Annotated in this window: 61 protein-coding genes and 3 pseudogenes (2 of these 64 running past the window's edge); 42 read left to right on the top strand and 22 right to left on the bottom strand. The window is 29.9% G+C overall.

Features of this window, described 5'->3' with window-relative positions:
• The 5 genes from SR63_RS01725 to SR63_RS01745 form a co-directional block, all read right to left on the bottom strand.
• On the bottom strand, positions 1-575 hold the 5' portion of the coding sequence (locus tag SR63_RS01725; protein WP_147498338.1) for a class I SAM-dependent methyltransferase. The gene continues 187 nt to the left of window position 1, outside the view; the window shows 575 of its 762 coding nt (coding positions 1-575); it begins with the start codon at positions 573-575; its stop codon lies off the left edge, out of view.
• Positions 576-627: 52 nt separating this feature from the next.
• Positions 628-1,401 (bottom strand): class I SAM-dependent methyltransferase, encoded by a 774-nt coding sequence (locus SR63_RS01730; RefSeq protein ID WP_002877669.1) that lies wholly within the window; start codon positions 1,399-1,401, stop codon positions 628-630.
• 283 nt (positions 1,402-1,684) lie between these two features.
• Positions 1,685-1,852 (bottom strand): hypothetical protein, encoded by a 168-nt coding sequence (locus SR63_RS08540; RefSeq protein WP_002877668.1) that lies wholly within the window; start codon positions 1,850-1,852, stop codon positions 1,685-1,687.
• Between the two features lie 233 nt (positions 1,853-2,085).
• Positions 2,086-2,391 carry a hypothetical protein gene (locus tag SR63_RS08545; RefSeq protein ID WP_002877666.1) on the bottom strand — a complete coding sequence of 102 codons (306 nt, stop codon included), beginning with the start codon at positions 2,389-2,391 and terminating at the stop codon, positions 2,086-2,088.
• A gap of 173 nt (positions 2,392-2,564) precedes the next feature.
• Positions 2,565-2,885 carry a helix-turn-helix transcriptional regulator gene (locus SR63_RS01745; protein WP_022552263.1) on the bottom strand — a complete coding sequence of 107 codons (321 nt, stop codon included), beginning with the start codon at positions 2,883-2,885 and terminating at the stop codon, positions 2,565-2,567.
• A 100-nt stretch (positions 2,886-2,985) separates the two neighbouring features.
• Here SR63_RS01745 and SR63_RS01750 point away from each other — a divergent pair.
• Together SR63_RS01750 and SR63_RS01760 are read left to right on the top strand one after the other, a co-directional pair.
• Positions 2,986-3,159: pseudogene (locus SR63_RS01750) on the top strand (DNA adenine methylase); the annotation flags it as partial.
• A gap of 439 nt (positions 3,160-3,598) precedes the next feature.
• Positions 3,599-4,150: an ImmA/IrrE family metallo-endopeptidase gene (locus tag SR63_RS01760; RefSeq protein WP_147498339.1), complete on the top strand. Its 552-nt coding sequence runs from the start codon at positions 3,599-3,601 to the stop codon at positions 4,148-4,150.
• On the opposite strand, the gene SR63_RS01765 is transcribed toward SR63_RS01760, so the two are convergent.
• Positions 4,147-4,431, bottom strand: coding sequence for a hypothetical protein (locus SR63_RS01765; protein WP_002877661.1), 285 nt, complete (start codon positions 4,429-4,431; stop codon positions 4,147-4,149). The genes SR63_RS01760 and SR63_RS01765 overlap by 4 nt on opposite strands.
• Positions 4,432-4,490: 59 nt before the next feature.
• The gene (locus tag SR63_RS01770; RefSeq protein ID WP_002877660.1) at positions 4,491-5,120 is read right to left on the bottom strand and encodes a helix-turn-helix transcriptional regulator; all 630 of its coding nucleotides are present in this window, start codon (positions 5,118-5,120) and stop codon (positions 4,491-4,493) included.
• 255 nt (positions 5,121-5,375) lie between these two features.
• Between SR63_RS01770 and SR63_RS01775 the strand changes: the two genes are divergently transcribed.
• Positions 5,376-5,675 (top strand): hypothetical protein, encoded by a 300-nt coding sequence (locus SR63_RS01775; protein ID WP_002876971.1) that lies wholly within the window; start codon positions 5,376-5,378, stop codon positions 5,673-5,675.
• A gap of 914 nt (positions 5,676-6,589) precedes the next feature.
• Here the strand turns inward: SR63_RS01775 and SR63_RS01785 are convergent.
• On the bottom strand, positions 6,590-7,981 hold the full coding sequence (locus SR63_RS01785) for a DUF2972 domain-containing protein (RefSeq protein ID WP_012006677.1): 1,392 nt from the start codon (positions 7,979-7,981) through the stop codon (positions 6,590-6,592).
• A 10-nt stretch (positions 7,982-7,991) separates the two neighbouring features.
• Complete coding sequence (locus SR63_RS01790) at positions 7,992-8,516, bottom strand: adenylyl-sulfate kinase (protein ID WP_002876965.1); 525 nt, start codon at positions 8,514-8,516, stop codon at positions 7,992-7,994.
• A gap of 122 nt (positions 8,517-8,638) precedes the next feature.
• On the opposite strand from SR63_RS01790, the gene ispG reads away from it, so the two are divergent.
• Positions 8,639-9,712, top strand: coding sequence for a flavodoxin-dependent (E)-4-hydroxy-3-methylbut-2-enyl-diphosphate synthase (ispG, locus tag SR63_RS01795; protein WP_002854766.1), 1,074 nt, complete (start codon positions 8,639-8,641; stop codon positions 9,710-9,712).
• A 29-nt stretch (positions 9,713-9,741) separates the two neighbouring features.
• Here ispG and flgH read toward each other — a convergent pair whose 3' ends face one another.
• The gene (gene flgH, locus SR63_RS01800; protein ID WP_002864738.1) at positions 9,742-10,440 is read right to left on the bottom strand and encodes a flagellar basal body L-ring protein FlgH; all 699 of its coding nucleotides are present in this window, start codon (positions 10,438-10,440) and stop codon (positions 9,742-9,744) included.
• 89 nt (positions 10,441-10,529) lie between these two features.
• Here flgH and pta point away from each other — a divergent pair, with 89 nt between their 5' ends.
• The 3 genes from pta (at position 10,530) to SR63_RS01815 (ending at position 13,798) form a co-directional block, all read left to right on the top strand.
• Positions 10,530-12,035: a phosphate acetyltransferase gene (pta, locus tag SR63_RS01805; protein ID WP_072238616.1), complete on the top strand. Its 1,506-nt coding sequence runs from the start codon at positions 10,530-10,532 to the stop codon at positions 12,033-12,035.
• Positions 12,036-12,048: 13 nt separating this feature from the next.
• Complete coding sequence (locus SR63_RS01810) at positions 12,049-13,236, top strand: acetate kinase (RefSeq protein WP_002876956.1); 1,188 nt, start codon at positions 12,049-12,051, stop codon at positions 13,234-13,236.
• A 70-nt stretch (positions 13,237-13,306) separates the two neighbouring features.
• Complete coding sequence (locus SR63_RS01815; protein WP_002855147.1) at positions 13,307-13,798, top strand: hypothetical protein; 492 nt, start codon at positions 13,307-13,309, stop codon at positions 13,796-13,798.
• Here SR63_RS01815 and SR63_RS01820 read toward each other — a convergent pair.
• Positions 13,786-14,724, bottom strand: a complete 939-nt coding sequence (locus tag SR63_RS01820; RefSeq protein WP_002876954.1) for a hypothetical protein — start codon at positions 14,722-14,724, stop codon at positions 13,786-13,788. The two genes, SR63_RS01815 and SR63_RS01820, sit on opposite strands and share 13 nt — an antisense overlap.
• Positions 14,724-15,662, bottom strand: coding sequence for a 16S rRNA (cytosine(1402)-N(4))-methyltransferase RsmH (gene rsmH / locus SR63_RS01825; RefSeq protein ID WP_072238617.1), 939 nt, complete (start codon positions 15,660-15,662; stop codon positions 14,724-14,726). The genes SR63_RS01820 and rsmH overlap by 1 nt, the downstream gene beginning before the upstream one ends.
• 158 nt (positions 15,663-15,820) lie before the next feature.
• On the opposite strand from rsmH, the gene SR63_RS01830 reads away from it, so the two are divergent.
• From SR63_RS01830 to flgG, 5 genes are all read left to right on the top strand, one after another.
• Entirely contained in the window at positions 15,821-17,311 is a 1,491-nt protein-coding gene (locus SR63_RS01830) for a peptidylprolyl isomerase (RefSeq protein WP_002866541.1), read from the top strand.
• Entirely contained in the window at positions 17,308-18,696 is a 1,389-nt protein-coding gene (gene ftsA / locus SR63_RS01835) for a cell division protein FtsA (protein ID WP_074469321.1), read from the top strand. The genes SR63_RS01830 and ftsA overlap by 4 nt, the downstream gene beginning before the upstream one ends.
• A gap of 15 nt (positions 18,697-18,711) precedes the next feature.
• A complete protein-coding gene (gene ftsZ / locus SR63_RS01840) occupies positions 18,712-19,824 on the top strand; it encodes a cell division protein FtsZ (RefSeq protein WP_002852071.1) in 1,113 nt (370 codons plus the stop codon).
• Positions 19,825-19,978: 154 nt separating this feature from the next.
• Complete coding sequence (locus SR63_RS01845) at positions 19,979-20,791, top strand: flagellar hook-basal body protein (RefSeq protein WP_002854829.1); 813 nt, start codon at positions 19,979-19,981, stop codon at positions 20,789-20,791.
• A 28-nt stretch (positions 20,792-20,819) separates the two neighbouring features.
• A complete protein-coding gene (flgG, locus tag SR63_RS01850; RefSeq protein ID WP_002852142.1) occupies positions 20,820-21,611 on the top strand; it encodes a flagellar basal-body rod protein FlgG in 792 nt (263 codons plus the stop codon).
• Positions 21,612-21,676: 65 nt separating this feature from the next.
• Here flgG and glnA read toward each other — a convergent pair whose 3' ends face one another.
• Positions 21,677-23,107, bottom strand: a complete 1,431-nt coding sequence (gene glnA, locus SR63_RS01855) for a type I glutamate--ammonia ligase (RefSeq protein WP_002854995.1) — start codon at positions 23,105-23,107, stop codon at positions 21,677-21,679.
• Between the two features lie 202 nt (positions 23,108-23,309).
• On the opposite strand from glnA, the gene SR63_RS01860 reads away from it, so the two are divergent.
• The 18 genes from SR63_RS01860 to SR63_RS01945 all read left to right on the top strand — a co-directional run bounded on the left by SR63_RS01860 (position 23,310) and on the right by SR63_RS01945 (position 36,274).
• Complete coding sequence (locus tag SR63_RS01860) at positions 23,310-24,005, top strand: chemotaxis protein (protein ID WP_002866545.1); 696 nt, start codon at positions 23,310-23,312, stop codon at positions 24,003-24,005.
• A complete protein-coding gene (locus SR63_RS01865) occupies positions 24,002-25,255 on the top strand; it encodes a peptidase U32 family protein (RefSeq protein ID WP_002866546.1) in 1,254 nt (417 codons plus the stop codon). Before SR63_RS01860 ends, SR63_RS01865 begins: the two co-directional genes overlap by 4 nt.
• Complete coding sequence (purE, locus tag SR63_RS01870; RefSeq protein WP_002866547.1) at positions 25,256-25,750, top strand: 5-(carboxyamino)imidazole ribonucleotide mutase; 495 nt, start codon at positions 25,256-25,258, stop codon at positions 25,748-25,750.
• A 9-nt stretch (positions 25,751-25,759) separates the two neighbouring features.
• On the top strand, positions 25,760-26,296 hold the full coding sequence (locus SR63_RS01875; protein WP_002852251.1) for a DUF3972 domain-containing protein: 537 nt from the start codon (positions 25,760-25,762) through the stop codon (positions 26,294-26,296).
• 11 nt (positions 26,297-26,307) lie between these two features.
• Positions 26,308-27,171, top strand: coding sequence for a glycine--tRNA ligase subunit alpha (gene glyQ / locus SR63_RS01880; protein WP_002861386.1), 864 nt, complete (start codon positions 26,308-26,310; stop codon positions 27,169-27,171).
• Positions 27,158-27,883: a Nif3-like dinuclear metal center hexameric protein gene (locus SR63_RS01885; protein ID WP_002866550.1), complete on the top strand. Its 726-nt coding sequence runs from the start codon at positions 27,158-27,160 to the stop codon at positions 27,881-27,883. The genes glyQ and SR63_RS01885 overlap by 14 nt, the downstream gene beginning before the upstream one ends.
• Before the next feature lie 9 nt (positions 27,884-27,892).
• Positions 27,893-28,609 carry a zinc ribbon domain-containing protein gene (locus tag SR63_RS01890; RefSeq protein WP_002856929.1) on the top strand — a complete coding sequence of 239 codons (717 nt, stop codon included), beginning with the start codon at positions 27,893-27,895 and terminating at the stop codon, positions 28,607-28,609.
• Positions 28,606-29,763 (top strand): lipid IV(A) 3-deoxy-D-manno-octulosonic acid transferase, encoded by a 1,158-nt coding sequence (waaA, locus tag SR63_RS01895; protein ID WP_002876948.1) that lies wholly within the window; start codon positions 28,606-28,608, stop codon positions 29,761-29,763. Before SR63_RS01890 ends, waaA begins: the two co-directional genes overlap by 4 nt.
• Positions 29,744-30,496, top strand: coding sequence for an RluA family pseudouridine synthase (locus tag SR63_RS01900; protein WP_002866553.1), 753 nt, complete (start codon positions 29,744-29,746; stop codon positions 30,494-30,496). The genes waaA and SR63_RS01900 overlap by 20 nt, the downstream gene beginning before the upstream one ends.
• A 67-nt stretch (positions 30,497-30,563) precedes the next feature.
• Positions 30,564-31,901: a signal recognition particle protein gene (gene ffh / locus SR63_RS01905; protein ID WP_002866554.1), complete on the top strand. Its 1,338-nt coding sequence runs from the start codon at positions 30,564-30,566 to the stop codon at positions 31,899-31,901.
• Between the two features lie 64 nt (positions 31,902-31,965).
• The gene (gene rpsP / locus SR63_RS01910; protein ID WP_002852274.1) at positions 31,966-32,193 is read left to right on the top strand and encodes a 30S ribosomal protein S16; all 228 of its coding nucleotides are present in this window, start codon (positions 31,966-31,968) and stop codon (positions 32,191-32,193) included.
• Positions 32,194-32,195: 2 nt separating this feature from the next.
• Positions 32,196-32,438: a KH domain-containing protein gene (locus SR63_RS01915; RefSeq protein ID WP_002852144.1), complete on the top strand. Its 243-nt coding sequence runs from the start codon at positions 32,196-32,198 to the stop codon at positions 32,436-32,438.
• Positions 32,431-32,970 (top strand): ribosome maturation factor RimM, encoded by a 540-nt coding sequence (rimM, locus tag SR63_RS01920; RefSeq protein WP_002855099.1) that lies wholly within the window; start codon positions 32,431-32,433, stop codon positions 32,968-32,970. The genes SR63_RS01915 and rimM overlap by 8 nt, the downstream gene beginning before the upstream one ends.
• Entirely contained in the window at positions 32,967-33,671 is a 705-nt protein-coding gene (gene trmD, locus SR63_RS01925; protein WP_002868040.1) for a tRNA (guanosine(37)-N1)-methyltransferase TrmD, read from the top strand. Before rimM ends, trmD begins: the two co-directional genes overlap by 4 nt.
• 10 nt (positions 33,672-33,681) lie before the next feature.
• Entirely contained in the window at positions 33,682-34,038 is a 357-nt protein-coding gene (gene rplS, locus SR63_RS01930) for a 50S ribosomal protein L19 (protein ID WP_002854824.1), read from the top strand.
• A gap of 132 nt (positions 34,039-34,170) precedes the next feature.
• Complete coding sequence (uraH, locus tag SR63_RS01935; protein WP_002852246.1) at positions 34,171-34,584, top strand: hydroxyisourate hydrolase; 414 nt, start codon at positions 34,171-34,173, stop codon at positions 34,582-34,584.
• A gap of 23 nt (positions 34,585-34,607) precedes the next feature.
• Complete coding sequence (locus tag SR63_RS01940; protein WP_002857190.1) at positions 34,608-35,948, top strand: class II 3-deoxy-7-phosphoheptulonate synthase; 1,341 nt, start codon at positions 34,608-34,610, stop codon at positions 35,946-35,948.
• Complete coding sequence (locus tag SR63_RS01945) at positions 35,945-36,274, top strand: ArsC/Spx/MgsR family protein (protein WP_002854966.1); 330 nt, start codon at positions 35,945-35,947, stop codon at positions 36,272-36,274. Before SR63_RS01940 ends, SR63_RS01945 begins: the two co-directional genes overlap by 4 nt.
• Before the next feature lie 12 nt (positions 36,275-36,286).
• Here the strand turns inward: SR63_RS01945 and SR63_RS01950 are convergent, their stop codons facing one another.
• A complete protein-coding gene (locus SR63_RS01950; protein ID WP_257406716.1) occupies positions 36,287-36,529 on the bottom strand; it encodes a SelT/SelW/SelH family (seleno)protein in 243 nt (80 codons plus the stop codon).
• 182 nt (positions 36,530-36,711) lie between these two features.
• Here SR63_RS01950 and dnaE point away from each other — a divergent pair, with 182 nt between their 5' ends.
• Positions 36,712-40,314, top strand: a complete 3,603-nt coding sequence (dnaE, locus tag SR63_RS01955; protein WP_002877994.1) for a DNA polymerase III subunit alpha — start codon at positions 36,712-36,714, stop codon at positions 40,312-40,314.
• 12 nt (positions 40,315-40,326) lie between these two features.
• Here dnaE and SR63_RS01960 read toward each other — a convergent pair whose 3' ends face one another.
• The 5 genes from SR63_RS01960 to SR63_RS01980 are packed head-to-tail and all read right to left on the bottom strand — an operon-like array spanning position 40,327 to position 44,264.
• Complete coding sequence (locus SR63_RS01960; protein WP_002866558.1) at positions 40,327-40,959, bottom strand: YggS family pyridoxal phosphate-dependent enzyme; 633 nt, start codon at positions 40,957-40,959, stop codon at positions 40,327-40,329.
• 35 nt (positions 40,960-40,994) lie between these two features.
• Entirely contained in the window at positions 40,995-41,744 is a 750-nt protein-coding gene (gene flaC, locus SR63_RS01965) for a flagellin C (RefSeq protein WP_002854849.1), read from the bottom strand.
• Between the two features lie 37 nt (positions 41,745-41,781).
• Complete coding sequence (locus SR63_RS01970; RefSeq protein ID WP_002858582.1) at positions 41,782-42,252, bottom strand: DUF4149 domain-containing protein; 471 nt, start codon at positions 42,250-42,252, stop codon at positions 41,782-41,784.
• Between the two features lie 12 nt (positions 42,253-42,264).
• Positions 42,265-43,080, bottom strand: a complete 816-nt coding sequence (locus tag SR63_RS01975) for a HemK/PrmC family methyltransferase (protein ID WP_002866560.1) — start codon at positions 43,078-43,080, stop codon at positions 42,265-42,267.
• Positions 43,077-44,264, bottom strand: a complete 1,188-nt coding sequence (locus tag SR63_RS01980) for a M48 family metallopeptidase (protein ID WP_002877997.1) — start codon at positions 44,262-44,264, stop codon at positions 43,077-43,079. Before SR63_RS01980 ends, SR63_RS01975 begins: the two co-directional genes overlap by 4 nt.
• A gap of 126 nt (positions 44,265-44,390) precedes the next feature.
• On the opposite strand from SR63_RS01980, the gene SR63_RS01985 reads away from it, so the two are divergent.
• Positions 44,391-44,576: a hypothetical protein gene (locus SR63_RS01985; RefSeq protein WP_002776553.1), complete on the top strand. Its 186-nt coding sequence runs from the start codon at positions 44,391-44,393 to the stop codon at positions 44,574-44,576.
• On the opposite strand, the gene mog is transcribed toward SR63_RS01985, so the two are convergent.
• Complete coding sequence (mog, locus tag SR63_RS01990; RefSeq protein ID WP_002856854.1) at positions 44,573-45,115, bottom strand: molybdopterin adenylyltransferase; 543 nt, start codon at positions 45,113-45,115, stop codon at positions 44,573-44,575. The two genes, SR63_RS01985 and mog, sit on opposite strands and share 4 nt — an antisense overlap.
• Before the next feature lie 20 nt (positions 45,116-45,135).
• Positions 45,136-46,119 carry a magnesium/cobalt transporter CorA gene (gene corA, locus SR63_RS01995; RefSeq protein ID WP_002799370.1) on the bottom strand — a complete coding sequence of 328 codons (984 nt, stop codon included), beginning with the start codon at positions 46,117-46,119 and terminating at the stop codon, positions 45,136-45,138.
• A gap of 116 nt (positions 46,120-46,235) precedes the next feature.
• Between corA and SR63_RS02000 the strand changes: the two genes are divergently transcribed.
• From SR63_RS02000 to SR63_RS02030, 7 genes and pseudogenes are all read left to right on the top strand, one after another.
• Positions 46,236-47,282: an ABC transporter substrate-binding protein gene (locus tag SR63_RS02000; RefSeq protein WP_002878000.1), complete on the top strand. Its 1,047-nt coding sequence runs from the start codon at positions 46,236-46,238 to the stop codon at positions 47,280-47,282.
• 10 nt (positions 47,283-47,292) lie between these two features.
• Positions 47,293-48,617, top strand: a pseudogene (locus tag SR63_RS02005) (esterase-like activity of phytase family protein).
• Positions 48,614-49,423: an alkaline phosphatase family protein gene (locus tag SR63_RS02010; RefSeq protein ID WP_072238619.1), complete on the top strand. Its 810-nt coding sequence runs from the start codon at positions 48,614-48,616 to the stop codon at positions 49,421-49,423. Before SR63_RS02005 ends, SR63_RS02010 begins: the two are co-directional and overlap by 4 nt.
• A complete protein-coding gene (locus SR63_RS02015) occupies positions 49,420-50,259 on the top strand; it encodes an ABC transporter permease (protein WP_002854833.1) in 840 nt (279 codons plus the stop codon). Before SR63_RS02010 ends, SR63_RS02015 begins: the two co-directional genes overlap by 4 nt.
• Positions 50,260-51,039: an ABC transporter permease gene (locus tag SR63_RS02020; RefSeq protein WP_002878002.1), complete on the top strand. Its 780-nt coding sequence runs from the start codon at positions 50,260-50,262 to the stop codon at positions 51,037-51,039.
• 3 nt (positions 51,040-51,042) lie between these two features.
• The gene (locus SR63_RS02025; RefSeq protein ID WP_002831397.1) at positions 51,043-52,032 is read left to right on the top strand and encodes an ABC transporter ATP-binding protein; all 990 of its coding nucleotides are present in this window, start codon (positions 51,043-51,045) and stop codon (positions 52,030-52,032) included.
• Positions 52,029-52,667 (top strand): HAD family hydrolase, encoded by a 639-nt coding sequence (locus SR63_RS02030; protein ID WP_002854882.1) that lies wholly within the window; start codon positions 52,029-52,031, stop codon positions 52,665-52,667. The genes SR63_RS02025 and SR63_RS02030 overlap by 4 nt, the downstream gene beginning before the upstream one ends.
• Before the next feature lie 23 nt (positions 52,668-52,690).
• On the opposite strand, the gene SR63_RS02035 is transcribed toward SR63_RS02030, so the two are convergent.
• Positions 52,691-53,446, bottom strand: coding sequence for a basic amino acid ABC transporter substrate-binding protein (locus SR63_RS02035; RefSeq protein ID WP_002854837.1), 756 nt, complete (start codon positions 53,444-53,446; stop codon positions 52,691-52,693).
• A gap of 332 nt (positions 53,447-53,778) precedes the next feature.
• On the opposite strand from SR63_RS02035, the pseudogene SR63_RS02040 reads away from it, so the two are divergent.
• The 3 genes and pseudogenes from SR63_RS02040 to SR63_RS08730 all read left to right on the top strand — a co-directional run.
• Positions 53,779-54,497 (top strand): annotated as a pseudogene (locus SR63_RS02040) (hypothetical protein).
• A complete protein-coding gene (locus SR63_RS02045) occupies positions 54,427-56,355 on the top strand; it encodes a hypothetical protein (protein WP_147498340.1) in 1,929 nt (642 codons plus the stop codon). Before SR63_RS02040 ends, SR63_RS02045 begins: the two are co-directional and overlap by 71 nt.
• Positions 56,356-56,366: 11 nt before the next feature.
• Positions 56,367-57,671 carry the start of a filamentous hemagglutinin N-terminal domain-containing protein gene (locus SR63_RS08730; protein ID WP_022552273.1) on the top strand. The gene runs 1,845 nt beyond the window's last position, so the window shows 1,305 of its 3,150 coding nt (coding positions 1-1,305); its start codon is at positions 56,367-56,369; the stop codon falls past the right edge of the window.

A 57,671-nucleotide genomic window follows, 5' to 3' on the forward strand; every position in this document is an offset into this window, starting at 1 on the left:
AAATCCTCTTCAATATAAACAATATTATCAAAAAGATCCTTTCGACTCTCTATAATTGGTCTTTGATCTTCTCTTCTTGTTCCCCTTGTATAATTTGGTACAAATTCTACAATAGTATCTTCAGCTATTTTTTGTACAGGATCGTTTAAATCCCTGTGATTCCACATACAAGAAAAATATCCCTCTAATTTTAATAAGCGATGCGCTTCCTCTAAGGCTTCATTTCTATCCATTACATTAAAACTACTACCAAAAGTCACCCAATCAAATTCACTATTTTGAAGTGTTGAGTTTAAACCTGTTGCCCTAACCCAATCAACCTTCTCACCTTTAGTTCTTTCTATCCCGATCTCACGCATCGCATCATTTGGTTCTACAGATACTACCTTACATCCTCTTTCTAAAAGCATAATGCTTAAATTTCCAGTTCCTGCACCGATATCAGCGACTTTAATATCTTTTTTTCCAACTAAACTAATAAGCATATCTATAGTTTTTGGAGCATAATTTGGTCTATAGCTATAAAATTTAGCATGCTTGGTATAATCCCACACTTGTTCTACTAGTTTTTGCATTTTATTTCCTTTTTTTCATCTTTGACAAGCTTGATGAAAAAAAGGAGGTATTTTATGCTTTTCTAGCTGTCCATGCTCTTATTTTATAAGGAATCTCTATACTTTGCATATGAGAAATTTTAGCTTCTATCATCTCTAAAATTTCCTTCCACCTTTTTTCACCTGCTTGTGCTTGTATATCATTTACAGAATGCCAAGCTCCAAGATAACGTTCTTTATCCCAAAACTCTTTATAGTCACACTCCATAAAAAAGCAGTCTGTGAAATCTCCTGTTGAAACAAGAATTTCTTCCCATTTTTTAACATTTTGAGTGCCACTGCTTACACGAGCAAGCTCTGGAACAATATGTTTAATCTCCTTTTCGATTTCATCAAAAACCGAACCCTCTACAATGTGGCGAGGATTCCAAATCGCAGTGAAATACCCCCCCCCTGTCAATATACGATTAAATTCTGGGAGAGATTTTTTAGGATCTGTCCAATGAAAAGAACTAGCCATGATGACCCAATCAGCTTGATTATTGCTCATGCAGGTTTCTTCACCACTTCCTTTGTGCCAAGAAATATTTGATAAATTTTGTGTAAATTTTTGCCCTTCTTCACGCATATTATCGTTTGGTTCCACAGCGCTAATTTGGCATCCAAACATTTCTCCCAACATCTTAGTAAGTTTTCCAGTGCCAGCTCCTACTTCAACAATATTTAAATCTTTTAAATTTTTATTTTTATCATTGATACAAGCTACAAGTTTTTCAAGTAAAAACGGACTATAAGCAGGTCTATTATGATAATGCTTTGCAACCTCTGTAAAATCCCCTTGTTTCATATTGATTCCTTTCTCTAAATTAAAATGCAATTATATCTTTTTTTTATTAATTTACAAATCTTTTGTCGGCGGAAAAATAAAATTTCCATTTGGAAAAATAAAACTTCCATAAAAGTGGAAATTTTATTTTTCTACAAACCTTAAACTTAAAATATAACTTTATTAAAATAAAACTAACAAAAAATTCGTTTATGATGTTCATTTTCTTTAACAATAGTTTTCATATCCAAATAATGCTTTACTATATATTTTGGAATGTTAAAGTCGCAATCAGAGTGTGGCTTTAAATCAAAACGATTAAAAGTTTGTAATTTTTATAATATTCCCTACTGTTAAAAAAACTATGTTCTACTATATTAAAAATTGATGTATCTTCATAAAAATTTGGCGGATAATATATATCTATACTTTCATCATCTTTTAAAAAAGTAAGTATTATATAAAGCTTCATTCAACTCATCACCCCTATGCATTGTTTGCATAGGAAAATAGCTTCCTTCTGGTATTTCATTAAAAAGAAGTCGATATAGTAGCGATAAGCTTTTAAACTTAATTTGCTTTTTATTTGAACGGGGTCCGAAAATTCGTGCAAATATCTCTTCCTAGATCGTATATCTTTTTTAAAATATTCAGGAAGTTCACTTTGTCATTTTAAATATTTGAATATTTGCTCATAAACCTCTTTTAACAATCCAATATCATCACAATCTTTAACTGTATATGCCAATTTTTTTCATACTTGTTAAGCTTTAAAAAATCATTCCAAGTTACTGGAAAACATTTGTATAAAAATTCTTTTCTAACAATCTCTTCATAATTAATTTGGCTAGTTTGAATTAATCCAGCTGTACAAGTTAATTCAACCTCAACATCTTTATTCTCTGGAGTTTTTATGGTAAAAATTTCGCGTGAGGTTATTTGAAATTTATTAAGTTCCAAGTCCTTATTTTGCTCTTTTTCTTTTTTAAAATTTTCATCAATTTTCTGCATTTTTTACCTATGCTCTTCGTTGATTTTTTGCATTTCCTGCTTATATTCATTCCAAATTTCTTTTAGCGGCTTATTTGGTGTTCCTTTTATTTTTCTATATAAATAATTACATAAAAGAAAATAAAGATACTTATTAATATTAGCAACACAATATTCACTTTAATTCCTTTAAATTATATAATAAAACGCAAAACTTTGCCTTGTATAATCAGCTCAACTTGCGAGTCTTTTAAGTCCAAACTATAGCTTTTATAATCCTTATTTACACTAATAATATCTAAAACTTTACTTATTGGATCTAATTGCAAAAGTTTAACCATTAATTGGTTATCAAAATTTAAAATATACAATCCATCTCCTTGATACTTATGCGTTTCTTCAAAAACAACCCAGCTATCAGGTAAAAGCATTGGAACCATAGAATAACCATCAACTTTAATAGCTTTCATATTTTTAGGCGTTGTTTTAAAAAAGGCTTTACTAAGCTCAAGCATTTCACCTGTTTCATATCCTTCGAGCCCAATTAACTCATTGTCACCACTGGTAGAAGCCGAAACATTAAGTTTTGGTATTGAATAAAAATTAGCATCTCGCTGCAAGTTGTTAAAAAATATCAAGGGTAAATTTATGCTTTCTTATAATGATTGTGAGCTTATAAGAGAGCTTTATAAAGATTTTAATATTAAGGAATTAAAAGTAAGGTATTCTTTAAATAATAATGTTTTAAAAAGAAAAGAAAGTAAAGAGCTTTTGATTATGAATTTTTAGCAAGCTAAGAGAGTAAAAATACTCTCTTTAATATTTAATTTTGTAAAAATATGGTAAAGTACCTTTAAAATTAAAAATAATTTAAGGATTTATTATAGAAAACAATTACACCAATTCTGATATTATTACTATTGCAAGTTCTTATCTAACTTATGGAAGTTTAATTGTTGCTATTGCTACTTTACTTAACAGCTGTTATTGCCATAGGGCTTACTATATATTATAACCGTGATAAATAAAGATTAATAAAAGAAACAACTGATGTATTTTTAAATAAAATTATAGAAGATGAGAAATTACGCAATGATTTTATAAATAAAATTCTAAAAAATAGTGAATTTATGGAAGAATTTGAAAGAATGGTCGATTTACATATAAATGATAAAATATCTATATTGACAGATATTGATCAAGAAAAATCACAAATAGGAGGTTTGGAATGACTTATAAAGAAATAAAAGATAAAACCCCTTATGAAATTTTAGATTTATTGGAAATGAAAGAACCACCATTTAATCCGTTTGAAATTGCTCAAAAATTAGGTATAAATGTAGTTAAAGATCTTGACCTTGATAAAATTGACACTGAAGGTCAAATTAGCGTAGATGAAAAAGGTGAACCTATTATTTGGATAAATCCGCTTAAAAATAAAAATAGACAGCGTTTTACATTGGCACATGAATTAGGGCATTTAGCTAATGATATTTTACCTAGCATAGAAAATCCTATTATTGATAGTTATGAAACCCTTTATAGAAGCAATACATATGGTGGAATAGAAACTAGAGCCAATCAATTTGCGGCAAGACTACTTATGCCTCTTCGACAAATAGAAGATTTTATAGCAGAATGCAGAAAAACAACACCTGACTTAAAGGCAGCAGAAGCAATATTACTTATTGCTTCAAAATTCGAAGTTTCAAAGCAAGCTGTTTTTCACAGACTTAAAAATGTAGGTCTGATAAAACAAGATTATACATATCCTTTTTAGAGCAAAGAGGCTAAAAATTCTAAAGCTTCTTTGCTAAAATTTTTATTGCTTTCTTCTAGGTACTCTTTATCTAAAATAGCACCGTATTTTAATAAAAGTAAAATCGCTCCAAAATTATTATGAGTTACTGCATAAAACATAGGCTCTTTACCCATGCATTCTTTAGTAACACTCATACCATTTTTAAGATATTCTAAAACAAGTTCATTGTTATGATTGCAAATTGCGTTTATAAATCTTTTGTTAACACCTTGTCTTATGTCTGCTGATACTCTATCCATCTTTATATCCTTTTGTATTGATGAGACAAGATTAGCTTGGCTTAGCTTATTGTGTGCTGTCATAGTCTTGAAAGTTCTCCAATTACCACACCAATTAGCAAAAAATCTCCATTTTTATAAAATATATCTTCATATAAAGGATTTAAAGAGTGTAAAATCACTCCATCATCTTGTTTTAAAACTTGTTTTATAAAAAGTCCATCTCTAGTATTAATCACACAAATGCTTTTATTCTTAAAAGTTTTATTTCTATCTATTACACAAATTGAACCATCTTTTATTATTGGTTCCATACTCTCTCCGTAACAAGTAATAAACTCACATTCTTTACTTCCAAAAAAGTTTAAAACCTTTTCGTCGATGATTAAATCAGAGCTATCAATCAAATCATTTATACCACCTCCGCCTAAACTTGCATTTGTTTTATAAAGCTTTAAAATTTTATACTTGTTTTCACATTCTAATTGATCTTTTGGGGAACTTCCATAGAAGAAATAATTAATGCTTATATTTCTTTGATTTAAAAAGTTTAGGATTTGTGGATATGGAATGGAGTTTCTAAATTTCATGGAATTAAAAGTATCAGGATGAATTCCTAGTTCTTTGGCTATATCTTTTGTTTTTAAATTACACTTACCTTCACTGGCTAATATATCTTTTAACTTTTCAATCACTTCTTGCATTTGCATGTTAAATCCTTTGATTTTAATTTCAAAGAAATTTAACAAAAAATTACAAAAGGCAATTAAAAACTTTTGTTTTAAAAGGTTAATTTTTTAAGTTAAAATTATAAATTTATAAATAAAAATATACTTAATTTTGTATTAGAAATTAAAGTCAAAGAATAAAGCTTTAACTTTGCAAGGTAATTTTAAAATTGACTAAATTAAAAAAAATTAATATATAATTCTAATGAAATTTAATTATATATTAAAGGGATTTTAATGAAAATATTAAAAAATAAATATTTTATTCTGTGGATGATCGGGTTTTTTGCAATCGTATGTTTATGTTTATATTTTAATTTAGAAGTTAAAATTATTGCATCTGCCATTTCTGCCTATGCGGTGTCAATCTCATTGGTGTTAAATGCTTATTCTATTTTTGAAAAAACAAGAGCGGATAAATTTAATTTAACAATGCAGTTATTATCTAAATGGGATGAAAAACATTTTATAGAGGCAAGAGATTATACAAGAGAGCAACAAAATATAAAAGAAAAAAAGGAAATGAAGAAATATTAAAAGAAATTAAAGAAAAACCAGAATTAAAAAGATCAATTATAATGATGATGAATTATTTTGAAACACTTCAAACTTTTATTGAAAATAATAGGATAGATGAAGGTATTATAATGGAGCATTTTGCACATATGTTAAAAGATATCTTGGAAAGGTATGATTGTTACTTAAATAGCGATGATTTCAAAAAAAATAATCCCTTGGGGCTTAAAAAACTTATAAAATTAAAAAATAGATGCAATACCTATATATCATAATTTAATTTAAAAAATAATGTAGCTATATTTACAAACCTAAAACTAAATATAGCTATATATTTCTATAAAAGTTAATCACTCTTTATATTTATCTTTTAAAAAACATTATAATTGGCAAAAGTTATCATCAAAGTTAAAAAATAAAATCAAAAATAAAAATAATTTTTAAATAAATTGAAGTAATCTTAGTCTATTATAAGATTATAAAAACCAACTAAATGTTTAAGTTTTCTATGTAACTATCCTCCAAACCTTAAAGCTATAGATAGTTACATACTATTTTTATATAAAAAGTGGTTAAAGTATGATTATATAGTGTTTTATAGAGATAGTTACAAGGTTAAAAAATATAAGAATATTTTAAGCAAAAATGTAACTATCCTAGAGAGTAAAAAACACTTTTGGGATATAAAATTTAAAATCAAAGCTCGTATTTATCCGCCTTTTAAACAGCATTTAATCAGTTTTTTTGGGATAAAACAGACATTTTGGGATTTTTGGGATATTTGGGATTTTTTACACTTTAAACTAGGAAAGATAAAAAGTCATTTTTGTAAGCTTTAAAATCCTATTATTTGGTATTTTTTGCTAAAATTATTTAGGGATAGTTACATACTCTTTTTAAAATACCCCTTACATCTTTTCCCTGAATATTGTCATCTAACTCTTGACGCATTTTTCAAATTCTTTATAGTATGTCCAAGAGTTAATTATATTGGGAAATTTTTGCTTTAAATGATTTAGATCATTTTCAAAAATATTAAAAAAAGTGTAAACAAGTGATTTATTTTTTATAAAATAATCTATTACATCTTTTTCTTTCATCATTTTTGATTCTGTTTCATCTATGGTTATTTTAATTTGATATAAAAAATCATACAAATAATGTTTAATTGTTGAAAATAAAAGATTGTTTTGTTCTAATTGTTTAAAATCATTTTTATCAATATATACACCCATATCATTACATAGATCGTTTTTTATAATTTCTTGTATTATGTCTATTTTTTCATGATTGATATGTTTTCTGTCTAAAATTATGGGAATGCTAGAAGTTTTATCAATATTGAAATTTTTATTATTTTTAGGAGTATTAAGATAAAAGGTGTTATTAATATCTTTAGAATTTGCATAGAGTGTGATAGGAAAAAGATAGCGAATATAACCTCTAAATTCTTTAATTTTAAATAAATCTAATTTATCTTTATGGGGGGGGGTAAAATTAAAATTTATAGCAAGTAAATTCATGGTATCGAAGGCCTTTGATTGGCGGATTTCTTCCATATCAAGATAGTATACATTGTCTTTGTTAAAATATTTTAATAAATAAGAGATGATAAAAACTCCTTGTTGTAGTTCGTTTATATCGATTTTAATTTTATGATTTTGATGAGTAAGATAGTCAATATAATAACGCCAATCATAAGTTAGATTAAATTCAGAGGGATAGTTTCTTAAAACTTTACTCCAATCTCTTCCCCAGTTATGCTTTAAAATTCCTATTGGATCGCGAACTCCGCAAATAATTTTAGAGTTAAAATCCAATAAAGATAGATATTTATCAAAATAAGGTAGATTAATTTCTGATATATTAATAGCATATTGAGTAATCGTATTGTCATTTAGACACATGTAATTAAGACAATATCTTTCTTTGGCATCAGGTGGTAAAACCCAGGAGGCAAAACAAGTTACATCGCAACATTGATTAAGGTATCTTAAAAATGCTGCTGCTCCAACGCCATGTGGAGAAATATAGATAAATTTATAGTGTTTAGGTAGGGGTAAATTTAAATCCCAAGCTAATTCTGCACAATGTCGACTAGCATCTATTTCTATAAAATTAGGATTGATTAAAGGTGGATAAGGATGTTTTATTGATAAATATCTATTCTTAAATTCGCTAGAATTGAGCCAAGTGCAAATTGTTTCAATATTTTTCAAAACAAAGGTAAAAAATTTTTCATTATTCGAATTTTTTAAAGCTTGTAAAAGAATTTGAGCTAGGGTTGGAGTTAGGTTATTTTTTATATAGAGTAAAAGATTTTGCATGCTTTTTTCTTTATTTTTTTTCTTTTAGAGCTGTTAAGATGTAGGAAATTTTATTGTCAAGTTCTGTCATATAAGTATTATCAATTATTAAATTAGATTTTGGTTCATCAAAATCAATATCCATTCCCACAACATTTGAAATTTCACCTTTTAAGTTTTTGCTATATAAGTTTTTTTTATCACGTTTTTTTAATTCTTCAAAATCGCATTTTATGTAAATTTCAAAGTAATTTTTTAAAGTTTTTTTATTGTGTTCGTAAATTTCATTCCACATGGAAATAGCGCTTACGATAACTAGCATATTTTGAGAACTGAGAAAATGTGCAAATTTAGAACGCTTTATTGACATATCGATACGACTTTGTTTATCATATCCATAATGCTCTAAAAGATCTCTCAGTTCATCGCCATCAAGATAAATAATATTATTGTATTTTTCTTTTAATTTTTTGTATAATGCTTCTGCAATATAACTTTTGCCACTTCCTGCTAGTCCTGTAATCCAAATAACTCCACCATTTTTAAAAAAATCCATAGATAACCTCCTTTTTTGTTTAGTATAAATGTAAAAATTTTTCCTATATTATCAAAAATAAACTTTAATTAAAGCAATAAAAAGTTAAAATTTGATATTAAAATTTTTCAAAGAGTGAAGTTATGGAGTATAAAAGATTTAAAACCAGACAAATCAAAGTAGGAAATGTTTTAATAGGCGGTGATGCACCCATTTCAGTTCAATCTATGCTTTTTACTAAAACAAGAGATATAGAAGGTTCTTTAGAACAAATCAATCGTCTTTATTTTGCAGGAGCAAACATAGTGCGTTTGGCGTGCTTGGATATGGCTGATGCAAGGGCTTTAAAAGAGATTAAAGCTAAAAGTCCTCTACCTTTAATCGTAGATATTCATTTTAATCATAATTTGGCTGTATATTGTGCTGAATTTATCGATGGAGTGCGTATAAATCCTGGCAATATAGGTTCTAAAGAAAATATCAAAGAAGTGGTAAAAGCATGTAAAGAACGGGGTATCCCTATACGTATCGGTGTAAATCACGGCTCCATAGAAAAACAATTTAGTGATAAATTTGGCTATGGTGTCGATGCTATGCTAGAAAGTGCGATGTATAATATCAAGCTTTTAGAGGATTTAGACTTTTTTGATATTAAAATTTCCATGAAGACTTCAGATGCTCAAAAAACTATAGAAGCTTATGAGAGATTAAGACCGCTTTGTGATTATCCTTTTCACTTAGGGGTAACTGAAGCAGGAACTAAATTTCATAGCACTGTAAAAAGTTCTATAGCTTTAGGAAATTTACTTCTTAAAGGTATAGGCGATACTATGCGTGTTTCTATGACGGGTGAGCTTGAAGAGGAAATTCGTGTAGCAAGAGCGATTTTGCAAGATAGTGGAGTGCAAAAAAGCGGAGTAAATATCATCTCATGTCCAACTTGCGGTAGGATTCAAAGTGATTTGTTAAGCGCGATTAAAATCGTAGAAGAAAAAACCAAGCATATAAAAGAACCTTTAAATATCAGTGTTATGGGTTGTGTAGTAAATGCTTTAGGTGAAGCTAAGGGCGCTGATGTGGCTATAGCCTTTGGGAAAAATCAAGGACTTGTTATAAGACATGGTGAAGTTGTAGCTAAATTAAAAGAAAGTGAACTTGTAGATAGATTTTTAGCTGAAGTTGAAGATGAGGTTAAAAGTAGGGCTGTAAAAGAATAAAAGCCAAGAAGCAAGGTTTAACCTTGCTTTTAGAATGGCCATATCGCTTCTATAACTTTGCTACCCCAAGGTTTTCTTGTGCTTCTATCCACTTCACCTTCTGTTTTATAAAGAATTTTAGCATCTGCTATATATTTACTATCTATAGTATTGTCTTGACCGATGTCATAAGGACGAATAACACCGCTTAATTGTATGATTTGTTTCTCTCCGTTGATTAAAAGCTCTCTTGAGCCTTCGATAAAATAATTACCATTTGATAAAATTTTAATTACACGCGTTGAAATTGTAGTATTGAAACTTTCATTTCTGCTTTGTGAGCCTGTTCCTGTGTAGTTGTTTGAACTATTGGTTTGAAAGCCTATATTAGAATAAGCATTGACTTTATTAAGAGCATTAGCTACCACTCCTGAACTTCCTGTTAAAGCACCTCCGCCTAAATTTGAGGTATTAGTTCTACTTGTTGCTTTATTAGCTTGTGTGCTTTGAGTGGTACTTTCTTGTATAACAACTGTAACTAAATCATTTACATTCATAGCTTTTTTATCTGAAAATAAAGGATTATCCCCTTTGCCAAAAAGCGATCCTGGTGCACTTTCTACATTATTACTTTGTTTTGGTGCAAGTTCTTCTACATAAGCAGGTGGTTTCATTGAAATTTGCGGATCAACCGTTGCAGAACAACCAAAAAACGCAAACGGTAACACATAAAATAAAACTTTTTTCATTTTCGTCCTTTAAAATATGAATTTTTATTTTTCTTTGTTAAAATTAGAAAAAGCAAAGAGTGTTCCACATTTATAAATTCAAGGAGAAAATGATGGCAAATCTTTATTTGATGAGATCTAGAAGTGATGAGTTAAATACTATTATTAGTACAAATTTGCTTAAAAATTATAGCAAAATTTACAAAAATATCGCAATTTATTGCCCTGTAATATACATACATCGCGTCCCTGTTTTGCAAGGTTGGTTGGAAGAATTTAATATCAATCAAACTGTAAAAAGCGCTTATGGTTTTACCTTTAGAGAAGCAATGGAGGAATTTAGCAAAGATCCTCATAATTTTTTTAATGTTATTTTAGAAGAATACGAAGAGTTAAAACGCAAATACGATTTTGTGCTTGTAAATAGCTTTTGCGAATTTGGAATACTTGATGGATTTGATCTTAGTATAAAATTGGCTAAAAATCTTAATACCCCTATCGCTGCTATTATTAACGATGAGGATAAACTTATAGCTCAAAAATATTTCGATCATGCCCTAGATGGTCGTAATTATGTTTTGATTAATGAAAATTTTAATTTTGAGGAAGTGCAAAAGCTTGAAGAGTATGATTTTATAACTCCACATCGTTTTAAATATGAATTGATTAAACAAAGCGTAAAAAATAAAAAAACTGTTGTTTTGCCAGAAAGTAATGATGAGAGAATTTTAAAAGCTGCTGAAATTTTATTAAAAAGTAAAGTTGTTGATCTTATTTTATTAGGTGATGAGGAAAAAATCAAACAAGATGCTGCTAGATTAAGTCTTGATTTAAGTACTATACAAATTATGAATCCGCTCAATTCAGAATATAATCAAGAATTTACTTCCATTCTTTATGAGGCAAGAAAATCTAAAGGAATGAGTTTAGAAGAGGCTAAGATGCTAGTTCAGGATAAAACTTATTTTGGAACTTTGCTTATACATACTGGAAAAGCTGATGCTATGGTTAGTGGAGCATCAACTACTACGGCTGAAACGATTCGCCCTGCATTGCAGCTTATTAAAACCAAAGAAGGTATTAGTTCTGTTTCGGGAATTTTCTTTATGGGGCTTGAAGATCAAGTTTTAGCTTTTGCTGATTGTGCTGTAAATCCAAGTCCAACTGCTGAACAGCTTGCAACTAGTGCTTATGTAAGTGCTATGACTGCTAAATCTTTTGGACTTGAACCAAGAATAGCTTTGCTTTCTTATTCTAGTGGTGATAGCGGTAAGGGAGAAAGCGTAGATCTTGTAAAAGAAGCATTAAAGATTGCTAAAGAAAAATACCCTGAGTTAAATATAGATGGTCCTATGCAGTTTGATTGCGCTTATGATCCAAAGACTGCAGCAAAGAAAATGCCAAATTCTAAGATAGCAGGCCATGCAAATGTATATATTTTTCCTGATCTTAATGCAGCAAATATTTGTTACAAAGCAGTTCAAAGAACTGCTAATGCTTTAGCAATCGGTCCTATTTTGCAAGGTCTTAAAAAACCTGTTAATGATTTAAGTCGTGGATGTTTGGTAGATGATATTGTAGATACTGTTATTTTAAGTGCTATACAAGCTCAATAGAAAGGAATAATAAATGAAAATTTTAGTTTTAAATTCAGGTTCTTCATCGATTAAATTTAAATTTTTTGATAATAAAGTCGTTAAAGCGAGTGGTTTAGTAGAGAAAATCGGAGAGCAAAATTCAAAAGTTATATTAAAAAATGTTTTAAATAATGAAAGTTTTGAAAGAGAATTAATGATAAATAATCACGAAGAAGGACTTAGTATAGTCAATGAGCTTTTTAAAGAATCAGGAATTTTAGCGGATTTAAATGCTCTTGATGGCTGTGGTCATCGTATAGTTCACGGGGGAAGAAATTTAAGTGAGCATTGTTTAGTAGATGACTATGTTCTTAAAGAGATAGATAGGGTTAGTATTTTTGCTCCTTTGCATAATCCTGCCCATTTAGCAGGTATAAAAACAATGATTAAAGCTGCACCTAGTGTTGCAAACGTGGCTATTTTCGATACAGCTTTTCATCGTACTATGCCTGATTTTGCTTATATGTATGCTTTGCCTTATGATTTTTATGATAAGCATAATATTAGAAGATATGGTTTTCATGGGACTTCTCATGCTTTTGTCAGTTCTAGAGCGGCAAGTTTGCTTGAAAAAGATAAAAGTGAACTAAATGTTATCTCTGCTCATCTTGGAAATGGTGCAAGTGTATGTGCTATAGAAAAAGGTAAGAGTGTGGATACTTCTATGGGATTTACTCCGCTTGAAGGGCTTGTTATGGGAACGCGTTGTGGAGATTTAGATCCTGCTATTTTACCTTTTATTAGTCATCTTAAGGGTTTAACCATAGAAGAAATAGATACACTGATGAATAAAAAAAGTGGAGTATATGGAATTTGCGGTTATAATGATTTTAGAGATATAGAAAGAGAGATAGAACAAGGTAATGATAAAGCACGCTTGGCTCTTGATATGTTTTGTTATCGTCTTGTTAAATATATAGGATCCTACTTTGCTGTGTTGCCAAAAACCGATGCTATTATTTTTACAGGTGGCATAGGAGAAAATGATAGTTTGGTTCGACAAAAAGTATGTGAGAGATTAGCTCATCTTGGTATCGAGTTAGATTTTGAACTTAACAAACAAAGGATTTCGGGCGAAAGAATGATAAATCATGCAAATTCTAAAGTTAAAGTGCTTGTTATTCCTACAGATGAAGAATTAGAAATAGCCAGAATCACAGAAGAATTAATAAGCAATTGAAAGAGGATTATATTTAGTAAAAATTAATTTTGTTTAGATAAAATTTTAATTAAAAAATAAAGCGTGGATTATGAAAAAATTTAAAGAATTTAGCCTTCGTTTTTTATTTAAAGTATCAGAACAACCTGTTTTAGTGAAGGATTTATTAGAGGCAAATGCACTTTTTAATGACGGTATGCTTGTAGATCCTTCTAAGCTAAATTTTAATTTCAAAATTCTAAATTCTTATATTTATTTTGGTGTTTTTTGTGCTGTGGTTTTGTTACCATTGCTTTTAATTACTCATTATTTTTTAACAAAACTTGACTTTCATATAAGCATAGTGAGTGCTGTTATGGTTACTGCTTGTGTATTTATAGGATATGATATTTTTAAAGTTTATACTCGCAAAATAATCTCAAAAAAAATAATACAAAAAGCTTGGGCTTTGCATTTCCCTTATTTTGCTTATGAAAAATACTCTATAATGGCAGGTGAAATTTATAAGGAAGCCTTAAAAGAAGAAATTCCAAAAGCAAATTTAGAGCAGTATGTTTTAGATAAGATTATTCATTCTAAATAATCTAAAATTTGATTTTGGAATCGCATATTTTCAAGTCTTCTTTTTAAATCTTTATTTTCTTCGTTTAAAACGCTTTCTTCTGTTCTTAATGTAGCAATTTCTCTACTAAGATAATAAATTTGATTTCTAATATAAATTTGTGGAGCAAATAAAAATAACGCAAAACTAACAAGTAAAGCCGCAAAAAGAAGATGATTGAAATTTAGGTTTCTATCTTCTTTGGTGGCATTAGAGAAGCCTTCTAGTAAAACATTTTTTGCCTTTTGAGCATCTTCATCATTTTGTTGTTTTTCTTGAGCTTGATTAGATGGTTTTGGAAGTTCTTGTTTATTTTCTTGTGGTGTTATTTTTTTTTGTAAATTTTCCAAACTTTGTTTAATATCGGGTTGTTTTTTAATATCAGGTCGTTTTTCTATAGTTTGAGAATTTTGTATCTTAGGTTCGGTTTTTTGAATTTTTTCTATAGATTTTATGGATTCTTTTTTTTCTTTTTTATCTTGGATAGGGTTTTGATCATTTTTTGTTTGAATTTTTGGTTTGGTTTGAATATTTTTTATCTTGTTTATTTTTTTTCTTCCAAACGAAAAAATCTTTTTAGTTTTTTTATTTTCTTCTTTTTTCCTTTCTTTCATTTTGGAAAAAAATTTTTTAGCAAGAGATTGCTTTTCTTCTAATTTAACATTGATCAGATCTTCTTTTAAATATATATTTGATTTTTTAGTATGTTTTGACTCATACTCTTCATCGAGTTCTTCTAAGAATTTATTAGGAGTCTTTTTTTTAAAACGACGTCTTAAAATATCATCGCTAGAAATTTCATCTCTTAAATCATCATCAAGCGGTTTGCCTTGATTTATAGCGCGAGAAAATTTCAGCATTTTTTGGCGTATGTTTTGGCGTTCTTTTATAAAATCATCTTCTAGCATTATTTATTGTCCAAATTATTAAAATAAAAAGCCCGCATTTTAGCACAACTAGAGCGAGAATTTTTTAAAAGTTCTTCCTTGCTTGCACTTATAGCTTTTTTGGTTATTATTTGCCCTAGGCTATGGTTATTTCCACATTCGCAACGCATTATTTTTTCATCACAAATGCAGTTTTTTGACCATTTTTTGAAAAAATTTTTTACTATTCTATCTTCCAAAGAATGAAAACTAATGATTGCTAAAATGCAATTTTTTGGTTTTAAATTTTCTAAATGCCCAAGAAAATCTTTAAGCACTTTAAGTTCTTGATTTACTTCTATTCTAATGGCTTGAAATGCTAAAGTGGCTTTGGAAATTTTTCTATGATTTTGTTTGCCTTTTCCTATGATTTGATAAAGTTCCTTGGCGCTTTTGATTGGATTTTTACTTCTTTCTAGGCAAATTTTTTCAGCAATAAAATGTGCATCGTGCAATTCTCCATAATCTTTAAAAATGGAAGTTAATTGCTCTTTTGTATAAGTATTAATAATCTCATAAGCCGATATTTTGGAGTTTTGATTCATTCTCATATCCAAAAAGTCAGAATTTACACTAAAACCTCTTTCGTTATTATCAAGTTGAAATGAAGAAACTCCAATGTCTGCTAAAATACCTCTTAATTCTTCTTTATATGAAATTTTTTCTAAAACTTCACTAAAATTACTTTGTATAAAAGTTATCCTATTGTGAAAATCTTTAAGACGTTTTTTAGAAAATTCTAAAGCTTGTTGATCTTGATCACAAGCAATGAATTTAAGATCAGGATGATTTTTAAGCAAAGCTTCACTATGTCCGCCAAATCCTAAAGTGCAGTCTAAAAAATAACCTGTTTTAAGATTTTTAAAAATCTCTTGAACTTCATTAAGCAAAACTGGGATATGAGGAATTTCCAAAATCAATCCTAATAAATTTTTATAAACTATAATTATAACTAAATTTCATTGTAAAAATCATAAAATTTAAAGAACAAATATTTTTTGGTAAAAATTTTATAATTAAACTCCACTTAAACACTTCTACGATACAATATCTAGTTTAAATTTAATCAAGGAATGATATGCTTACTTGGATGCAACATCACAAAAAATATCTTGTTGTTACTATATGGGTTAGTACTATAGCTTTTGTTGGCGCTGGCTTTTTAGGTTGGGGTGCTTATGATTTTAATCTCAATAGAAGTTCGAGTGTTGCAACCGTAGGAAATGAAAAGATAGGTTTTAGCGAATTTGATACTAGATATAGACAAATTTTAAGTTATTATAATCAAATTAGCAATGGTGCTTTAACTCCAGAAAATGCTGAGCAACTAGGCATTAAAAATATAGCTTTAAGCTCCCTTGTTGAAGATAAGCTTTTGTTAAATTTTGCCAAAGATTTGGGTATTGGCGTAAACGAGAATGAAATTTTACAAAAACTTGCAAATACTAGAGAATTTCAAGATCCTACAGGGGATTTTAACAAAACAATTTATTATGAACTTTTAAATGCCAATAATTTAACTCCAAAAGATTATGAAACACAACTTGCAAATGAAGTAATTACCGATAAACTTAATCAAATTTTTAATATTCCTAGCAAAGATGAAGAATTAAAAATGTTAGCTTCTAGTTATTTCATGCAAGATGCTTTAAGTATTGCAAAAATTGATTATGACAAAAAAAATATTAAGATTAATGAAGAGGATTTAAAAAAGCTTTGGAATGAACATAAAGAAGATTATAAAACTAAAAAAATATATGAAATTTCAACTTATTTTTTGTCAGTTAGCAATGAGAAAATTGACGACAAAGAATTAGAAAAATTTTATAATCAAGATGAAAATAAACTAAAATATAAAGATTTTGCAGGTAAAGTGATGGATTTTCAGTCTGCTAAAAATGAAGTTGCTAAAGATTACGCCTTAATACAACTAAAGAATGTGGCTAATGCTAAATTTTTAGATTTAAAAAACGGGAAAGATAATTTTCAAAAAGATCAAAATATTAGTGAATCTGATGTTTATTATCCAATTGATCTTTTGAATAAAGCTAAAAATGGAGATGTTTTACGACCAGCACCTTATAATAACGGATATATCATAGTTAAACTAAATAAAGTAGATCCTATAAGAAATAAAACTTTTGAAGAAGCTAGAGAAGAAGTTTTACCTATGTATTTAAGCGAACAAGCTAGAAAAAATTTAGAAGAAAAAGCTAAAAATAGTTTAGTAAATTTTAAAGGCGATGATATAGGCTTTGTAAGTCGAGATAGTTCTCGCGAGAGTGTAAAGCTTAGTGATAAGATATTAAATGATTCTGAATTTGCTTATTTTTTGATGAATGTATTTAATACCGATCAAAATAGTTCTTATGTGATCATTAATGACAATAAAGCAATATTATATAAAATAAATAAACAAAAATTAGATATGAACTCCGATAAATTTGAACAATACAAAACTATGCTTGAACAAAATTTGCGAAATTTAAAAGCAAATGAGCTTAAGCAAGAACTTGTTGATGAACTTAAAAAGATATATCCGATAAAAATTTATTATAAAGGGAATTGATTTTGAATATATTAGGAATTGACTTAGGCTCAACCCAGACTTGTGCCATTATTGCTCAAAAAGATGAAGATGGATTAAAAATTATTGGTTTTTCCAAGTCGAAAACCAACGGGGTTAAAAAAGGTGCCATTACCAATATAGAGCTTGCTTCTAAATCTATTGAAGAAGCTGTTAGAAGTGCTGAGATGATGAGCGGAGTTCATTATGATAAGGTTGTGGTGTCTATATCAGGTGCTTATACTAAAAGCGTTGATAGCATAGGTGTTGTTAATATTCCAAATCATGAAATAGGCATTAAAGAAATTCATCGTGCTGTAAGTACAGCTAAGCATACTGCCAATCTACCAAGTGGTTATGAAATTATCCATGTTTTGCCTTATAATTTTAAGGTTAATGATCTTGAACATGTTGATGATCCTTTGGGAATGAGTGGTAATCGTTTGGAAGTTTCAACCCATATAGTGATTTCACAAGAATCTCATATTAAAAATCTTAAGAAAGCAGTTGAATTAGCTGATTTAAGAGTGGATAATATAGTTCTTTCAGGATATGCTTCAGCTATAGCTTGTTTAGATGATAGCGAAAAGGAATTAGGTGCTGTTTTGATTGATATGGGTGGAGCGATTTGTGATATGGTTGTTCATACTGGAAATTCAATTAGATATAATGATTGTTTGCAAATTGGCTCGATTAATATTACCCAAGATTTATCAATGGCATTGCATACACCTTTAAAAGAAGCAGAAAAAATCAAGCTTAATTATGCAGCTCTTTCACAACAGCCTAATACCCTTATACAAATTCCTTCAATGGGTGATGAAAGAAAGGTTAATGAAGTTTCTTTGGATATTATTTCAAACGTAATTTATGCAAGAGCGGAAGAAACTTTGATGATTTTGGCAAAAATCTTAAGTGATAATCGTTATGCCAATGCTATAGGCGGTGGAGTTGTTTTAACAGGTGGAATGACTAAGTTAGCAGGTATTGATGAGCTAGCTCCTGCAACATTTGATAATCGCTCAGTTAGACTAGCTACTGCAAGAAAAGATTTGATTACTGGTTTTAGTGAAATTTTTAATGATCCTGAAAATACTTGTGCTATAGGACTTTGTTTATATGGAGCGGGGTATTTTACGCCTTATGAACTTGATTCTAATGAAAAATTAAGATATAAAGGGGAAATTGAAAATTTTAATCGTCAAATTAAACAAGATATTGTTTTGCAAAAAGATGCAGAAAGTGAAATAAAATCTGATTTTTTTGATGAAAATTTGCAAGAAAATGATACAATTGCAATACAAGAACAATTAGATTTTAAAGAGCCAAAAGAAAAAAAACCTAGCGTTTTTTCAAATATCTGGCATAAAATTATGAATCAATTTTAACAAGGAGAAATTTTTATGAGTGAATTTTTAGTAGAAGAAATGCAACATAATAAAGGTGCAAAAATTAAGGTTATAGGCTGCGGTGGCGGTGGCGGTAATATGATCAACCATATGGTTAAAATGGGATTAAATGATCTTGATTTAATTGCAGCAAATACTGATGCACAAGCTATTTCAATTTCATTAGCAAAAACTAAAATTCAACTTGGCGAGAAAAAAACTAAAGGTTTAGGCGCTGGTATGCTTCCTGAGGTAGGTGCAGAAAGTGCTAGAGAAAGTTTTGAAGAAATAAAAGCAAGTCTTAGTCAAAGTGATATTGTATTTATTGCTTCAGGTTTTGGTGGAGGTACTGGAACGGGTGCCACTCCAGTTATTGCACAAGCAGCTAAAGAGATTGGAGCTTTAACTGTTTCTGTTGTAACTATGCCTTTTGCATTCGAAGGAAAACAAAGAAAAAAACTTGCTGAAAGCGGTCTCCTTGAGCTTAAAAAAGAAAGTGATTCTATTCTTGTAATTCAAAATGAAAAATTATTGAGCATTATTGATAAAAAAGCAGGCATTAAAGATGCTTTTAGATTGGTTGATGATATTTTAGCTCGTGCTGTAAAAGGTATGGTGTCTATCTTGCTTGATAATGGAGATATTAATGTTGACTTTGCAGATGTAAGAACCATCATGAGTCATCGCGGACTCGCACTTATGGGCGTTGGTAGTGCTAGTGGTGAAAATGCTATAGAAGAGGCTCTTTCAAACGCTATAGAATCTCCTTTGCTTGATGGAATGGATATTAAAGGTGCCAAGGGAGTTATTTTACATTTTAAAACAAGTTCTAATTGCTCTTTGTTTGAAATTTCAGCAGCAGCAAATAGTATACAAGAAATTGTTGATGAAAATGCTAAGATTATTTTTGGTTCTACTACAGATGATAGCATGGAAGATAGAGTTGAAGTGACTATTATTGCGACAGGGTTTGAAGACAAAGATACAGTAGCTAAAAAATCTACCGAAGAAGCTCAAGCTTCTAAGAAAAATCCTTATTTAAGTCTTAAAAAGGTAAGCGGTGGTTACGATGAAGAGATAATGGCGCAAATTGAAACACCGACTTTCTTGCGTCGTCAAATGGATTAAAATTGATTTTAAAGCAAGATTGAGTCAAATCTTGCTTTTTATAGTTTAAAATTCTCTCCTAATAATCTTTCAAATATTTATTTTTCTTTGTTTTTAAAAGTTGGAACACTCTTTGCTTTTATAGCTATAAAATCTTAATTTTATAGGTGAAAATATGCAAAATGGATATTATCAAGCAACTGGCGGAATGGTAACTCAGTTTAATAAACTTGATGTGATTACTAATAATCTTGCCAATATTAATACAAGTGGATACAAAAGAGATGATGTGGTTATTGCAGATTTTAAAAGGATTTTTAAAGAAACTCAGGATGAGTTGCCTATAGAAAATCACACAAGAGATGCATCTCGTTTTGTAAATACTACAATAGATGGAATCCCGCAAGTTTCTCAAGAATATACGGATTTTAGTCTAGGTTCTTTAAAGGCCACAAACAATCCTTTGGATTTGGCAATGACTAGAGAAGATGCTTTTTATTTGGTTCAAACCAAAGATGGAGAAGTAAGATTAACCAAAGATGGAAATTTTCAACTTGATGATGAGGGTTATTTGGTAAATAAGCAAGGATACAAGGTATTAAGTAGTGATTATTTTAATAATCCTCAGAATGCTGGCATACGCATTCCTAATGGTGCTGTTCAAATTAGCGTTGATAAAAACGGAAGCATTGAGGTTGATGGAGCTCAAAATGCAAGATTATTTGTAGCACAAGTAGATGATATAAGAGCTTTGCAAAAAGATGGGGATAATGTCTATAAAATAGATGATCTAACCCGCATTAGAGATTTGGAAAACTCCAATGCTATTCGCCAAGGTTTTTCTCAGGGATCAAATGTTAATCCAGTTACTGAAATGGTAGGACTGATTGAAGCAAACAGAATGGTAGAAATGTATCAAAAAGTTATGACAGCTCATATGGATGACTTAAATCAAGAAGCTATCAATAAGCTTGCAGCTGTTAAATAATTTAAAATAAAATAAAAAAGGATTAAAAATGATGAGATCACTTCATACTGCTGCTACGGGAATGGTAGCGCAGCAAACACAAATTGATGTTACTTCAAATAACATCGCCAATGTTAATACAGCAGGTTTTAAGAAAAGTCGCGCAGAATTTGCTGATCTTATGTATCAAGTTATGAAGTATGCAGGAACTTCAACTTCAGCTACTACTCTTTCTCCTTCGGGTATAGAAGTGGGTGTGGGTGTGCGTCCAACAGCGGTAACTAAAGTTTTTACTGAAGGAAATTTAAAATCAACAAGTACTGATGGTCTTGATATGGCTATTGCAGGTAATGGTTTTTTTCAAATACAACTTCCTGATGGCACTATAGGATATACTAGAAATGGGCAATTTACAAAAGATAATGAAGGTAATATTGTAAATTCAGATGGTTATAGACTTTTACCTGAAATGACAATACCTGAAGGCGCAACAGCAATTAATGTTGCTACAGATGGAACCGTTTCTGTAATGCTACCAGGGGAGCAACAAGAAACTCAAATTGGCCAAGTGGAGCTAGTTCAGTTTATAAATCCAGCGGGTCTTCATTCTATGGGTGATAATCTTTATCTTGAAACAGGAGCAAGTGGTGCACCTGTTGCGGGTATAGCAGGACAAGATGGACTTGGAACAATAAGACATGGATTTATAGAACTTAGTAATGTTCAGCTTGTTGAAGAAATGACAGATCTTATCACAGGACAAAGGGCTTATGAAGCGGGTTCTAAGGCAATTACAACAAGTGATGATATGCTAGGAATTGTAAATCAGCTTAAGCGATAGTTGATATAAAATAAATAATTTTTAATTCTTTTTTATTTAATGGCGTGTTAAACGCCATTAAATTTTTAGCAAGAGTAGCAAGTTTTAAATTCATAAGCAGTTGGACGAGCTTCTACTGGCCAAACTTGTGTTTCAAATTTTAAATGCTGATAGTCATCGATAAAAATATCGCTCATTACAGGTTTTAAATAAGAATTATGTCGGATTAAAGCTTCTAAACTTCCTCTTAGAGTATGTGGTAATTGCTCTATCCCTTTTTCACGTATTTCATCCAAAGTAAGATCAAATAAATTTTCATCCATAGGACCCACAGGAATGGTTTTATTTTTGATTCCATCAAGACCTGCCATTAAAAGACTAACAAAAGCTAAATAAGGATTAGCAGTGCTATCAGGGAAGCGAATTTCTATACGAGCTGAATTTTTACCTATGCCATAAGGAACGCGACAACTTGCTGATCTGTTTTGACAAGAATAAGTTAAAATACAAGGAGCTTCAAAACCAGGAACTATTCTTTTGTAAGAATTGGAACTTGGATTTGTAAAAGCTGCGACACTTCTAGCATTTTTTAAAATTCCACCTATATAATTTATAGCAGTTTGACTAAGTCCACTGTATCCATCTTTATCGTAAAATAAATTTACCCCATCTTTCCATAAGCTCATATGAACATGCATACCATTGCCATTATCTCCGTATAAAGGTTTTGGCATAAAAGTGGCAGTTTTGCCATTTAAATGAGCTACCATTTTTACAACATATTTATAAATTTGAACATTGTCAGCTGCTTCTACAAGCGTGCCAAAATTTACTCCTATTTCAGCTTGTCCTTGTGCAACTTCATGATGATGAACAAAAGTTTTAAGACCTACTTTTTCAAGAGTTTGAACCATTTCAGAACGAATATCTACTAAAGAATCAATTGGCTGAACTGGAAAATATCCACCTTTGTTTCTTGGCCTGTGTCCAGTATTGTAGCTATCGGTAAATTCTCTATCATCATTCCACTCTCCTTCTTCGGTATCAACTTCATACTTAGAACAATGAGTAGTATCAACTATTTTTACACTATCAAAAACAAAGAATTCATTTTCTGGTCCAAAGTAAGCAGTATCAGCAATGCCACTATTTTTAAGGTGTTCCATTGCTTTTTTTGCTATGCTTCTTGGACATTTTTCATACATTTGTCCTTTGTAAATATCATACACATCACAAAATACTATGATAGTAGGATCAGCTGTAAAAGGATCTAAAAAAGCACTTTGTGCATCAGGTTTTAAAATCATATCTGATTTTTCTATAGGTTGCCATCCATGGATTGAGCTTCCATCAAATGGAATGCCAGTTTGAAATGTTTCTTCATTGATTGCATGGAGATTATAGGTAATATGATGCCAAGTTCCTATCATATCTGTAAAACGAAAATCAACAAAAAGCACTTCATTTTGTTTGCAAAATTTGAAAAAATCATCTATATTATTAACAAATTTTCCCATATTTTTACTCCTTTATGTAATTAAATTTATAAAATTATATCATAAAATTTTTAATTAAGATTTAATTAATATATTTTTTTTAATAAATTTAAAAATTTAATTTAAAAAGATTAAAAAATAAAAATTTATATTTTTGTTTTAGATAAAATTGATTATAATTTTGAGCAATTATTGAAAATCTAGATTTAAAAAAGGGAAAAAAATGACTCAAGAAGAGCTTGATGCTTTGATGAATGGTGATGTTGATCTTGATTCAGAGACAGAAGCAGAGGTAAAAACCGAAGAATCAAATACCGAAGAAGATGCTTTGATGTTAGAAGATGTCAAAATAGCTGATTACAAACCTAATCCTAGTGTAGTATGGCCACCACCCCCACCAAATCAGGAGCATAAAGTTGTACATCAGTTAGATGATGTTACAAAAGATAGCGAGCTTAAAGCAACGGAAATGATGGATAAGCTTGAAAGTATTAATAATTTTTTTGCGGATTCTGAAAGTTTACTCAAAGAAATAAATAAAGCAATAGAAAAAAATATTGATATTTTTTCTAAACTTAATGAAAAATTTCCTAATGTGGAAAGTTTCAGTGAAGCTTTAGAATTAAACAATCAAGCTAAAAAAAGTTCTAAGCAGATTGTCGGAAATCTTCAAAGCGGACAAGATGAAGTGATGATGGCAATGGATGCAATGCAGTATCAAGATATACATCGTCAAAAAATCGAACGTGTTATTAATGTAATGCGTGCTTTAAGCCGTTATATGAGTTCTTTATTTGAAGGTAAAATTGATGATAAAAAACGTGTAAGTTCTGCAGTGCATATTGAAGGTGATAGTACTGCTGATGTTGTAAGTAATGATGATATAGAAGCTTTAATTGCAAGTTTAGGGCAAAAATGATCATTCCTGAAATAGTAGCTCCTGCAGGAAATTTCACAAAATTAAAAATTGCTTTAGCTTATGGCGCAGATGCGGTTTATGCGGGTGTGAATAATTTTTCTTTAAGATCACGCACTGCAAGAGAATTTAATTATGAAAGTTTTGAAGAGGCTATCAAATATACTCATGAGCGTGGTAAGAAAATTTATGTTACTTTAAATGGTTTTCATTTGAGTTCTCAAATTGAAGGTTTAAAAAGACATATTTTAAAATTGCGTGAGATGAAGCCTGATGCTTTTATCGTAGCTTCTGTTGGAGCTATGCGTCTTGTTAAAGAACTTGCACCTGAAATTTCTTTACATGTTTCTACTCAGGCAAATATTTTAAATTATTTAGATGCTCAAGTTTATAAGGATATGGGTGCTAAAAGGGTTGTAATTGCGAGAGAATTGGGACTTAAAGATGCTAAAGCTTTAAAAGAAAATTGCGATATTGAACTTGAAGCTTTTGTGCATGGTTCTATGTGTTTTGCTTATTCAGGGCGTTGTTTAATAAGCTCTGTGCAAAGTGGAAGAATGAGCAATCGTGGATCTTGTGCAAATGATTGCAGATTTAATTATGAGCTTTATGCTAAAAATCCAGAAAATGGTACTTTATTTCGTTTAGAAGAAGATGAAAATGGTACTCATGTGTTTAATTCTAAGGATTTAAATCTTTGTTCTTATATAGAAAAAATCATGCAAGAAAATTGTATCAGTGCTTTTAAAATAGAAGGGCGTACTAAAAGCGAATATTATGTTGCGCTTACAACAAGGACTTATAAAATGGCCATACAAGATGCTTTAGAGGGTAAATTTGAGTCAAGTAAGTATGAAAAAGAGATTGCTACGCTTAAGAATCGTGGTTTTACAGATGGCTATCTTGTTTCGCGTCCTTTAGAAAAAACCGACACGCAAAATCATAATACAAGCATAGAAGAAGGTTCTCATCAAGTACATGCTATAAGCGAAGATGGAAGCTTTTTTAAATGTAAAGGGAAAATCGTTTTAAACACGCCTTATGAAATTTTAGCTCCTTTAGGCGATGTGATTCAAACTTGCGATAATGAACTAGGTAAAATTTATCAAAAAGAGGATAGATATTTTATAGAGTTTAAAAAACTCATTGCTAAAAACAATAAAGAATTTAGCGAAATTCATAGCGGTAATGAACATGAAATCCAATTACCAAATAAAATCAGTGCATTAAGTTTTTTAAGAAAGGAAATATAGATGAATTTTGTTTCTATTTTAATGGGAAGCAAGAGTGATTATGAGACTATGAAAGAGGCTGCTAAAACTTTAGAAAGTTTTGGGGTAAAGTATGAACTTATCATTTCATCAGCTCATCGTAGTCCAAAAAGAACAAAAGAGTATATTGCAAATGCTGAAGAAAAAGGTGCGAAGGTTTTTATAGCAGCAGCTGGAATGGCAGCGCATTTAGCTGGAGCTGTTGCAGCTTATACAACAAAACCTGTTTTAGGAGTGCCTATGCCAGGAAGTAATCTTGCAAGTATGGATTCTTTGTTTTCTACGGTGCAAATGCCTAGTGGAATTCCTGTAGGAACTTTAGCTATTGGTAAGGCTGGAGCGATCAATGCTGCTTATTTGGCTATGCAAATTTTAGCTATTTATGATGTTGATTTAGCACAAAAGCTTAAAGAAGATCGTCTTGAAAAAGAAAAAAAACTTGTATCTGATTCAAAAGAAGTAGAAGTTTTATTATAAGGGATAAAAATGCAAACCTATCTTGAACTTGAAGAATTTTGTAAACTTGTGCATTTAAATGAAGATGTGGTTAAGGGTATGATGGCCAATGGGGCTTTAAATTTTAAAGAAGAAGAGGGTAAAATTTACATCGAAGCTCATCAAGGTACTTTTAGTGTAGTACCTAGTTCTGCAAAATCTCAAACTGCAATGGTAAATTCAATGACTTTAGCAGGAGAAAGTTTTGTTGAAAAAACAATAGGAACTATTTTAAATTTGCATGAAAAAGTTTTAGATGCTAAAGATGAAACACTTGAAGCATTAAAAAATGAGAATAAATTTTTAAAAGACGCCCTTTATTCTATGCAAGAACTTTATGATGAAGATAGAAAAACTATAGAAACCTTAAACAATGAGCTAAAACATGCGCGTGAAGAGATAGAATTTCTCAAGCGTAAATATAAATTAATGTGGAGTAAAACCGCAGAAATTTTTGGAGCTAAGACAGAGCCTGATTTGGAAATGAATAAAAATTTAGAAAAACCTATTGAAAATATGGAACAATAAAGAGAGATACAATGACTTTTTCACAAATGATACTTAATTTGCAAAATTATTGGCAAGAGCAAGGTTGTGCGATTATGCAACCTTATGATATGCCAGCAGGTGCAGGAACCTTTCATCCAGCAACTTTTTTAAGAAGTTTAGGAAAAAAACCTTGGGCAGCTGCTTATGTGGCTCCAAGTAGAAGGCCTACTGATGGACGTTATGGTGAAAATCCTAATCGCTTAGGTGCTTATTATCAATTTCAAGTTTTGATTAAACCTAGTCCTGATAATATCCAAGAATTATATCTTAAAAGTCTTGAAAATTTGGGTTTTGATTTAAAAAGTCATGATATTCGTTTTGTTGAAGATAATTGGGAGAGTCCAAGTTTGGGTGCTTGGGGTTTAGGCTGGGAAGTATGGCTTGATGGTATGGAAGTCACTCAATTTACTTATTTTCAGCAAGTTGGCGGTATAGCAGTAGATTTAGTAAGTGCTGAAATTACCTATGGTCTTGAAAGAATAGCTATGTATCTTCAAAATGTTGATAATGTTTATGATATAGTTTGGAGTGAATTTAATGGAGAAAAAATTAAATACGCAGATGTGCATAAGCAAAGTGAATATGAATTTAGTAAATACAATTTTGAAGTAAGTGATGTTAAGATCTTAAATGAGCAGTTTGAAAATTCTTACAAAGAATGTAAAAATATTTTAGAACAAGGACTAGCTTTACCTGCTTATGATTATTGTATGCTTGCTGCACATACTTTTAATCTTTTAGATGCAAGAGGAGCAATTTCTGTAGCACAAAGACAAGATTATATGTTAAAAATTCGTGAGCTTTCGAAAAATTGTGCTGAAATTTATAAGAAAAATTTAAATGAAACTGAGTGAAATTTATAATTTTTTAGATCAATTAAGTCCCTTTGATATCCAAGAATCATGGGATAATAGTGGAATTTTGCTTGGAGATAGGGATAGTGAAATTTCAACTGTTTATTTAAGCTTAGATATTGATGAAAATATCATTAAAGAAGCGAGTGAAAATTCTTTAATTATCACACACCATCCTTTGATATTTAAAGGTTTAAAAGATTTATATGACAAGACTTATCCTAGAGCTTTTATTAAAGAAATGATTTGTAAAAATATTTCTTTAATCAGTATGCATACAAATTACGATTTAAGTCATTTAAACACTTATTTTACGGAAGAAATTTTAGGTTTTAAAATTTCTTTTAAAGACGAATTTTTAATTTATGTGGAAAATTCTATGTCTTTTGAAGCTTTGTGTGACTGGGTGAAAAAAAAGTTAAATTTACAAATTTTACGTGTAAGTGATTGTGGTAAAAAAGACATTAAGCGTATTGCTATATGTACTGGAAGTGGCGGGGATTTAATTTCTAAAGTAGATGCGGATTGTTTTTTAAGCGGAGATTTTAAATATCATCAAGCTTTAGAGGCACTTAGTAATCAAATTAGTCTTATTGATTTGGGTCATTTTGAAAGTGAGAGATATTTTTCTCAATGTTTAGCAAAAGACTTGAAAAATTTGCCGCTACAAGCTATAATAACAGTTTCAAAAAATCCATTTCAATATTTTTAAGGAAAATAAATGAATAAATATCTCGAACAATTAGTGCTTTTATCAAAAATAGATCAAGAAATTGATAGTTATGAACCAAAAATAGACAGTATTAATAGGACTTTAAAAGATGCTGAGTTAAAAATAGGAAAAATCAACACAGATTTAGAAAAAATCGATGAAGAAATCAAAGATATAGAAAATCAAAAAGTACAAAATAATGCTCATATTTCTGAGTTTTCGGCAAAAATTAAAGAGCTTTCTAAAAAAAGTGGTGCAGTAAAAACAGAAAAAGAAGCTAATGCTTTAAAAATTGAAGAAGATATTGCAAAAGAGCAATTAGACGCTGCAAATGATGAAATTGTAAGACTGGATAAAATTTTAGAGAATAAAGAAACTTATAAAAAAGAACTTGAAGAAGAAAAAATCAAACAAGAGCAAAATATTAATGAGATTAGAGTAAGCATTAAATCTGAAATGGAAGTTCTTGAAAAAGATAGAATGAGTGTTTATGATAAAAAAACCAAACTTGTGGGCGAGATGAATCAAAAAGTTTTAAGTTTTTATGAAAAAATTCGCAAATGGGCGAAAAATACTGCTGTAGTTCCTGTTAAAAAACAAGCATGCTATGGATGTTTTATGAAAATTTACGATAAGACTTATCTGTCTGTTGTAAAAGGTGAAGAGATTGTAACTTGTCCTCATTGTGGAAGAATTCTTTATAAAGAGCAAGAAGAACAAAATTGATCTTTTTTTATTATTTTTTAACTTGGACGGCATTTTTATTTTGTGCCGTCTTTATTCTTTTGCTTTCTTTTTTAAAATCCAAATACAAAACTAGTTTAAAATCCCGATTTTTTCTTTATAAAAATTTACATCAAGAAAAAGCTGATGTACATTTTCATGCTTGTTCTTACGGGGAGGTAAGAAGTATTAAAACTTTGGTTTTGAAATTTGATTCAAGAATAACTACTATTACTCAAACAGGTTTTGAATATGCAAAAGAATTTTGTAAAAAGGTAAATTATCTTGCTTTTGAAAATTTTTTGCCTTTTTGGTTTAAGCCTTGTAAGGTTTTGGTAATTTTTGAAGCAGAATATTGGCTTATGCTTGTTTTCATGGCACACATTTATAAAACTAAGATTATTTTGCTTAATGCGAGAATATCTGATAAATCTTATCATTCTTATCAAAGATTTTCTTTTTTTTATAAAAAAATTTTTTCTTATATTGATGAAGTTTTTGCTCAAAGTGAATTAGATAAAGTAAGACTTGAAAGTTTGGGAGCTAAAAATGTTAAAATTTTTAAAAATATTAAGGCAAATTTAGAAATTAAAAATAATAAAATTTATGCCAAACCTAAGGAAAAGCTTATTATTTTTGCTAGTACGCATAAAGATGAAGAAGAGCTTTTGCTTGATCATTTTAAACTAGAAGAAAATGAAAAACTCATTATCGCCCCACGACACCCTGAGCGTTTTAAAGAAGTTGAAAATTTGCTTTTAAACAAAGGTTTGGAATTTGAAAAATTTAGTTCTTTAAAAGATGAAAATAAGAAATTTGCTAAAAAAATTTTGCTTTTAGATGCTTTAGGAGAGCTTGTAAATTTTTATGCAATTTCTGATGTTGTTGTGCTTGGAGGTTCTTTCATAGAAGGCATAGGAGGACACAATCCTATAGAAGTGGCATATTTTGACAATGTATTAATCAGTGGGAAATTTATTCATAATCAAAAGGCTTTATTTGAAGAAGTAGAAAATGTATATTTTTGCGAAAATTTAAAAGATTTAAATGATAAAATTCATTATTTAAATTTAAAAGTTAAAATTTCCAAAAAAGAAAATTTAGATCTTATTATACAGACCATACAAAAGGGAATTGATGCAAGAAAAAGCTTATAAACTCTTAGCTTTGCAAGAAAAAATTTCAAATCGTGAAGCTAAAGATTTGATTGATAAGGGTTGTGTTTTTTCACATGGAAAAAAAGTTGTGGTTGCTAGAGCTTTGATGAGCGATAAGGCAAGATTTAATGTGATAAAAACCAAAAATCCTCAAATTATTTTTGAAGATGATAAGATTATTGCTATTAATAAACCTTATGCTTATGTGAGTGAAGACTTGGAGAAAAAATTTAATGCCAAGCTTTTAAATCGTTTAGACAAAGAAACAAGCGGTGTGATTTTGCTTTGCAAAGATGAAGATTTTAGAAAGCTTTGTATAGAAGAATTTAAAAAACATAGAGTTTATAAAAGTTATATTGCGGTTTTAGATGGGGTTTTGGCTGAAGAGGTTGAAGTGAATGAGCCTATTTTTACCATAAAAGCAAAAGGCGGGGCGTTAAGTAAAGTTTCAAAAGATGGTTTAAGTGCCTTAAGCATCATTACTCCTATTATGATGCAGTCAAAAAAAACCTTAGCAAAAATAGTCATTCAAACAGGTAGAACTCATCAAATCAGAGTGCATGCTAAATTTATAAAACATGGCGTTGTAGGTGATGAAAAATATGCTAAAATTTCAAGCGATAGAATGTATTTACATAGTTATGAAATTAAAATTTTTGATTATTATTTTAAGGCTGAGCTAGATAATAGTTTTGCAAAAGTTGGCTTTGAGATAAAAAATTTAGATTTTTAAAGCCATTTAAGAAAAAATTTTGTATAATGCAAGGTTTAATTTAAAAATTTTATAGAAAGGTGATAAAGTGTTTGAGTTAGTTAGCGAATCTTTTAAATCAGCGATTAATAAATTACGTTTTGTTGATGATGAAAAAGCACTTAAGAACGCTTTAGAAACCTTAAAAAAAGCTCTTTTAAAAGCAGATGTTCACCATAAGGTAACTAAAGAGCTTTTGACTTTGATAGAAGAAGATGTAAAGCAAAACGGAATAGGTCAAAAACAATTTTTAAATGCCATTAAAGTAAATTTAGAAAATATTTTAAGTGTCAATGGCAAAAATCAAGGTTTTGTTTTTGCTTCTAAACCCCCAACAGTAGTTCTAATGGCAGGTTTACAAGGGGGCGGTAAGACTACAAGCACTATTAAACTTGCAAATTATTTAAAATTACGCAATAAAAAAGTTTTAGTTGCAGCTTGTGATTTACAGCGTTTAGCAGCAGTGGAGCAGCTAAGACAACTTTGTGAAGCTAATGAAATTGAACTTTTCTTCATAGAAAATGAAAAAGATCCTATTAGAGTTGCTAAAGAGGCTTTAAAAAAGGCTGAAAGTTCTATGGTGGATGTTTTGCTTGTGGATACTGCTGGACGTTTGGCTATAGATGAAGCTTTGATGAATGAATTAAAAGCAGTTAAGGATGTTTTAAATCCTGATGAGATTTTCTATGTTGCTGATGCAATGAGTGGTCAAGATGGGGTCAAGACTGCGGCTAGTTTTAATGAAGCTTTGAATATCAGCGGGGTAATTTTATCAAAATTTGATGCAGATACTAAAGGTGGAGTAGCCTTAGGTATAGCAAAACAAATCGGTATTCCTTTAAGATTTATTGGTGTGGGTGAAAAAGTAGCAGATTTAGAAGTTTTTATACCAGATCGTATAGTAAGTCGTATTATGGGTGAGGGTGATTTGGCAACTTTAGCTGAAAAAACTGCTGCGATTATTGATGAAAAAGAGGCTAAAAAACTCAATCAAAAAATTAAAAAAGGTGAATTTAATTTTAATGATTTTCTTAATCAAATGGAAAGTATTAAAAAATTAGGAAGCATGAAGTCTTTAATCGGCATGATACCAGGACTTGGCGGAATGGCAAATGCGGTAAAAGATATAGATTTGGATAATTCTAAAGAAATCATACGCATTAAAGCAATGATTTCTTCAATGACTCCAAAAGAAAGAGAAAATCCTGATTTATTAAATAATGCTAGAAAGCGTCGTATAGCAGAGGGAGCAGGTCTTTCTCAGGTAGAAGTCAATCGTTTTTTAAAACAATTTAGCAATGCAGCAAAGCTTGCAAAAAGATTTTCAGGTAAAAAAGGAATGGAAAGTTTAACACAGATGATGAGTCAAGCTAGAAGGCAATTTTAAATTTTATTTATAAATACTTTTTATAGTATCTATAAATAAAATTTTTAATTTTTAAGGAGTATAAATGACAGTTATTAGACTTACAAGAATGGGTAGAACTAAAAGACCATTTTATCGTATTGTAGTTACAGACAGTAGAAAACGTCGTGATGGTGGTTGGATAGAAAGTATTGGGTATTATAATCCTATGGTAGAACCTGAGGTAATTAAAGTTGATGCAGAGCGTTTAGCTTATTGGAAAAGTGTTGGTGCAAAACTTAGCGATAAAGTTGCTTCTATCACTAGCAAATAATCATGGTAGAGAATTTTCTTAGAGAATACGCAAAATTAATTGCAGATTATCCTGAACAGATTGATACTCAAAAAATTGAATTAAGTGAAAATTTTTTTGAGATTGTTCTTTTTGCACATAAGGTTGATACAGGTAAGCTTATAGGTAAAAATGGAAAAATGATCAATGCTATAAAAACCGTAATCTCTGCTTATAAGAGCAAGGATGCAAGTTCTTATAGAGTAACGGTAAAAGCACTTGAGTGAAAAAGATTTTGTTCAAGTTGCAAAACTTGGTAAAACTGTGGGTCTTAAGGGTTATGTAAAATTGCATAACCTGAGCGACTTTTCTTCTCAATTTAAAAAAGATGCTACTTTTTTTATAAAAAACACCAAAGAAATGTTAAAGATTAAGCATTATAATGCAAGCAATTCTACTGTTTTATTTGAAAATTATGAAGATATAGAAAAGGCCAAAGAATTAATTAATCTTATTCTTTTTCAGAGTATCGAGAAAAGCAGACAAACTTGTAAATTAAAAAAAGATGAGTTTTTTTATTTTGATATTTTAGAGTGTGAAGTTTTTGAAGAAGATAAAAGATTAGGTAAAGTGATTGATATCTTGGAAACTGGAGCTTCTTATTTATTTGAAATTCAAAGTGATGAAAAATGGGTTGAAAAAAAATATCCTAAAATATTTTTTATTCCATATTTAGATAAATTTGTTAAAAATATAGATATAGAAAAACGACAGATTTTTTGCACGCAAGATGCTTTTTTAATTTTAGAAAATTCATGAAATTTAGCTTCGTTTCTTTGTTCCCTAATCTTATGGAATTTTACTTTCAAGATTCTATACTTGCAAGAGCAAAAGAAAAAAAACTTTTCAAACTTAATTTTTATAATCCAAGAGATTTTTCTAAAAATTCCTATCATAAAGTCGATGATTATAAAATAGGTGGCGGAGCTGGACTTTTGATGCAAGCTGAACCTATGTATGAGGTGCTAAGAAGTATTCAAGAAAAAAAAGAAAATCCCTATTTTATTTTTTTAAATCCAAGTGGTAAAACCTTTAATCAAAAAGACGCCAAACGCTTAAGTAAAAAAGAACATATAGTTTTTGTATGCGGGCGCTATGAAGGTATAGATGAAAGAGTGCTTGAAATTTTTGCGAATGAAGTTTTTAGCATAGGGGATTTTATTTTAACAGGAGGAGAATTACCTGCGCTTGTAATGTGTGATGCGATTTTAAGAAATGTTAACGGGGTTTTAGGAAATATGGAAAGTTTGGAAGAAGAAAGCTTTGAAAATAATTTACTCGAAGCGCCTGCTTTTTCAAAACCTTTTATTTTTGAGAAAAAAAATAAAAAATTTTATACTCCTTCAGAGTTTTTAAAGGGTAATCACGCTAGAATTGCAAGTTTAAAAACTACTTTGGCGTCTTGCAAAACGAAATTTTTTCGTCCAGATTTATTTTTAGAGCATGAACGCAAAAAATAAGGGATTTTTTATGAAAAATAAATATATAGAACAATTTGAAGCAAAACAAATTGAAGGTAAAAATGTTCCAGATTTTCGTGCTGGTGATACTTTAAAGCTTGCAATTCGCATCAAAGAAGGGGATAAAACAAGAATCCAAAATTTTGAGGGTATTTGTATTGCTAGAAGAGGTAATGGCGTAAGTGAAACTTTTATCGTGCGTAAAATGGGCGCTAATAATGTTGGCGTTGAGAGAATTTTCCCTATTTATAGTGAAAGTTTAGAAAGTATTACTGTTTTGCGTCGTGGTCGTGTGCGCCGTGCAAGATTATTCTACTTAAGAGATAGACGCGGTAAAGCAGCGCGTATTAAAGAGCTTAAAAAATAATTTATAATTATTTTTTATTATAAGCCTAACAATTAAATAATTATAATTAATTTATAATTTTTATTATTTGATTTTAATTATTAATAATACTCTTGTATAATATTCCTTGTAAATATTATACAAGGAGAGAAAATGTTTTCTATTAAAAAAACTTTATTAATACTAGCAAGCGTGCCAATGTTTTTGAGTGCTACTGAATATCAATTAAGTACTCATGTCTTGGATATTACTTCTGGACAACCTGCTCCTAAAGTAAAAGTTGAGCTTTATAAGTTGGAAGCAAATCAACAGTGGAAAAAAGTAAGTGAAGAATTTACCGAAGAAAATGGTAGAATAGGAGATTTATTACCATATGAAAAAGCTGAAAATAGGGCTTTTGGAATTTATAAGCTTAAATTTTTCACAAAAGACTATTACACATCACACAAAATAAATACTTTTTATCCTTTTGTAGAGGTAAGTTTTGAGCTTTCTAAAGATCAAAAACATTATCATGTTCCAATAACCCTTTCTCCTTTTGGTTATTCAACTTATAGAGGAAGCTGATAAATAAAACGAAAGAAAAAACCATGTGGACTAAGAATTCTTGGAAAAACTATCCTATAAAACAGCAACCTATCTATCCAGATCAAGAGGAAATGAATAGAGTTTTAGCAAGACTTGAGAAGCTTCCTCCTTTGGTTTTTGCTGGAGAAGTGAGAAATCTTCAAAAGTCTTTAGCAAGAGTTTGCAAAAAAGAAGCTTTTTTACTTCAAGGTGGAGATTGTGCTGAAAGCTTTGAAAATTTTGGCGCTGTAAATATCCGTGATATGTTTAAAATTTTACTTCAAATGGCTATAGTGCTTACATTTGCCGGTGGATGTCCTGTTGTAAAAATTGGTCGTATTGCAGGGCAGTTTGCTAAGCCAAGAAGTAGTGATTTTGAAGAGTTAAATGGTATAAGTCTTCCTAGTTATCGTGGTGATATTATTAATGGTTTTGAATTTAGCGAACAAGCACGCATTCCTGATCCACATAGAATGCTTGAAGCTTATTATCAAAGTGCAACAACGCTAAATTTGTTACGTGGATTTGCTAAGGGTGGTTTAGCAGATTTGCATGAAGTACATCGTTGGAATTTGGGTTTTTTAAAAAAGAGTGAACTCCATAAGCAATATACTGATATCAGTGAAAAAATTTCACAAGCTTTAGCTTTTATGGAAGCTTGTGGGATTAATACAAGTAATACTCCAAGCCTAAGAGAAGTTAGTGTTTATACTTCACATGAAGCTTTACTTTTGCCTTATGAAGAAGCTTTAACTAGAGTGGATAGTTTAAGTGGAGAAATTTACGATTGTTCAGCTCACATGCTTTGGATAGGTGAAAGAACAAGGGCACTTGATGAAGCTCATGTACATTTTTTAAGAGGAGTAAAAAATCCTTTAGGGGTTAAAATAGGACCTAGTGCAAGTGCTGATGATATCATAGCTTTAGCAAATGTTTTAAATCCAAATAATGAAGAAGGAAGATTAAATATTATTATCCGCATGGGTGCAGATAAAATTATCAATAATTTGCCAAAAATTTTCTCTAAACTTAAAAGTGAAGGTTTAAATTTAGTATATAGCATAGATCCTATGCATGGAAATACAGTAAAAGCAGGTAATTTTAAAACACGTGAGTTTGATAAAATCATGCAAGAAGTGAGATCTTTTTTTGAGATTGCAATAAGCGAAGGAGTTTATCCAGGTGGGGTGCATCTTGAAATGACTGGGAAAGATGTAACAGAATGCACAGGTGGTGCAAGCAATGTTACTGCTCAAAGCTTGGAAGATCGTTATGAGACTCAATGCGATCCAAGACTTAATGCGGATCAAGCATTAGAACTTGCTTTTTTAATCGCAGATTTGGTAAAAAAGGCTAGAAAATGAAACTTTATGGTATTAAAAATTGCAATTCTGTAAAAAAAGCTATGGATGCTTTAACACAAAAAGGCATTGTGTTTGATTTTATGGATATTAAAAAGATTAATCAAGATATTTTATACACATGGTTAAAACAAAAATCTTTTGAAGAACTTATCAATACTGCTGGATTAACTTCTAAAAAACTTGGTTTAAACAAAGAAAAAGTTAAAAATTTAAATGAAAAAGAACTTGAAAAAATTGTATTAGAAAATCCAAGTTGTATTAAGCGTCCTATTATCGAGTATGAGCAAAACATATATATTGGTAAGGAATATGAGAAAATGTTATGATAGAGTGTTTGATTACACTCTATTTTTTATTAATTGATTAATTTCATTTTGATATGGAAATCTTTCACTTTCGCAATTAATAAGTTGTGTTTTAGAGAAGATAACTTTTCCGTCTACTTCAACGATAAAATTACCTCTGCCGCCAATTTCAAATTCTACTTCAACATCTTTGAAATCGCTTTGTAGTTCTTCTGCAACCCTTGCAGCTTGTGGGCGATAATTTCAAAGATTGCAATAAGCAATTTTTACTTTCATCATTTCATCCTTTGAAAAGTTCTTTTTATTAAGATTAAAATCTTAGATTTTATTATAGTTTATTTTGGCTGAATTTTTGCCTTTTTGTAAAATTTAAGTTGAAATTTAGGACCAATTTCTTTCAAATTCAGCGAGAAAAATTTATAATTTTAAAATAAGCCTTAAAAAACTAAAGGAAGAAAATGAGTCAATTTACACACTTACATTTACATACAGAATATTCTTTGCTTGATGGAGCCAATAAGCTTAAAGAATTAGCTTTGACTTTAAAAGAGCAGGGTGCTACAAGTGTGGCTATGACAGATCATGGAAATATGTTTGGGGCAATTGATTTTTATCAAACAATGAAAGCACAAGGTTTAAAACCTATCATTGGTATGGAAGCGTATTTGCATAATCACGATGAATTAGATGATAAAAGTTCTCGTCAGCGTTTTCACCTTTGTTTGTATGCAAAAAATGAGATCGGATATCAAAATTTAATGTATTTAAGTTCTCAAAGTTATATTAAAGGTTTGTATTATTATCCGCGTATCAATAAAAAGCTTTTGGAAGATCATAGCGAAGGTCTTATTTGTTCTTCTGCTTGCTTGCAAGGTGAAGTAAATTGGCACTTAAATACTTATAGTGAAAGAAATGTGCGTTTTGGTGCAAAAGGCTATGAAGCAGCAAAAGAAGCGGCGCTATGGTATAAAAAAGTTTTTAAAGATGATTTTTATTTTGAAATCATGCGTCATGGTATAGGCGATCAAAGAATGATAGATGATGATATTATCAGACTTTCTAAAGAATTAAATATAAAAATTATTGCTACAAATGATACGCATTATACTTTCAAAGAAAGAGCGGCTGCCCATGAGGTTTTTATGTGTATAGCTATGGGAAAAAAACTTAATGATCCTGATAGAATGCGTCATAGTGTGCATGAATTTTATGTTAAAAGCCCTGAGCAAATGAGTGAGCTTTTTGCAGATATTCCAGAAGCTATAGAAAATACACAAGAAATCGCGCAAAAATGTAATTTAGAGCTTAATCTTGGCAATCCCACTCCACCGAATTTTAAATTTACAAGAGAATATGCTAAAGATCATAATATTACCTTGCCTGAAGAAACAAAAGAATTTAGCTTTGATAATGATGACATAGTTTTTGAAGAACTTTGTAAAAAGGGACTTGAAGAGAGATTAAAATTTATCGATGAAAGCAAGCATGAAGAATACAAACAAAGACTTGAAGTAGAAATTAACATCATTAAAAATATGAAATTTTCAGGTTATATGCTTATTGTTCATGATTTTATTAAAGTGGCTAAAGATAAAGGTATTCCAGTAGGCCCTGGAAGAGGATCAGCTGCAGGAAGTTTGGTTTCTTATTGTTTAAGGATTACGGATTTAGATCCTATTCCTTATAGTCTACTTTTTGAGCGTTTTTTAAATCCTGAGCGTGTGAGCATGCCTGATATTGATGTGGATTTTTGTCAAGACAGACGTGCTGAAGTGATTGACTATGTGATTGATAAATATGGAGCAGATAAAGTTGCACAGGTGATTACCTTTGGTAAACTTTTGGCTAAAGGGGTGATTCGTGATGTGGCTAGAGTTTGTGATATGAGTATTCAAGATGCTGATGAGCTTGCTAAACTTGTGCCCGAAGAGCTTAAAATCACTCTTGATGCTGCTTATGAAAAAGAACCTAAAATTAAAGAATTTATCGATCGTCATCCTAAAGGTCCTGAAGTTTGGGAGTATGCAAGAGCTTTAGAAGGATTAAATCGCAATGCGGGTATGCACGCAGCAGGTGTTGTAATTTCTAATGAAAGTTTATGGAAGAAAACTCCGCTTTTTAGACAAAGTAAAAATGATGAAAGACATTTGGTAACGCAGTATTCTAAAGATCATTTAGAAGATGTGGATTTGATAAAATTTGACTTTTTAGGTCTTAAAACCTTAACAGTAATCAATAATGCGATCAAGCTTATTAAAAAGCGTTACAATAAAGACATTATTTGGGAAACTATAGATGTAAATGATAGCAAAGTTTATAAAACCATACAAAGTGGAAATACTTTGGGAATTTTTCAAATCGAATCAGGCGGTATGCAAAGTTTAAATGCACGCTTAAAACCAGAGCGTTTTGAAGATATCATTGCGGTTCTTGCGCTTTATCGTCCAGGTCCTATGGAATCAGGAATGCTTGATGATTTTATCGACAGAAAGCATGGTTTAAAAAGTATAGAATATCCTTTTGACAGTTTAGAAAAGGTTTTAGAGCCTACTTATGGGGTTATTGTTTATCAAGAACAGGTTATGCAAATTGTTCAAATTATAGGTGGCTTTTCTTTAGGAGGTGCTGATGTAGTGCGTCGTGCTATGGGTAAAAAAGATCCTGAGAAGATGAAAAAGCTTAAAACTGATTTTGCAGATGGAGCAGAAAAACAAGGATATGATAGAGCAAAAGCTGAGGATTTATGGGAGCTTATCGTAAAATTTGCAGGATATGGTTTTAATAAATCTCACTCTGCGGCTTATGCGTTGATTACTTTTCAAACAGCTTATTTAAAAACTTATTATCCTAGTGAATTTATGGCAGCGCTTTTAACAAGCGAAGAAAACAATGTGGATAAAATTGCTGTTTATATTGATGAGATGAAAAAAATGAATATTAAACTTTTACCTCCATCGATTAACAAAGCGATCCGTGAATTTAGTGCTTTAGAGCAAGATGGCAAGGATGCTATTATATACGGACTTGGGGCTATAAAAAGTGTGGGTATTCCTGCAGTTGAAAATTTACTTGAAGCAAGACAAGATGGAGAATTTAAGGATATTAATGATTTCTTAGGTAAGATAGATCCTACCAAGATAAACCGCAGAACATTAGAAAGTCTTATTAAGGCAGGGGCTTTTGATGAGTTTGGTTTTACGAGAAAAGCTTTGTTTGATAATATGGAAAATCTTAGCGAAGCATCGCGTAAGATGGCTGAAGTAAGAAAAAATGCTGCAAGTTCTCTTTTTGGTGAAGAGGAATTAACTTCAGGTGTTCAAGTAAATTTTACTCCCAAAAATGAAGAATTTGAAGTGATGGAAAAATTAGGATATGAAAAAGAAATTTTAGGAATTTATGTTTCAGGCCATCCTTTAGATCGATTTTATGAACAAATTAATGCCATAGATTATGTTAAAAGTTTAGATTTTGAAAGTTTAAAAAACAATGGAGAAATTTTAAGTATAGGTAAAATTGAAGATTTCAAATCCATGATGAGTAAAAATAATAAGCGTTATGGTAGAATTGAAATTTTGGATTATTATTCTTCGTTTGATGCTACTGTATTTGAAAGCAATGTAGAAGAAATAGAAAATATCATCAAAGATGAAAATTTAAAAAATAATGCCTATGGTTTTGTATTGGGATTTAAAGCTGAGGGAGGGGAGAAGCCTAGCTTTTTTTTAAAAGCAATTAAAGATTTACAAAGTCTTGAAGATGGCGAGATTAAAGCTATAAAAAAATTTGGAGCAAAAAAAGATTTCAAAAATAAAGAAGAAAATCATTTTACCGCAGAACCTAAGGAATTTGAAAAAAATATCATAGAGCTAGATTTGACAAGGTTAAATAGAGAATTAATCTATGAAATTCATGAAATTGCTAGAAATGCACATAATCCTAATGAAAAAAACAATAAAAAACTTGTTTTAAAAGTTATTAGCGCGGGATCTTGCTTGCTTTATCATACAGATTTTATTATCTCTGATAGTATAGTAGAGGAAATTTCTAATAAATATGCTTAAGTAAGATTGTTCTTACTTAAGATTTTTAAATAAAATGCTTCCAAGTCTTACTAAGTTGGATCCGCATTTTATAGCAATTTCAAAATCATTACTCATCCCCATAGAGCAAATTTTAGCCCCATGTTTTTGAAGAATTTCATAAATTTTAAATGTAGTTTCAAAGCTTTTGATAATACTTTCTTTATCTTGGCTGTGTGATCCTATGCTCATTACGCCACAAAGATTTAGATTAGAGCATTCTTCTTGTATTTGTAAATATTCTTCTACAGCTTGATTTGGATCTAGACCGCTTTTGCTATTTTCATTTGCACTATTGATTTCTAATAAAGTATTTAATTTATAATCAAGTCTTTTGTCCATAGCTTTAGCTATTTTAATACCATTACAAGAGTGCCATAATATAGGTTTTTGTTTGATTAAGAGATTGATTTTGTTGCTTTGTAGCGTTCCTATAAAATGCCACTTTATGTCTAGTTTTTTTTCATCAAGATTTTCTTTTTTTTGTGCTAGAGCTTGGACTTGATTTTCTCCAAATTCTACTATACCTTGATCAAAAAGCTTTTCAATTGTACTTGCATCGACATACTTGCTTGCGGCTACAAGACGAACGTTTTTGGTTTTTTCTAAAATTTGCTCTAAAGTCATTTTGATAAAGAAATAAGCCCTATTTAGGGCTTATATTATTGTAATAAATTAGCAATTTTGCTTTGAAGCTGCATGTTGGATTGCGCAGCAACAAAAGCAGCAGCATTTTCTTTTAGATAATTGGCATTAAAATCATTAACATTTTTTGCCATATCATTATTTAGTAAATTATTTTCAGCTGCTTTTGAGTTGATGCTATTTTGAACACTTGCGTTAATATTTGATGTGATGGCATTGATACCCGAGCCTATTTCACTTCTTAAACTTCCAAGTTGATCCATAAAATTTGTAATACTATCTTGATTATCTATGCTTAATCCACCTGTTGCTAATGGATTTAAATTTGTAGTTTCAGTTCCGCTACCTACTACAAAATTCATAGTTTGAAAGACATTTTTTCCATTATAAGTTGCATTATTAAAAGAATCATTGATGGATTCTTGTATGCGTGTTGCTTCTGTTCTTAGCATTCCTTTTTGAGAATCATTAAGTGCAGCATTGTTCATTTTCACTGAAAGTTCATTAAGTCTATCTGCGCTTTGAGAGATATTGGTAAGGCTAGCATCTGCAATTTGTAAAACCCCTATAGCATCATAAGCATTTGCGACACCTTGATCTATAGTGCTTGATTGAGATCTTAAAGAATCAGCAATAGCTAAATTAGCACTATCAACTCCACTTATTGCGCGAACAGCTGCAATATTTTCTAAAGCTTTATCACTAGCTTTTTGTGCATTGTTTAAATAATAATTTTGTTGCATCATAGTTGCATCAGAGATCATCATGGCCTACTCCTTCTCTTTCGGATTTATTTATATTTTATCATTTTTTTGCTATTTTAAAGCTTAAGAAATATAAAAAAACTTGCATTATCAAGATGATTTTAATCACCACTTCACTTGCATTATGGATACTGATAAATTCTTGAGTTTTTGTAGCGTTTTCGCCTAAGTTTTGGAGTTCAATTATGGTATTAGTAAAATAAAAAACAAATATTAAGCTTAAAATCAAAATAAGCAAACTCAGCATAAATTTTGAAAATTTTATTTGAAATTTCATTTCATCTTTTATAAGAGAATAAATTTCATATAAAAAATTAACCACTGAAACAAAAATCAGCAAATATCCCATCTTAATAAAAATTTGCGTCATCATTAAGCCACTTTGAAAATGGCTCAACACTCCTTCTCCTATAAGATTTTGAGGAAAAAAAATTGTTGGTGCAACAACTATTCCTAGTATGAGTTCAACCCCTATGATGGAGGCAAGTAAAAATAAATTAACAGCTTTCAAGAGTTTCTCCTTTTATTTTTTATCATAGCGCATATTTGTAAATTTAGCTATAAAAGCACGATTATAATCTTGTTCATCTTTGAAGAAATCAACAATGAAATTATTTTGATATAAAATTTTTTCCAAAATTTCTTTTTGATCATAGCCAAATTCGCAAGCTAAAAATTTAACTTTTTTATCAAGGGAAAAATGTATGATTTCTTCTAGAATTTCATATCCTTTTTCTCCACCAAATAAAGCCTCTTTGGGTTCTTTTTGCACCCAAATATCTATAGGATATGAATTTTTAATATAGGGTGGATTTGAAAAAATAAAATCATAATTTTCTTTAATTTGCTTAAAATTACAAAGTTTAAAGTCAATCAAGTGATCGACTTTGTGTAATTTGGCATTCTCTAAAGCTAATTCTAAGGCTTTGGGATTGATATCACAGGCTGTGATTTTTAACCCAAGTTCTTTGGCTAAAACAATGCTTAAAATTCCGCTTCCAAATCCTATTTCTAAAATCCCATTAAAAGTATTTTTTTTGCATAAATTTAAAATTTGAAAAAGTAAAATTTCACTATCGTAGCGAGGGATTAGAACGCCTTTTTTTATCTTAAATTCTAAGCCCCAAAAATCCACTTTTTCAAATATATATTCAAAAGGTTCTCCAGATTTAAAACGCTTTATAAGCTCAAAATAAGGTTCATGATCTATTTGTATATCTTGGTTTAAAAATAACCAAGCTTTATCTTTTTTTAGATATTCACAGAGTATAAATACTGCTTCATTTTCATAACCTTTTAAGCTAGATTTAGCTTCCATAAGAGCATTTTTTATAGTCAAGAAAGAGCCTTGATTCTATCACTAATACTTGGATGGCTGAGATAAAAAAATGTATATATTTTACTTGTTTTGATAAAAGCTTTATTTTCTCTTGCTAGAGCTATCAATGCATTTTTCATATCTTCTTTGCTTGTAACTTTAGCTCCGTGTTGATCAGCTGCAAATTCATTTTTTCTACTTAAGGCATTAAGCATAGGAGAGATTAAAAAGCTAAAAATATTTGCCAAGATAAATAAAAGAGCAAACACGCCACCATTTACTCCTTCTAGATGACTTTCTAAGTAAACAAATTCAGGTAAATTTGCAAAAACAAAAAAAAGTAAAAACATAGTTATAGCGCCGTTAAATAAAGCTTTGATAATATCCTTATGAACAAAATGTCCAAGCTCATGTCCTAAAACAGCTAAAAGTTCTCTTTCATTTAAGGCTTTTAATAATGTATCAAAAAGCACCACTCTTTTGCTTTTAAAAAGTCCACCAAAATAAGCATTTAAACGCTTATCTCTTTTGCTTGCATCAATAACATAAACCCCATTTGCACTAAACCCGCATTGTTTCATTAAAGAGCTGATTTTTTTCAATAAATTTTCATCGTCTAGTTTTTTCATTTTATTAAAAATAGGTGCTATCAAGGTAGGGTAGATGAGATTTATAATCACTATAATACAAAAGGCAAAAATAAAGGCCGCAATCCACCAAAAAGTTCCAAAAAAATCATAGCAAAAAAGCAAAGCATAAAGGATTAAAAATCCAAATATTAAAGTTAAAATAAGACTTTTCATAGTATCTTTGATAAAAAGTTTTACAGTCATATTTGAAAAACCATGGGCTTTATCTTTGATAAAACTTTTATAAATACTTAAAGGTAGATTTAAAATACTTGTGATTATTAAAAAAGATAATAAAAATAAAGTATTTTCAAAACGAGTGTTGCTTGAGATAAGCAATTCTTTAAGATATAAAAATCCAAAACCTATCCATGCAATATTGATGATTAAATTATAAAAATTGGAAAATAGTTTAAATTTTTCATTTTCGATGGCAATATCTGCTGCATTTTGATAGTCTTTTTCGCTTAAAATTTGAGCTTGTTTGTCTTTTTCTCTTTCTAAGAAACGAATTTGAGCATAGGAAATCCAAGATAAAAGCGCTGTGTAAAGACATAAAATTGCAATTAAAGTCATTATTTTTCCTTGATTGGTTTTTTTCGAATTCTAGCTTAAAATAATGAAATAAAGTTAATAGTTTAAAATCTAAAATAATATTCTTTTCAACTAAGTTGATGTATATTTATAAAAAAGGATTAAAGAATGTTTTTTAAGAAAAAGATTTCACAAAAGCAAAAAGAAAAGCCTAAAATTCCGATCAATGATGTGATTTTAGATGACAGGCTTTGTAAGTTTAAAAATAAAGTACAAAAGATAAGCAAAGATGAAGCTTCAGCAAGTCTACTTGCTAGACAATTAAGCAGACTTGTTAGGGCTAATAAATTTTAATTTTGACATTTTTTCTTAGGACGAAAAACCTTAATAACTTCATCATTTGCTTCTATATAAGCACCTTCTATCAAATCGATACAGTAAGGTATAGCTGGAAAAACAGGCTCTAGGCATTCTTTTATAGCCTTAGGATTTCCTGGTAAATTAATGATAAAAGATTTATTGCGAATTCCTGCACTCTGTCTTGAAAGTATAGCTGTTGGGACATATTTTAAACTTTCTAAGCGCATAAGTTCTCCAAAACCTGGCATCATTTTATCACACACGGCTTCCGTGGCTTCTGGGGTTACATCACGAAGTGCTGGACCTGTACCTCCGCTTGTAACAATCAAATCGCATTTTTTTTCATCTGCTAGATAAAGTAATTTTTTAATGATCAAATCATAATCATCAGGGATTAATTCTTTATGATAAATAATATCATTTTTTATATATGAATTTAACACTCTTTCAATTTCAGCAGTGGCTTTATCTTCGTATATACCACTACTTGCTCTATCGCTTAGGGTCAAAACTCCTATGTTTATTGTATCCATTGTTTCTCCTTAATAAATTTTTATAACCATCCTTTTTTCTTGAAAACAACCAAAGGTAAAATGATAGAAATTACCATCACGCCAAGCACTATGGGATAAGCATAGTGAAGTTCAAGTTCGGGCATGAATTTAAAATTCATACCATAAACAGTTCCTATTAAAGTAGGTGGCATCATGGCAACAGTTGCAACGGTGAAAATTTTAATGATTTTGTTTTGTTCTATGTTGATTTGGCTGGCTAAAATGGTTTGGATATTATCTAAGATATTAAGTTGTGAAACACTAAATTCAACCAAAGAATTTAAGTCTTTTAAAACTATAGTGAGATTTTGTTTTATATCTTTATCGATTTTATCGCTTTTTAGCAAAGAAGTCATAGCGCGACGCTTATCAAACAAAGAATCTCTTACCCGCATATTAAGCTCTTGTAAACTTGAAATATCCTTTAGCATTTCATCATAACTATATTCATCTTTTTTTTCTAAAACACTTGTTCTTAAGCGTCTTGCTTCTTTATCTATCCATTCTAGTAAATCCGCATCTTTTTCAACACGCACTTCAAACATTTTATCAATAATATCAAAACCATCTTCAAAATTCTTCGGACTAGCTAAAATCCTTGCTTGAATTTCTTCAAAAGTGCTAAATTCGTTATATCTTATAGTAAATAAGATATTTTTAGCGGTAGCAAAAGTAACAATTTCTGTGCGAAGCTTGATTAAATTCCTATCTTCTTCATCGCTTTTAAGATCTCTTACTAAAAAATGAGCATTGATGGTTATTGTCGCATTATCTTCCCAATATTTTGCGCTAAGCTCTATTTCTTCCCTTTCTTCTTTTGTAGGAAACTCAAGATTAAATTCACTTGATATAAAAGCAATTTCTGCTGCACTTGGATGAAGTAAATCAATCCATAAAATATTTTGTGGTAGTTCTTGACTATCGAGATTAAAATTGATTCTTTGAACTAAAGCATTTTGAGTTTTGATATAAATATAAAGCATGATCGCTCCTTGTTTATGACTTTAAAATTATAACCTTGTTTGCTTAAAAATTAACTTGTTTCTAAAATGTTTCTAAAACTCATTAAATTTCCAAAATATTTTTTGAAAGGAAAAAAATGAGTAAGAAATTTTTCTTAAGTTTAGGTCTTGTTGTCTTATTGTTTTCAAATTCACAAGCTATTGATGAGAATTTGATTAAAGCTGTGCAAGCAGAAGGTAGGGTAAATTCTTTAGCTATGCCTGATACTTGGGCAAACTGGAAGGATACTTGGGCAGATCTTAAAAATCTTTATGGCATAGAACATAGTGATACAGATATGAGTTCAGCTCAAGAAATTGCTAAATTTAAAGCCGAAAAGAAAAATGCAAGCGGTGATATAGGGGATGTAGGAGCTTCTTTTGGAGAGATAGCGGTTAAACAAGGAGTAGCTCAGCCTTTTAAGACAAGCTACTGGGATCAAATTCCAACTTGGGCTAAAGATAAAGATGGAAATTGGCTTTTAGCTTATACAGGAACCATAGCTTTTATAGTCAATAAAGATGTAGTAAAAGATATACCTAAAACTTGGCAAGATTTGCTTAAGGGAAATTATAAAATTACCGTGGGTGATGTAAGTGTAGCAGCTCAAGCTGTGAGTGCAGTTTTGGCAGCTAATTATGCCTTAAGTGGGGATGAAAAAGATTTAAGTCCTGCTTTAGCTTTTTTTAATACTTTAGCCAAACAAGGAAGACTTGTAAATAATGATGTAAGCATAGCTAATCTTGAAAAAGGTGAAGTTGAAGTGGGTTTAGTTTGGGATTTTAATGGTTTAGGCTATAGAGATAAAGTGGGCAAAGATCGTTATGAAGTTTTAATCCCTGCTGATGGTAGTGTTATTTCGGGCTATACAACTATTATCAATAAATACGCAAAACATCCAAATGCGGCTAAATTAGCTCGTGAGTTTATACTTTCTGATAAAGGACAAATCAATCTAGCAAAAGGTTATGCAAGGCCAATAAGAATTGATCATATTACCTTGCCAGATGATATAAAAGCTAAACTTTTACCAAGTGAGCAATACAAAAATGCAAGAGCAATCAAAGATCAAAAAGCTTGGGAAAAAAGCGCTAAAGAATTGCCACAACTTTGGCAAGAAAAAGTTATAGTGGATATGAAATAAAGGAGATTGGATGAAAAAGGTTATTTTAACAAGTGCTATGCTTTGCAGTGTTTTATTTGGAATTCAAGAGCATGAGGCCAATTTAGCAGGGCATATTATCATAGATTCTAAAAGTACAGTAAAACCTCCTAAGGATGCTCCTGATTTTTTTAAAACTTATGGGAAATTTGCAAATATCACTAGAGAAGAAAAAATTGGAACTTTTAAATCTAAGGGAAACAGGGAAACAGATTTTTATTTACCTTTTAAAAATCAACCTATACAAGGACATAGTGGGATAAAATATATTCCAAAAAAAGATGTTTTTTGGGTGATTAGTGATAATGGCTTGGGTAAAAAGTATAATTCTTATGATGCTATGCTTTATGCTCACGAGTTTAAATTTGATTTTAAAAACTCAAAATACGAACTTTTAAAAACAGTTTTTTTAAAGATAGTGATAAAAAATACCCTTATCCTATAACCACCGAAACAACCAAAGAAAGGTATTTAAGTGGGGCTGATTTTGATACTGAGAGTATACAGCTTATCAATGATGAATTTTATATAGGTGATGAATTTGGTCCTTATTTGCTTCATTTTGATAAGAATGGGAATTTAAAAGAAGTTTTTGATGTGTATGTGGAGGGTAAAAAACTTATTTCTCCTGATAATCCAAATTTAAAATTTAGCGATAAGCCTGATGGAGAAAATGAGAAATTTAATATCAAGCGTTCTAAAGGCTTTGAAGCTATGGCAAGCTCTAAAGATGGTTCTAAACTTTATTTGCTTTTAGAAGGAAGCATTTACAATAACAACGCTTATGAGAATGAAAAAGGTAAAGAATATCTAAGAATCATAGAATTTGATGTAAAAAATAAAAAATTCACCGGAAAAACTTATAAATATTTCTTAGAAGATAAAAGCCATTCCATAGGTGATTTTAATATGATAGATGATAAATACGGCATCATCATAGAAAGAGATCAAAAAGAAGGCACTAAAGATAAGGCTTGCAAAGAAGGTGAAGATACTAAGCATTGTTTTAATAATGTAGCTCAATTTAAAAGAATTTATAAGGTTAAATTAGATGATAAAACTCATGAAGCTCAAAAAATTTCTTATATAGATCTTTTAAATATTAAGGATAGAAATAAAATTTCTAAAAAGCCTTTAGTAAATGATAAATTTGTTTTTCCTTTTGAAACCATAGAAGGTGTGGATATAGTAGATGACTCTCATATAGTTGTAGAAAATGACAATAACTTTCCTTATTCTTCAAGCAGAGAACCTAATAAGAGTGATGATAATGAATTTATTTTACTTGAAGTAAAAGATTTTTTAAAGAGTAAATGATGTCCAAAGTTATTTTAGTTGTGCTTGATGGCTTAAATTGTAAAAGCGCTAGTATAAATATGGGATATTTAAATGCGCTTTGCAAAGAGAATTTGGGCAAATTTTATTCTTTAGAATGCGAACTTCCTAGTATGTCTCGTCCTTTATACGAGTGCTTATTAACAGGCGTAAAGCCTGTTTTAAGTGGGATAATTAATAATAAATTGAGTTTTTCAAAACAAACAAGCATTTTTGACCTTTGCAAAGAACAAGGCTTAAAAGCTGGAAGTGCGGCTTATCATTGGGTTTTTGAGCTTTATAATAAAAAAGAATTTATTCCTTCTTTACATCGCCATATAGAAGATGAAAATTTAACTTTGCCTTATGGACATTTTTATTATGAAGATGATTATTTAGATTCTCATTTATTTGCAGATGGGGAGCATTTAAGAAACAAATATAATTTAGATTTTACTCTTATACATTCTATGAATATAGATGATGCAGGACATAAATTTGGCTCACACTCTATTGAGTATGCTAATAAAACCAAAAAAGTTGATGTTTTGATTTCTGAGTATTTGCCCACTTGGTTAGAACAAGGTATTAATGTAATCATCACAAGCGATCATGGTATGACAGAGGGTAAAAGTCATGGAGGCTTAAGCGAAGATGAAATTTTAGTGCCTTTTTTCACTTTTGGTAGTGCTTTTTCGTATGAAAATGCCAAGATAAAACAGGATGAAATTTGTGGCAGTATCTGTGAAATTTTAGGACTTAAACACGATAAGAGATATAATGATGAAATTTTAAAGGCCAAAAAATGAAAGAAAAATTTCTAGCCTTTTTAAGTATTTTACCTTTTTTTATAGTTTTTACTTTTTTTATGATAGCACCTTTGATTTGGATTGTTTTTAATGCTTTTTATGTAGAAGAGGATGAAATTTATTCTTTAGCCAATTTTATACATATTTTTGAGTCCAAATTCTATCTACAAAGCATTATAAATTCTTTACAAATCAGTTTTATTTCTAGTATTTTTGGACTTTTAATAGGGCTTTTGGCGAGCTATTCTTTATTTATTTTAGCTCCATCAAAAATATGTAAATTTCTTTTTTCTTTAAATACTATGATAAGTAATTTTTCAGGAGTTCCTTTAGCTTTTGCTTTCATTATAGTTCTTGGAAGCAATGGTGTAGTTAATGTGTTTTTGAAAAATTTAGGCATAGAGCCTTTTGTTAGTGTTTATGCTAATTTCGGAGTAAATATTGTTTATGTGTATTTTCAAATTCCTTTGGCAATCTTGCTTTTGCTTCCAGCTTTTAAAAGTCTTGAAAATTCACATTTAAATGCTTGTAAAATGTTAGGTGGAGGCAATTTTTTATATTGGTTAAAAATAGCTTTGCCTTTGCTCGCTCCTGCTTTGTTTGGTGTTTTTGTGATTTTATTTGCCAATGCTTTTGGAGCTTATGCGACTATTTATGCTTTAAGTTCGGGAAATTTTAATGTCGCTCCTGTAAGAATCGCTGCTTTAATCGCAGGCGATATCAATCTTGATCCTTATATGGCTAGTGCTTTAAGCATCATTATAACTATTATCATGCTTGTTGTTACCTTTATAGCCAATTTCCTTTCTAAAAAATATAATTTTAAGGTGCTTTAAATGAATGAAAATTTGAGTTTAAAAGCTAAAATTTATCATTATGCAGTTTTGTTTTTGGTTTTTTTATTTTTAGCTTTGCCTTTAATGGCTACTTTTTTATATTCTATTTCCACTTCTTGGGGTGTAAGTGTTTTGCCTGATGATCTTACGCTTAAATGGTATCAGGAACTTTTTCATGATGAAAGATTTTTACTTGCTCTTTGGCATTCTTTGCTTGTTTGTGTCGGCAGTATCTTGCTTTCTGTGATTCTTGTTTTCCCTTTGGTTTTTGTGTTAAATTATTATTTTTTAAAATTAAAAGCCTTTGTAAATATACTTATTATCATGCCTTTTGCTGTACCTCCTATAGTTAGCTGTGTAGGGCTTTTGCAACTTTATGCTGACAATATAGGAGGCACAGCTTGGATACTCATTTTTACTTATTTTACTATAGCTTTGCCTTTTATATATAGGGCTTTAGATAATGCTATATCTAATGTCAATTTAAATGAACTCATCGCATCTAATGCTATGCTTGGAGGTTCTTTAATGGGAGCGATTTTTAAACTTGTCTTGCCTAACTTAAGAAATGGAATTTTGGTGGCAGTTTTTTTAAGTTTTTCTTTTTTAATAGGTGAATTTTTATACGCAAATATTCTTGTAGGAAGTGCTTATGAGACTTTACAAGTTTATCTTTATAATATCAAAAATCAAAGTGGGCATTATTCTAGTGCTTTGGTAATAGTTTATTTTGTATTAATTTTTATAACAACTTTTATAGCTAGTTTGATTAAGGAGTGAAAAATGGCTTATTTAAAGATTAAAAATTTTAAAAAAGCTTATGGGGATAAAATTATTTTCGAAGATATTAATTTTAGTGCTAAAAAGGGTGAGTTTATAACCCTTTTGGGCCCAAGTGGCTGTGGAAAATCCACTCTTTTAAGGTGTATAGCAGGGCTTAGCCAAATTAATGGAGGAAAAATTTCTTTAAATGATAAAGATCTTACCAAATTAAGTCCTCAAAAAAGAAATATAGGTATGGTTTTTCAAAATTACGCTCTTTTTCCAAATCTTAACGTTTTTGAAAATATAGCTTTTGGTTTAAAGATCAAAAAAATGGATAAAAAGGACATAGAAAAAAGAGTGAAAAAAATGTTAAAACTCGTCGAGCTTGAAGAATACGCTAAAACTTATCCACATAAGCTTTCAGGCGGACAAATGCAAAGAGTGGCTTTAGCAAGATCTTTGGTGACTAAACCTGATTTACTTTTACTTGATGAGCCTTTATCGGCACTTGATGCTAAAATTCGTAAGCATTTAAGGGTGCAAATTAAAGAAATTCAAAAAGAACTTGAACTCACAACTATTTTTGTAACGCACGATCAAGAAGAAGCTTTAGAGTTATCCGATAGGATTATTTTAATGAATAAGGGTAAAATCATACAAAATTCCAACGCAAACAATCTTTATCTTTTACCAGAATCTCATTTTGTGGCTAGCTTTATAGGAAATTACAATATTTTAAGCCCTAAAGAGCTTGATAACTTGGGTTTAAAACACGATTTTAAAAAAGATATAGCCTTGCGTCCTGAAACCATAGAAATTTCTAACGAAGGCTTAGAGGCTAAGATCAAAGAAAAATCATTACTAGGCAATATCATACGCTATAGGGTTAGAGTGCAAGAAATTGAATTTAAGGTAGATACTTTAAATTTTAGCACTCATAGTACTTATGAAGCAGGTGATAAAATCGCTTTAAAATTCAATCTTTCTTTAGCAAAAGAGTTAAAATGAAGCTTGTTTTATTTGATTTAGATGATACTTTAATACAAGGCGATAGTGCTAAACTTTGGCTTAAATTTTGTGTTGAAAAAGGTTTTTTACCTCAAGAATATTTAGAAAAAATCGTTTTTTATCAAAAACAATATCAAGAAAAAAAGCTTGATATGGATGAATTTATGACTTTTTTTCTTCAAAGTGTTAAGGGTAAAAATGAAGATAGAATTTCATCTTTAGTAGATGAATTTATAAAAATTTATATAAAACCTTATGAAAAAGCTAAAGAACTTATAATCAAATATCAAGATCAAAGGTGTATTATAATTTCAGCTACGGCTGAATTTTTAGTTAGAAAAATCGCCTCTTTTTTGGGAGTGAGAGAAAGCATAGCCATAAAATGCGAGCGTGTGGGCGATAAATTTAGTGGAAAAGCTTACGGGGTTTATAGCTTTAAAGAAGGTAAGGTTTTAAGACTTAAAGAGTATTTGGGTAAAGATTATGAAAAATGGATGAAAGATTCTTATTTTTTTAGTGATTCTATCAATGATTTACCTTTACTAGAGTCTGTTAGCAAAGCCTTTGTATGTAATGGTGATGAAAAAATTTTAAAAATTGCAAAAGAGAGAAAATATGAAATTTTAACTTTTTAAGCTATAAGCGTGAAAATTCACGCTTATTCTAATTCATATTTTTTAATTAAAGTATCATAAAATCCATCAGTTTTTGCTTCATCTATGCCTTTGTTAAATATTTCAATAATATCTTTTTGTTTATTTTTATCAAAAGCAAAACTAAAGCCTTCTCCTCCATCTGTTTCTTGGTAGAAACTTACCAATTCTGGATTTTCAGCTAAAAAACCTTTAGCAGTATCTTGATCAGCTACAATAGCATCGATTTTGTTGTTTTTTAGTGCTAAAACAGCTATGTTTAAATCTTTATTGCTTTGTACTTGTGCATTTTTGATAGCTTTTGCAGTATTTTCTTGTAAAGTTCCTAGTTGAACTCCTATTTTTTTACCTTCTAAATCATTCTTTGTTTGAAGAGAGTCGTTGTTTTTTAGCTTAAGATAAAGATTTTTACTCATATAGTAAGGTTTCGTAAAATCAACACTTTGTCTTCTTTCATCAGTTGCGCTCATAGCTGAGGCAATCATATCGATTTTGCCAGCTTTTAAAGCAGGAATCAATCCATCGAAATTGGTTTCAACCCAAACAATTTTAATACCATTTTTTTTGGCAATCTCTTCAACCAAATCAGTATCAAAACCTGTAAGTTTTGAGTTTTCTTTATAATTAAAAGGTTTATAATTTGGAGCAGTTCCAACCTTTAATTCTACACTTGCATTTGATTCTTTATTTTTAGAATCACTACAAGCACCTAAAAATAAACCAACTAAAGCAACTAGAGCAATGCTTAATATTTTTTTCATTTTTTTCCTTTGATATAAAATGTTTTAAAATTATACTTATTTTAAATTTATATTTAATTAAGTCTGGATCAATTTTTAGAAAAGTTATATTAATGTTGTGCTTTTAGATAATATTTAAATAATTATAAAAGTATTTTTTTAATATTTAAAATAAAATTTTATTTAAGAATATATTAATATAAAATTTGTTAAATTTTCATTAAATTTAAATATTGAAAAATAAAATATCAAATTAATATTTTATTTTATAATCAACTCAGGACATACGGGATAGTGTTGCAAATAATCAATTTGCGATAAATCAAAAGGATTTTATTTTAGTGAGAAATGAGATGAAAAAATATTTTAATATTTTTAAAATTTTTACAAATAAGACAAATGCAAAATTTGGCTTGGGCGTTTGTAGTGTGGTTTTATCTTCTTCGGTTTGTTTTGCGGCGGTTCAGGCTACAAGCAAGGATGGAAAAATTTTTTATATTTCTGAACATTCTTTTAAGGATAATCAAGTTTATGATTTTCAAGCAGAAATTTTTAAAAAAAATTAATGGAAAAAATTTCTATGCTTCTAAGTCAAAATATCCTATATTAAATTTAACTATGATTTATAATAACCCTAAATCTGGAAATAAAAATTTATGCAAGCTTGAAATTTTAACTCCGGATACTTCAAAAGAAGAGATCATAACAGCTTTTAGCACTTTAGGAACCGTATCTTCAGATACTCAAGCCGTTCCTAGTTCTTTTATGCCTTTTATTGTAACAGCTTATGCTCAAAATACAAATGCAACAAATAATAAACTTATATTAGAAAATGGAGAATTATCTTCTGTGTATTTTTGCAAACCAAGCATAGGGGATTGTGGAGTACCTAATAATTCTCAAAAAGGCGATCGTTTTAAGTATTTAATTACTGCGGCGTTTACTGACAGGGGGGGGATTTAACAATCAAACCATTTTAAAAGAAAACTCCTATATCAATAATGGGTGTAGAAAATATCTACACCTTGCCCTTAAATGGAGTTCCTTATATTTCAGGATCTGTAGCTTTTGATGGTGAAGCTAAAGACAATAAATTAATCTTAGAGTCAAATACAAAAATTGACCTTCATAATTCCCAGTATTTTTCAGATGAAGAAGGTAAGGATATTTATGATAAAAGAATTACTCGTTTAATGGGAGCTTTTGGTATAAATTCTAATTTACAAAACAATAAAGTTCTTATCGATTCAGCCAATATCGTCCTTCATGGGCCAGATGATGAGTATACAGCTCGTTCGACCTTTGAAATTTTGGGTGCTTTAGCTGATGTAAATAATCTTAAAAAATACAATATAAGTAAAAATTCTGTAATAATTAAAAATTTAAATTTAGATTTAATGGTAAATTCGCAAAATAAAATAACTTTTTATGATGCTGTTTTATTTGGAGAAATTTACGGTGGAAGAACATTACAGGGTAATGCAGAGAAAAATTCTATAGAAGTTTATCATTTTAACTCATTAGATCATCTTAATAAAAACATTAAAACACATGCATCGTTAAACCTCTATGGTGGGTATTCTAACGATGGTGAAGCTAATGGAAATAAAATTGTATTTCGCCTTAAAAAACCTTTAAAAATCAGTGATAATTTTTATGGAAAAAATTATTACAATCTTTACGGAGGTTTTGCTACAGAGGGTGCGAATTTTAATGTTATTGATATACAAAATGATTTAACCTATGAAAAAGTTCCACAAAATTATTCTGATAAATTTACTGTATATGCGGCAAGAACTTTAAGCGGAAAAGCAAATAATAATATCTTAAGTATAAAAGATTCTGTTATTTCATTGCCTTTATATGCTTTTATTACAAGTGAAACTACGCTAGATGGTATAGACTATATCGCCGATGAATCAAACAATAATGAAGTAAATTTTGAAAATATTAAATCATCTAAAAATTTAAGTTTGATGATCAATGCTAAAAATGTTTCAAATAATAAAATAAATTATAATCTCATTCAGAGTTTAACCGAAGCGAGTTCTTTAGGAAAGGGCTCAAAAATTATTTTAAAAGCAACTCAAAATGCAAATAACAACCTTATAAAGCTTAAAGATTGTTCTTCGGCTGCCGTGGAAAGTTCGTGCATCATAAAAGCAGATAAAGAAAGTGCTTTTAATAAAATCATCATCAACAACACAGCTTTTAGTACTGCCTCGGATAAAAGACAAGGTTATGTGGGGTTGATAGCTGGAGTGTCTGCAAATTCTCATGATAATATCATGGAACTTGTTAATTTAAATATAGATGAGTATAAAAATCAAGATGCTATATTTTTAGCTCCATCTGGAACTTCGGATATTTCAAATTTTAAATCTTATAACAATACTTTATATTTAGGTGGAGAGTTAAATTTCTTTAAAGATGTAAATATCGATTTGCTTTCTGGTTCTGTTTTTCATGAAGTAAATAAAAAAGGCAAAATAATCACTCAAATTCTACCGCATCAAGAAGATTTTTCTAAAAACAATCGTTTGATTATAGATACTCAAGATGTTAAATCAGAAGTGGTAAATAACTTTGAAAATTTTACTTTTATTTTGCCAAATAAAATAAAAAATCCTATCTTAACTATAGAAAAACTTATCAATCTTCCTGCAAATGGAAGTATGGAAATTCTTACTAAAAATAAACCAACAAAAGGAAAATATATTCTCATACAAAGTGATGTTGGAATTTATGATGGTGACAATAGATTGTTAAATCAACAAGAATTAGAAAATTTGTTAGAAAAAATGAAAAATAATAAAAATAAATTTAATTATAACAAGATAGAAAAGTTGGCTAAAAGTACATTGAAAAATGTAAATTTTAGCTTTGAAGTTTCAGATGATGCAAAAATAATTTATATCAACATACTTTAAAGGAGAGTAACATGAAAAAGATGAGTAAACATATAGTTTTATCATTTGCGGTGAGTTCTTTACTCTTTTCTCAAGCTTATGCTTTACCACAAGGAGGTAAATTTACTCATGGTACAAGTGGGACTATCCATACCTCTGGAAATACTGTAACGATTACAGGAAAAGGACAAAATCATGTTATCCAATGGGGTGGTGGTTTTAATATAGGACAAAATGAAAGTGTAAATTTTAACGGCAAAAATCAAAACTACCTAAACATTGCTTATCAAAAAGATGCTTCTAAGATAGACGGAGCTTTAAATGGTGGGAATAACAATATCTTTTTGGTTAATCCTATGGGAGTTTTGATTGGCAAAACAGGAACTATCACTGCGGGAAAATTTGTAGCTAGTACGACGCCTTTAAGTGATGATAATGTCAAAACTTTTTTAGAGAAAGGAGCTGGTTTTTCTCCAGCATTTGATGTAAGTAAGCAAGGAAATATTATCAATCTTGGAAAGATTAATGCAGATAATATTGTTTTAATAGGAAATAAGGTTGAAATAGGAGTAGGAGCGGAGCTAGCGGGGCAAGATGGGCAAACTAATGCTAAAACAGCTCATTTAATAGGAAATTATGTTTATGTTAGTGTAGGAAAAGATAAAGAGAATAAAAATACTATTAAAATTGATAAAGATGGCTTCAAAGGCACGGCTATTGTTGAGGGATTTATGCAAAGGGATATGACAAGTTTTGCAAATGATAAATATCAATTTGGAGATTTTGGTACTATTTTAAAGTCTTCTTGCAATGGAAAAGAGAGTCAAAATTTTTATAAAGCCATCACTATTGGTGGTTGGGAAAATGATAAAAATATTCAAGAATGGATTTTATTTTCAAATGGTTGGAATAAAGATGAATTAAATGGAATTTTTAAAGATGATTTAACAACTGTAAGATTAGTTAGCGATATAGATTTTGGATATAAAAATGCAGTAGATCCTGTGGGTGCAAGTAAATATGCCTTTAGTGGAATTTTTGATGGTGGAAATTATACTTTAAAAAATATACTTATCAATGCTCAAAACACAGACAAAGGATGGAATACTGGTATTTTTGGTAAAGTTGAAGGAAAAGATGGTAACAATAAGGCTAAAATTTATAATCTTAATGTCGATGGTTTAAAATTTAGCGGAAAAACAAATTCTGGAGGAGCTTTTGTTGGGCAAAGCTCTAACGCAGATTTTAGCAATATTCATTTAAAAAATATTGGAGATTTAATTTTCTTTGATCCAAATTCTAAAAATGAAACCAGTGGATTTCTTTATGGTGGTGGT

Source organism: Campylobacter sp. 2014D-0259, assembly GCF_008000505.1.
GTDB lineage: Bacteria > Campylobacterota > Campylobacteria > Campylobacterales > Campylobacteraceae > Campylobacter_D > Campylobacter_D jejuni.

Coding starts and splice junctions, on each gene's coding strand:
- SR63_RS01730 (WP_002877669.1), bottom strand. CDS start 1,401: ATGAAACAAGGGGATTTTACAGAGGTTGCAAAGCATTATCATAATAGA.
- SR63_RS08540 (WP_002877668.1), bottom strand. CDS start 1,852: ATGAAGCTTTATATAATACTTACTTTTTTAAAAGATGATGAAAGTATA.
- SR63_RS08545 (WP_002877666.1), bottom strand. CDS start 2,391: ATGCAGAAAATTGATGAAAATTTTAAAAAAGAAAAAGAGCAAAATAAG.
- SR63_RS01745 (WP_022552263.1), bottom strand. CDS start 2,885: ATGCTTGAGCTTAGTAAAGCCTTTTTTAAAACAACGCCTAAAAATATG.
- SR63_RS01760 (WP_147498339.1), top strand. CDS start 3,599: ATGACTTATAAAGAAATAAAAGATAAAACCCCTTATGAAATTTTAGAT.
- SR63_RS01765 (WP_002877661.1), bottom strand. CDS start 4,431: ATGGATAGAGTATCAGCAGACATAAGACAAGGTGTTAACAAAAGATTT.
- SR63_RS01770 (WP_002877660.1), bottom strand. CDS start 5,120: ATGCAAATGCAAGAAGTGATTGAAAAGTTAAAAGATATATTAGCCAGT.
- SR63_RS01775 (WP_002876971.1), top strand. CDS start 5,376: ATGAAAATATTAAAAAATAAATATTTTATTCTGTGGATGATCGGGTTT.
- SR63_RS01785 (WP_012006677.1), bottom strand. CDS start 7,981: ATGCAAAATCTTTTACTCTATATAAAAAATAACCTAACTCCAACCCTA.
- SR63_RS01790 (WP_002876965.1), bottom strand. CDS start 8,516: ATGGATTTTTTTAAAAATGGTGGAGTTATTTGGATTACAGGACTAGCA.
- ispG (WP_002854766.1), top strand. CDS start 8,639: ATGGAGTATAAAAGATTTAAAACCAGACAAATCAAAGTAGGAAATGTT.
- flgH (WP_002864738.1), bottom strand. CDS start 10,440: ATGAAAAAAGTTTTATTTTATGTGTTACCGTTTGCGTTTTTTGGTTGT.
- pta (WP_072238616.1), top strand. CDS start 10,530: ATGATGGCAAATCTTTATTTGATGAGATCTAGAAGTGATGAGTTAAAT.
- SR63_RS01810 (WP_002876956.1), top strand. CDS start 12,049: ATGAAAATTTTAGTTTTAAATTCAGGTTCTTCATCGATTAAATTTAAA.
- SR63_RS01815 (WP_002855147.1), top strand. CDS start 13,307: ATGAAAAAATTTAAAGAATTTAGCCTTCGTTTTTTATTTAAAGTATCA.
- SR63_RS01820 (WP_002876954.1), bottom strand. CDS start 14,724: ATGCTAGAAGATGATTTTATAAAAGAACGCCAAAACATACGCCAAAAA.
- SR63_RS01830 (WP_002866541.1), top strand. CDS start 15,821: ATGCTTACTTGGATGCAACATCACAAAAAATATCTTGTTGTTACTATA.
- ftsZ (WP_002852071.1), top strand. CDS start 18,712: ATGAGTGAATTTTTAGTAGAAGAAATGCAACATAATAAAGGTGCAAAA.
- SR63_RS01845 (WP_002854829.1), top strand. CDS start 19,979: ATGCAAAATGGATATTATCAAGCAACTGGCGGAATGGTAACTCAGTTT.
- flgG (WP_002852142.1), top strand. CDS start 20,820: ATGATGAGATCACTTCATACTGCTGCTACGGGAATGGTAGCGCAGCAA.
- glnA (WP_002854995.1), bottom strand. CDS start 23,107: ATGGGAAAATTTGTTAATAATATAGATGATTTTTTCAAATTTTGCAAA.
- SR63_RS01860 (WP_002866545.1), top strand. CDS start 23,310: ATGACTCAAGAAGAGCTTGATGCTTTGATGAATGGTGATGTTGATCTT.
- SR63_RS01865 (WP_002866546.1), top strand. CDS start 24,002: ATGATCATTCCTGAAATAGTAGCTCCTGCAGGAAATTTCACAAAATTA.
- purE (WP_002866547.1), top strand. CDS start 25,256: ATGAATTTTGTTTCTATTTTAATGGGAAGCAAGAGTGATTATGAGACT.
- SR63_RS01875 (WP_002852251.1), top strand. CDS start 25,760: ATGCAAACCTATCTTGAACTTGAAGAATTTTGTAAACTTGTGCATTTA.
- glyQ (WP_002861386.1), top strand. CDS start 26,308: ATGACTTTTTCACAAATGATACTTAATTTGCAAAATTATTGGCAAGAG.
- SR63_RS01885 (WP_002866550.1), top strand. CDS start 27,158: ATGAAACTGAGTGAAATTTATAATTTTTTAGATCAATTAAGTCCCTTT.
- SR63_RS01890 (WP_002856929.1), top strand. CDS start 27,893: ATGAATAAATATCTCGAACAATTAGTGCTTTTATCAAAAATAGATCAA.
- SR63_RS01900 (WP_002866553.1), top strand. CDS start 29,744: ATGCAAGAAAAAGCTTATAAACTCTTAGCTTTGCAAGAAAAAATTTCA.
- rpsP (WP_002852274.1), top strand. CDS start 31,966: ATGACAGTTATTAGACTTACAAGAATGGGTAGAACTAAAAGACCATTT.
- SR63_RS01915 (WP_002852144.1), top strand. CDS start 32,196: ATGGTAGAGAATTTTCTTAGAGAATACGCAAAATTAATTGCAGATTAT.
- trmD (WP_002868040.1), top strand. CDS start 32,967: ATGAAATTTAGCTTCGTTTCTTTGTTCCCTAATCTTATGGAATTTTAC.
- rplS (WP_002854824.1), top strand. CDS start 33,682: ATGAAAAATAAATATATAGAACAATTTGAAGCAAAACAAATTGAAGGT.
- uraH (WP_002852246.1), top strand. CDS start 34,171: ATGTTTTCTATTAAAAAAACTTTATTAATACTAGCAAGCGTGCCAATG.
- SR63_RS01940 (WP_002857190.1), top strand. CDS start 34,608: ATGTGGACTAAGAATTCTTGGAAAAACTATCCTATAAAACAGCAACCT.
- SR63_RS01945 (WP_002854966.1), top strand. CDS start 35,945: ATGAAACTTTATGGTATTAAAAATTGCAATTCTGTAAAAAAAGCTATG.
- dnaE (WP_002877994.1), top strand. CDS start 36,712: ATGAGTCAATTTACACACTTACATTTACATACAGAATATTCTTTGCTT.
- SR63_RS01960 (WP_002866558.1), bottom strand. CDS start 40,959: ATGACTTTAGAGCAAATTTTAGAAAAAACCAAAAACGTTCGTCTTGTA.
- flaC (WP_002854849.1), bottom strand. CDS start 41,744: ATGATGATCTCTGATGCAACTATGATGCAACAAAATTATTATTTAAAC.
- SR63_RS01980 (WP_002877997.1), bottom strand. CDS start 44,264: ATGACTTTAATTGCAATTTTATGTCTTTACACAGCGCTTTTATCTTGG.
- SR63_RS01985 (WP_002776553.1), top strand. CDS start 44,391: ATGTTTTTTAAGAAAAAGATTTCACAAAAGCAAAAAGAAAAGCCTAAA.
- mog (WP_002856854.1), bottom strand. CDS start 45,115: ATGGATACAATAAACATAGGAGTTTTGACCCTAAGCGATAGAGCAAGT.
- corA (WP_002799370.1), bottom strand. CDS start 46,119: ATGCTTTATATTTATATCAAAACTCAAAATGCTTTAGTTCAAAGAATC.
- SR63_RS02000 (WP_002878000.1), top strand. CDS start 46,236: ATGAGTAAGAAATTTTTCTTAAGTTTAGGTCTTGTTGTCTTATTGTTT.
- SR63_RS02010 (WP_072238619.1), top strand. CDS start 48,614: ATGATGTCCAAAGTTATTTTAGTTGTGCTTGATGGCTTAAATTGTAAA.
- SR63_RS02015 (WP_002854833.1), top strand. CDS start 49,420: ATGAAAGAAAAATTTCTAGCCTTTTTAAGTATTTTACCTTTTTTTATA.
- SR63_RS02020 (WP_002878002.1), top strand. CDS start 50,260: ATGAATGAAAATTTGAGTTTAAAAGCTAAAATTTATCATTATGCAGTT.
- SR63_RS02025 (WP_002831397.1), top strand. CDS start 51,043: ATGGCTTATTTAAAGATTAAAAATTTTAAAAAAGCTTATGGGGATAAA.
- SR63_RS02030 (WP_002854882.1), top strand. CDS start 52,029: ATGAAGCTTGTTTTATTTGATTTAGATGATACTTTAATACAAGGCGAT.
- SR63_RS02035 (WP_002854837.1), bottom strand. CDS start 53,446: ATGAAAAAAATATTAAGCATTGCTCTAGTTGCTTTAGTTGGTTTATTT.
- SR63_RS02045 (WP_147498340.1), top strand. CDS start 54,427: ATGGGTGTAGAAAATATCTACACCTTGCCCTTAAATGGAGTTCCTTAT.